At 69.5% G+C, this 57,671-nt stretch carries 46 protein-coding genes (1 of these 46 running past the window's edge); 22 read left to right on the top strand and 24 right to left on the bottom strand.

The genetic code is table 11. The features are described 5' to 3' along the window. The 5 genes from mtnA to KEG38_RS36055 form a co-directional block, all read right to left on the bottom strand. Positions 1 to 1,012: the 5' portion of an S-methyl-5-thioribose-1-phosphate isomerase gene (gene mtnA / locus KEG38_RS36075; protein ID WP_272424934.1), read on the bottom strand. Its footprint begins 83 nt before the window's first position; the window shows 1,012 of its 1,095 coding nt (coding positions 1-1,012); the start codon lies at positions 1,010 to 1,012; its stop codon lies off the left edge, out of view. Beyond that, positions 1,009 to 1,329 (bottom strand): hypothetical protein, encoded by a 321-nt coding sequence (locus KEG38_RS36070; protein WP_272424933.1) that lies wholly within the window; start codon positions 1,327 to 1,329, stop codon positions 1,009 to 1,011. The genes mtnA and KEG38_RS36070 overlap by 4 nt, the downstream gene beginning before the upstream one ends. Positions 1,330 to 1,333: 4 nt before the next feature. Further along, positions 1,334 to 2,182 carry an SDR family oxidoreductase gene (locus tag KEG38_RS36065; RefSeq protein ID WP_272424932.1) on the bottom strand — a complete coding sequence of 283 codons (849 nt, stop codon included), beginning with the start codon at positions 2,180 to 2,182 and terminating at the stop codon, positions 1,334 to 1,336. A gap of 66 nt (positions 2,183 to 2,248) precedes the next feature. Beyond that, positions 2,249 to 3,085, bottom strand: coding sequence for a hypothetical protein (locus KEG38_RS36060; RefSeq protein WP_272424931.1), 837 nt, complete (start codon positions 3,083 to 3,085; stop codon positions 2,249 to 2,251). A gap of 2 nt (positions 3,086 to 3,087) precedes the next feature. Then, positions 3,088 to 4,743, bottom strand: a complete 1,656-nt coding sequence (locus KEG38_RS36055; protein WP_272424930.1) for a hypothetical protein — start codon at positions 4,741 to 4,743, stop codon at positions 3,088 to 3,090. Between the two features lie 173 nt (positions 4,744 to 4,916). On the opposite strand from KEG38_RS36055, the gene rlmN reads away from it, so the two are divergent. From rlmN to KEG38_RS36040, 3 genes are all read left to right on the top strand, one after another. Continuing rightward, entirely contained in the window at positions 4,917 to 6,068 is a 1,152-nt protein-coding gene (gene rlmN / locus KEG38_RS36050) for a 23S rRNA (adenine(2503)-C(2))-methyltransferase RlmN (RefSeq protein ID WP_272424929.1), read from the top strand. A gap of 150 nt (positions 6,069 to 6,218) precedes the next feature. Then, positions 6,219 to 7,121, top strand: coding sequence for a serine/threonine-protein kinase (locus KEG38_RS36045; RefSeq protein ID WP_272424928.1), 903 nt, complete (start codon positions 6,219 to 6,221; stop codon positions 7,119 to 7,121). Next, positions 7,118 to 7,633: a response regulator gene (locus KEG38_RS36040; protein ID WP_272424927.1), complete on the top strand. Its 516-nt coding sequence runs from the start codon at positions 7,118 to 7,120 to the stop codon at positions 7,631 to 7,633. Before KEG38_RS36045 ends, KEG38_RS36040 begins: the two co-directional genes overlap by 4 nt. Here KEG38_RS36040 and KEG38_RS36035 read toward each other — a convergent pair. From KEG38_RS36035 to KEG38_RS36020, 4 genes are all read right to left on the bottom strand, one after another. Next, positions 7,623 to 7,976, bottom strand: coding sequence for an Hpt domain-containing protein (locus KEG38_RS36035; RefSeq protein ID WP_272424926.1), 354 nt, complete (start codon positions 7,974 to 7,976; stop codon positions 7,623 to 7,625). The genes KEG38_RS36040 and KEG38_RS36035 overlap by 11 nt on opposite strands. A gap of 57 nt (positions 7,977 to 8,033) precedes the next feature. Beyond that, positions 8,034 to 9,329, bottom strand: a complete 1,296-nt coding sequence (locus KEG38_RS36030) for a sensor histidine kinase (RefSeq protein WP_272424925.1) — start codon at positions 9,327 to 9,329, stop codon at positions 8,034 to 8,036. A gap of 37 nt (positions 9,330 to 9,366) precedes the next feature. Continuing rightward, entirely contained in the window at positions 9,367 to 9,759 is a 393-nt protein-coding gene (locus KEG38_RS36025) for a response regulator (RefSeq protein WP_272424924.1), read from the bottom strand. Positions 9,760 to 9,842: 83 nt separating this feature from the next. Then, a complete protein-coding gene (locus tag KEG38_RS36020; RefSeq protein WP_272424923.1) occupies positions 9,843 to 10,919 on the bottom strand; it encodes a VWA domain-containing protein in 1,077 nt (358 codons plus the stop codon). 256 nt (positions 10,920 to 11,175) lie between these two features. Here KEG38_RS36020 and KEG38_RS36015 point away from each other — a divergent pair, with 256 nt between their 5' ends. Genes KEG38_RS36015 through cheB form a run of 7 tightly spaced genes read left to right on the top strand, consistent with a single transcriptional unit; the run spans position 11,176 to position 19,372 of the window. Next, the gene (locus KEG38_RS36015) at positions 11,176 to 11,619 is read left to right on the top strand and encodes a response regulator (protein WP_272424922.1); all 444 of its coding nucleotides are present in this window, start codon (positions 11,176 to 11,178) and stop codon (positions 11,617 to 11,619) included. Continuing rightward, positions 11,616 to 14,006 carry a chemotaxis protein CheA gene (locus tag KEG38_RS36010; RefSeq protein WP_272424921.1) on the top strand — a complete coding sequence of 797 codons (2,391 nt, stop codon included), beginning with the start codon at positions 11,616 to 11,618 and terminating at the stop codon, positions 14,004 to 14,006. The genes KEG38_RS36015 and KEG38_RS36010 overlap by 4 nt, the downstream gene beginning before the upstream one ends. After that, the gene (locus KEG38_RS36005) at positions 13,996 to 14,577 is read left to right on the top strand and encodes a chemotaxis protein CheW (protein WP_272424920.1); all 582 of its coding nucleotides are present in this window, start codon (positions 13,996 to 13,998) and stop codon (positions 14,575 to 14,577) included. The genes KEG38_RS36010 and KEG38_RS36005 overlap by 11 nt, the downstream gene beginning before the upstream one ends. A 30-nt stretch (positions 14,578 to 14,607) precedes the next feature. Further along, on the top strand, positions 14,608 to 15,102 hold the full coding sequence (locus KEG38_RS36000; protein WP_272424919.1) for a chemotaxis protein CheW: 495 nt from the start codon (positions 14,608 to 14,610) through the stop codon (positions 15,100 to 15,102). 10 nt (positions 15,103 to 15,112) lie between these two features. Continuing rightward, positions 15,113 to 17,323, top strand: coding sequence for a HEAT repeat domain-containing protein (locus KEG38_RS35995; RefSeq protein WP_272424918.1), 2,211 nt, complete (start codon positions 15,113 to 15,115; stop codon positions 17,321 to 17,323). After that, entirely contained in the window at positions 17,323 to 18,225 is a 903-nt protein-coding gene (locus KEG38_RS35990) for a CheR family methyltransferase (RefSeq protein WP_272424917.1), read from the top strand. The genes KEG38_RS35995 and KEG38_RS35990 overlap by 1 nt, the downstream gene beginning before the upstream one ends. 34 nt (positions 18,226 to 18,259) lie before the next feature. Next, positions 18,260 to 19,372 (top strand): chemotaxis-specific protein-glutamate methyltransferase CheB, encoded by a 1,113-nt coding sequence (cheB, locus tag KEG38_RS35985; RefSeq protein WP_272424916.1) that lies wholly within the window; start codon positions 18,260 to 18,262, stop codon positions 19,370 to 19,372. A gap of 124 nt (positions 19,373 to 19,496) precedes the next feature. On the opposite strand, the gene KEG38_RS35980 is transcribed toward cheB, so the two are convergent. Beyond that, positions 19,497 to 20,186, bottom strand: coding sequence for a Uma2 family endonuclease (locus KEG38_RS35980; RefSeq protein ID WP_276074139.1), 690 nt, complete (start codon positions 20,184 to 20,186; stop codon positions 19,497 to 19,499). A 98-nt stretch (positions 20,187 to 20,284) separates the two neighbouring features. On the opposite strand from KEG38_RS35980, the gene KEG38_RS35975 reads away from it, so the two are divergent. From KEG38_RS35975 to KEG38_RS35965, 3 genes are read left to right on the top strand one after another with little or no spacing between them, the layout of a single operon-like run. Continuing rightward, entirely contained in the window at positions 20,285 to 22,639 is a 2,355-nt protein-coding gene (locus tag KEG38_RS35975) for a transglycosylase SLT domain-containing protein (RefSeq protein WP_272424915.1), read from the top strand. A 46-nt stretch (positions 22,640 to 22,685) separates the two neighbouring features. Continuing rightward, positions 22,686 to 24,119, top strand: coding sequence for a phospholipase C (locus KEG38_RS35970; protein WP_272424914.1), 1,434 nt, complete (start codon positions 22,686 to 22,688; stop codon positions 24,117 to 24,119). Next, positions 24,091 to 25,971, top strand: a complete 1,881-nt coding sequence (locus tag KEG38_RS35965) for a cytochrome-c peroxidase (RefSeq protein ID WP_272424913.1) — start codon at positions 24,091 to 24,093, stop codon at positions 25,969 to 25,971. Before KEG38_RS35970 ends, KEG38_RS35965 begins: the two co-directional genes overlap by 29 nt. On the opposite strand, the gene KEG38_RS35960 is transcribed toward KEG38_RS35965, so the two are convergent. Beyond that, the gene (locus KEG38_RS35960; protein ID WP_272424912.1) at positions 25,968 to 27,356 is read right to left on the bottom strand and encodes a PAS domain-containing sensor histidine kinase; all 1,389 of its coding nucleotides are present in this window, start codon (positions 27,354 to 27,356) and stop codon (positions 25,968 to 25,970) included. The genes KEG38_RS35965 and KEG38_RS35960 overlap by 4 nt on opposite strands. A gap of 119 nt (positions 27,357 to 27,475) precedes the next feature. On the opposite strand from KEG38_RS35960, the gene KEG38_RS35955 reads away from it, so the two are divergent. Next, positions 27,476 to 28,051 (top strand): hypothetical protein, encoded by a 576-nt coding sequence (locus tag KEG38_RS35955; RefSeq protein ID WP_272424911.1) that lies wholly within the window; start codon positions 27,476 to 27,478, stop codon positions 28,049 to 28,051. A gap of 3 nt (positions 28,052 to 28,054) precedes the next feature. Here KEG38_RS35955 and KEG38_RS35950 read toward each other — a convergent pair whose 3' ends face one another. Then, entirely contained in the window at positions 28,055 to 28,699 is a 645-nt protein-coding gene (locus KEG38_RS35950) for a hypothetical protein (RefSeq protein ID WP_272424910.1), read from the bottom strand. A 161-nt stretch (positions 28,700 to 28,860) separates the two neighbouring features. Between KEG38_RS35950 and KEG38_RS35945 the strand changes: the two genes are divergently transcribed. Both KEG38_RS35945 and KEG38_RS35940 read left to right on the top strand, forming a co-directional pair. Beyond that, positions 28,861 to 30,228, top strand: a complete 1,368-nt coding sequence (locus KEG38_RS35945; protein WP_272424909.1) for a hypothetical protein — start codon at positions 28,861 to 28,863, stop codon at positions 30,226 to 30,228. Between the two features lie 44 nt (positions 30,229 to 30,272). Further along, positions 30,273 to 35,825, top strand: a complete 5,553-nt coding sequence (locus KEG38_RS35940) for an Ig-like domain-containing alpha-2-macroglobulin family protein (protein WP_272424908.1) — start codon at positions 30,273 to 30,275, stop codon at positions 35,823 to 35,825. Between the two features lie 6 nt (positions 35,826 to 35,831). Here the strand turns inward: KEG38_RS35940 and KEG38_RS35935 are convergent, their stop codons facing one another. Both KEG38_RS35935 and KEG38_RS35930 read right to left on the bottom strand, forming a co-directional pair. Then, entirely contained in the window at positions 35,832 to 36,200 is a 369-nt protein-coding gene (locus KEG38_RS35935; protein WP_272424907.1) for a DUF4180 domain-containing protein, read from the bottom strand. A 58-nt stretch (positions 36,201 to 36,258) separates the two neighbouring features. After that, entirely contained in the window at positions 36,259 to 36,855 is a 597-nt protein-coding gene (locus KEG38_RS35930; RefSeq protein ID WP_272424906.1) for a hypothetical protein, read from the bottom strand. Between the two features lie 330 nt (positions 36,856 to 37,185). On the opposite strand from KEG38_RS35930, the gene KEG38_RS35925 reads away from it, so the two are divergent. Next, entirely contained in the window at positions 37,186 to 37,938 is a 753-nt protein-coding gene (locus KEG38_RS35925) for an alpha/beta fold hydrolase (protein WP_272424905.1), read from the top strand. 4 nt (positions 37,939 to 37,942) lie between these two features. Here the strand turns inward: KEG38_RS35925 and KEG38_RS35920 are convergent, their stop codons facing one another. Together KEG38_RS35920 and KEG38_RS35915 are read right to left on the bottom strand one after the other, a co-directional pair. Next, positions 37,943 to 40,033, bottom strand: coding sequence for a PAS domain-containing sensor histidine kinase (locus KEG38_RS35920; RefSeq protein ID WP_272424904.1), 2,091 nt, complete (start codon positions 40,031 to 40,033; stop codon positions 37,943 to 37,945). Positions 40,034 to 40,254: 221 nt separating this feature from the next. Beyond that, a complete protein-coding gene (locus tag KEG38_RS35915; protein ID WP_272424903.1) occupies positions 40,255 to 40,935 on the bottom strand; it encodes a TetR/AcrR family transcriptional regulator in 681 nt (226 codons plus the stop codon). A 103-nt stretch (positions 40,936 to 41,038) separates the two neighbouring features. Here KEG38_RS35915 and KEG38_RS35910 point away from each other — a divergent pair, with 103 nt between their 5' ends. Beyond that, entirely contained in the window at positions 41,039 to 41,365 is a 327-nt protein-coding gene (locus KEG38_RS35910) for an FHA domain-containing protein (RefSeq protein WP_272424902.1), read from the top strand. Positions 41,366 to 41,404: 39 nt separating this feature from the next. On the opposite strand, the gene KEG38_RS35905 is transcribed toward KEG38_RS35910, so the two are convergent. Then, positions 41,405 to 41,986: a hypothetical protein gene (locus KEG38_RS35905; protein ID WP_272424901.1), complete on the bottom strand. Its 582-nt coding sequence runs from the start codon at positions 41,984 to 41,986 to the stop codon at positions 41,405 to 41,407. A gap of 77 nt (positions 41,987 to 42,063) precedes the next feature. Here KEG38_RS35905 and KEG38_RS35900 point away from each other — a divergent pair, with 77 nt between their 5' ends. Further along, positions 42,064 to 44,127: a WD40/YVTN/BNR-like repeat-containing protein gene (locus KEG38_RS35900; RefSeq protein ID WP_272424900.1), complete on the top strand. Its 2,064-nt coding sequence runs from the start codon at positions 42,064 to 42,066 to the stop codon at positions 44,125 to 44,127. Positions 44,128 to 44,137: 10 nt separating this feature from the next. Here the strand turns inward: KEG38_RS35900 and KEG38_RS35895 are convergent, their stop codons facing one another. Beyond that, positions 44,138 to 45,040 (bottom strand): dienelactone hydrolase family protein, encoded by a 903-nt coding sequence (locus KEG38_RS35895; protein WP_272424899.1) that lies wholly within the window; start codon positions 45,038 to 45,040, stop codon positions 44,138 to 44,140. A gap of 109 nt (positions 45,041 to 45,149) precedes the next feature. Between KEG38_RS35895 and KEG38_RS35890 the strand changes: the two genes are divergently transcribed. Beyond that, complete coding sequence (locus KEG38_RS35890; RefSeq protein WP_272424898.1) at positions 45,150 to 46,616, top strand: Ig-like domain-containing protein; 1,467 nt, start codon at positions 45,150 to 45,152, stop codon at positions 46,614 to 46,616. 152 nt (positions 46,617 to 46,768) lie between these two features. After that, on the top strand, positions 46,769 to 47,167 hold the full coding sequence (locus KEG38_RS35885; protein WP_272424897.1) for a hypothetical protein: 399 nt from the start codon (positions 46,769 to 46,771) through the stop codon (positions 47,165 to 47,167). 12 nt (positions 47,168 to 47,179) lie between these two features. Here the strand turns inward: KEG38_RS35885 and KEG38_RS35880 are convergent, their stop codons facing one another. From KEG38_RS35880 to KEG38_RS35865, 4 genes are all read right to left on the bottom strand, one after another. Next, the gene (locus KEG38_RS35880; protein WP_272424896.1) at positions 47,180 to 48,307 is read right to left on the bottom strand and encodes a monooxygenase; all 1,128 of its coding nucleotides are present in this window, start codon (positions 48,305 to 48,307) and stop codon (positions 47,180 to 47,182) included. Positions 48,308 to 48,553: 246 nt separating this feature from the next. Continuing rightward, entirely contained in the window at positions 48,554 to 49,705 is a 1,152-nt protein-coding gene (locus KEG38_RS35875; protein WP_272424895.1) for a hypothetical protein, read from the bottom strand. A gap of 423 nt (positions 49,706 to 50,128) precedes the next feature. Further along, the gene (locus KEG38_RS35870; RefSeq protein ID WP_272424894.1) at positions 50,129 to 51,691 is read right to left on the bottom strand and encodes an LA_2272 family surface repeat-containing protein; all 1,563 of its coding nucleotides are present in this window, start codon (positions 51,689 to 51,691) and stop codon (positions 50,129 to 50,131) included. Between the two features lie 106 nt (positions 51,692 to 51,797). Further along, positions 51,798 to 52,343: a GNAT family N-acetyltransferase gene (locus KEG38_RS35865; RefSeq protein ID WP_272424893.1), complete on the bottom strand. Its 546-nt coding sequence runs from the start codon at positions 52,341 to 52,343 to the stop codon at positions 51,798 to 51,800. A 109-nt stretch (positions 52,344 to 52,452) separates the two neighbouring features. Between KEG38_RS35865 and KEG38_RS35860 the strand changes: the two genes are divergently transcribed. After that, positions 52,453 to 56,217: a serine/threonine-protein kinase gene (locus KEG38_RS35860; protein ID WP_272424892.1), complete on the top strand. Its 3,765-nt coding sequence runs from the start codon at positions 52,453 to 52,455 to the stop codon at positions 56,215 to 56,217. A 154-nt stretch (positions 56,218 to 56,371) separates the two neighbouring features. On the opposite strand, the gene KEG38_RS35855 is transcribed toward KEG38_RS35860, so the two are convergent. Then, on the bottom strand, positions 56,372 to 56,587 hold the full coding sequence (locus KEG38_RS35855) for a hypothetical protein (protein WP_272424891.1): 216 nt from the start codon (positions 56,585 to 56,587) through the stop codon (positions 56,372 to 56,374). A gap of 47 nt (positions 56,588 to 56,634) precedes the next feature. After that, on the bottom strand, positions 56,635 to 57,477 hold the full coding sequence (locus tag KEG38_RS35850) for a DUF6748 domain-containing protein (protein ID WP_272424890.1): 843 nt from the start codon (positions 57,475 to 57,477) through the stop codon (positions 56,635 to 56,637). Positions 57,478 to 57,671 lie beyond the last annotated feature (194 nt).

Raw genomic sequence — 57,671 nt, 5'->3', positions numbered from 1 at the left:
CCGGCGTCACGTCGAACGCCGGATGCCGCGCTGGCACGCCTTCCGGCACCAGCACCGCGCCTCCCACCCGGACCACCTCGTCCCGGCTGCGCTCCTCGAGCGGGATGTGATCGCCGTCGAACGTCGCGAGGTCGATCGTGCTCCACGGCGCGGCCACGTAAAACGGGACGCCGTGGTGCTTCGCCAGGCAGGCGAGCCCGTACGTGCCGATCTTGTTCGCGATGTCCCCGTTCCGCGCGATGCGGTCCGCGCCCACCACGATCGCCGTGACCTCGCCCCGCCGCAGGAAATAGCCCGCCATCGAGTCCGTGATCACCTCGACCGGGATGCCGTCCTGCGACAGCTCCCACGCCGTCAGACGCGCGCCCTGCAGGTACGGCCGCGTCTCGTCCGCCAGCACCCGCACACGCTTGCCCGCCTCCGCCGCCGCGCGAATCACGCCGAGCGCCGTGCCATAACCGCCCGTCGCCAGCGCGCCCGCGTTGCAATGGGTCAGGATCGTCGCGCCGTCCGGGATCCGTGCCGCGCCGACTCGCCCCATCTGCCGGCACGCTTCGCGGTCCTCCACGTGAATCCGCCGCGCGAGCACCGCGAGCTCCGACACGCGCGCATCGGGCGGGTCGTTCGCGTGCGCCTCGGCCGAGACGAGCATGCGCGAAACCGCCCAAGAGAGGTTCACCGCCGTCGGTCGAGCCGCCACCAGCATGCTCGCCGCACCACGCAGGCCGGCGACGTACCGCTCTCCCGCCGCCGGACGCAGCGCACGCGCGGCGAGCACCATGCCGTAGGCCGCCGCGATCCCGATCGCCGGCGCGCCTCGCACGACCATCGCGCGGATCGCCTCCGCGACCTCCTCGGCCGAGCGCAGGGCCACGTAGACCTCGCGCGCTGGCAGATCCCGCTGGTCGAGGAGGAACACGCGGTCGCAGCTCTCCGCGAGCTCGGCCGCCGAGTAGCCCGCGCCCGAGAGCGCCGGGGCCGGATACCAGGGCGGAGGCGCTACCGTGGTCACGAATGCCCTCCATGCCCGTTCATCGGGCCCTCCGCCGCGCGGGCGAGCTCGAGGCGACCCCGGATCTCCTCCGCCACCATGGCGAAATCTTCGGCCGCATCGGCCTTTTTCCCCTCGAGGTAGGCCCGGAGCCCCTCGATCGCCGTGAGCGCGATGCTCGCGTTCACGCCCTTCTGCGACAGGGCCTCGATCACGTCACCGTTCTTCAGGAGATCCTCGAGATCGTCGAACACGCTCGCGATCTCCCGGGTCGGATCCACCGAGAAGGCGGAGCTCGATCCGATCGTTCGGTCGTCGTCGTCGTCGCTCGAAGACATGGCCTCACTTCTTCTTGTCGACGGTCTCGGTCGTCGTCGGGAGCGCCGAGAACGGGAAATGCGGCGGCTCATGGCCAGGCGCGCACTGGTACTTGGAGAAATCCGTGACGCCCTCGCTGCGCAAAAGCTCCTCGTCGATCCAGGCCTTGCCCGGCCGCGCCGAAGGCTCCTTCGTGATCAACGCGAGCGTCGCGTCTGCGAGGATGTCCGACTTGCGCCAGAACTCCGGGCCGCCGAGGCCGAAGTTGATGGTCGCGTAGCTCTCGATCGCCGTCGCCGGCCAGAGCGCGTTCGCCGTCACGTTGTGCGCCTTCGCCTCTTCCGCGATCCCCAGCGCGATCATCGTCATGCCGAACTTGGAGACCGCGTAGGCCCCATGGTGCGCGATGCCGTTCACGTCCACCGGCGGCGACATCATCACGATGTGCCCCCACTTGCGCTCGATCATGTGCGGCAAGGCCGCACGCGCGAGCGTGAACGAGGCGCGGACGTTGATGCCCATCACGAGGTCGAACTTCTTCACCGGCGTCCCGAGGACGTCCGCCCACCAGAGCGCGCCCGCGTTGTTCACGAGCACGTCGAGCCGGCCGAAATGCGCCGCCGCCTGCGCGACCGCCGCCTCGCACGCGTCCGCGTCGCGCACGTCGAGCTTGATCGGCAGGGCCCGGCGGCCGAGCGCCTCGACCTCCTTGGCCACGCTGTGGATCGTCCCCGGAAGCCGGGGATTCGCCTCGACCTCCGACTTCGCCGCGATGACGACGTCGGCGCCCTCCCGCGCACAAGCGAGCGCGACCGCCCGGCCAATGCCCCGCGAGGCGCCCGTGATGAAGACAACCCTGTTCTCGAGCCGCATGGCGGGTTCCATACTGCACGCCGGCACCCTCCGCGACGGATTTCGTCGCGCCAGGGGTGCGCGCCGTCAACGCCGGCCCTTGCTCCGCTTTCGCGTCCCCGAAACGATACGAGCCGCGTCGCGGGGAGGCTTCTTGCTCGCCTCCAAGAGACCCGCGATCCGCGCGGCCTCCGCGTTTTTCAGCCCTCCCCGGCGCAGCGCCGTGATGGCCTGCGATACGACCTCGCGCGTCTCCGGGCGCTTCGAGGACGTTTTCGCTTCGAGCCACGCGACGACCTCGGGGAAGCGCGCCGCGAACACCGCGACCTCGGCCGGCATCGCCTCGCGCAACGTGCGCAGGCCCTGGGATCGCTCCGCCGCGCGCGGGGAGACGTCGGCGAGCATGAACGCCTCGTCGAGCCGCGCGATCACCTCCTCCGGCCCGCGCAGGCGATCGAGGACCTCACGATCCGCGAGCGCATCGAGCACCACGTGCGCGTGGAAGTAGCCGTCCGTCCAGGTCGCGAGCTCGCGCAGCGTCTCCTCGCCCTTCCCGAGGAGCACCTCCCGCAGGGCGGAGGCGATGCCCATCCGGACGAGGTGCCGCGGCTCGTCCGCGAGGTCGTGCAGCGTGCCCATCGCGCCGCGCGCATCGAGCCCCACGAGCACTCGCTGGGCGAGCGCGTGTGCCGCGACGATCACCGGAAACTCGCCGGGCGCGGCGAGCAGCGCGCGAACGAGCGCGTCCGCCTTGCCGCGACGTGATGCGATCGCGATGCCTGCCGTACGGGCGAACTCGAGGTTCGGACGGGTGCCGGGCAGGTTCGAGTGTCGATCGAGCACATCGAGGAGGCCACGTAGAGGGCCACCGGCGAGGACCTGATCAAGGGCCGCGTCGAGTTTGCTGGGTTGTGCTTCGGGCATTCTCAGAATCCGATGGTGGCGCCGACCTCGGGCGTCAGCACGAACGTGACCACGGGGAGCGTCACGTTCGCGCGCAGGCCAACGCTGATCGCGACCCGCTCGAGGGGCGCATACTGGAGCCCGCCGCCGAGCGCGAGAAATCCCTGCCCCGCTTGCTTGTACGCCTTCAAGGTCTGGATCCGCGGCTCGACGTACGTGCCCTCGTAGGTCGGGTTGCCGGGCCTCGTGCACGGGCTGTTCTGGTCGGACGGGTTCGCCGCGCCGCAGGCGACGCCGTCCTCGAGGACCTCGACGTTGACGGGCGTGTCGATCTGCGCAAGCCCGGCCGCGGCGAAGACGAACGGGCGCGCGCCGAGGCTTTCAAACGGGGTCTTGCCGATGAAGTAGCTGCCGCGCAGCTCCGCGTGCACCGGCAAAAAGCTCGCGGACTCGGCGCTCGACGTGCGGAACGCGAAGCCGACGCGCACGCCCGCCAGGATGTTGTCGAGGAACAGCCGGTCGTAGCCGGCGACGACGCGGATCGTGGAGAGCGCGAGGCCCGCGGACACGTCGTTCGCGACGCCGGGCGTGGGCGCGCCGAGGTATCGGCTCCCGTCGCCGCGCACGCACACGAAGTGATCACGCTCCTGCACGTCGACCGTGCAGACGTCCTTGCCCGAGAAGATCGAGATGTCCGGCGCGATCGTGATCGAGACCCAGTTCTTCCGCGGGCCCGTGTCCTTCGGCTCCTCGCCGCCGCCTGCGAGCTTCTGCGTGCACTCGCCGGCGACGCACGAATACCCCGCGTTGCACTGGTTGTCGTCGAGGCACTGCTTCGGCCCCGACTCGACCTTCACGCAAAGCTCGGGCGGCGCGAAGCCGGGCCAGCTCGGCGGCTCGCCCTCGATGCGCGCCTTGATCGCCGTGCGGAGGGGCTGCGTGCGCGAGCCCGCGCCCGTCACGATCGCGCCGTCCGCGTCGGTGATCGTGATGTAATAGTCGAGGTTGCCTTCCTTCGTGACCTCGGTGCACGGCACGTTGATGCCGAAGCCGAACTCGCCGACCTTCTTCATCACGAGCGTCTTCCAGTCGCTCGCGCCCGGGGCGAGGTAGTTGACCGCGACCTTCTTCGCGTCCTGGATCAGCTCGGGAGCGAGCCGCACGTAGAGCGGCAGCGGCGTGTCGACGCGCTGCTCGGGCGGTGTCGTGTGCGTCATGCCCTGGCCCGAAGGCGCGGGTTGTCCCCCTGCGGAAGGCCCGGGCGCGCCGTCGAGCTTGAGCTGCTTGCGCGCGTTCTCGTACGCGTACCTCACCTCGCCCGAGCTCATGTCCTCGTCGGGCTTCACCGTCTTGTCGAGGGAGAGCGCCTCGACGAACACCTCACGCGCGTCCTCGAGCTGCTTCTTGCCACCCGCGAGCACCACGCCGAGCGCCACGAGCGCCCGCGCCTTTACACTCGGCGTGCACTTGTCCGCGCCGCACGCGTCGATCGCCGTCCGGAGTCGCTTTTCAGCCTGGTCGAACTTCGTCTCCAGGTAGTCGACATCCATCGCCTGCGTGATGGCCTTCTCGGCCTGCGCGTCCTTCGGCGCCGCCGCGCGCGCAGGCAGGGCGCAGAGGAGCGGAGAGCCGAACGCGAGCACAAGCAGGGCACGGTGTGCGAGACCCAAAGGACGCATCGGGCGAACTCTACCTTAACGGCACGTGGAGCCGAAAGAACTCGGACCCCACTGCACCACAGGTTGTCCACAGGGCTGTGGAAAAGGTGAGGACGAAGGCTCGGACAGCCTGGTCGTTCCGACGGGTCCCTGGGTGACTGCCGCGCCGGCCGTCGCCGTAGTAACAGAGGGGCGTGGACGTTCTCGACAAGCGCGGGGGGATCCCGCTGGTCTCGCGCGCCGCCCGCGGCGACGCGCTCCTCGCCTCGCACGACGCAGGCTCGCTCGCCGAGCGCCTCGTCGCAGCCGGCGGAGCTCCCTCGGCCGCGCGCTCGGCCGCTGCGCGGATCGTCCGGCATGCGTTCTTCCGCGACCTCGCCGAGGTGCCCTGGGGCCCCGACGTCTTCGCCGGGCTCGGCATCGGCGCCTGGGCCCACGCGACGCTCGCCGCGCTCGATCCCGCACCCGCGCTCGCGCTGCACGAGCGCGCGCCGGCCGAGGACGGCACGATCCGGCTGCTCTTTCGCGCCCGGGACGGCGCCCTCGTCGAGTCGGTCCTCATCCCCGGCCCCGGCCGCACCACGCTCTGCATCTCCAGCCAGGTCGGCTGCGCGCGCGCCTGCGCGTTCTGCGAGACCGGCCGGCTCGGGCTCGAACGGCAGCTCTCGACGGGCGAGATCATCGACCAAGTCCGGCTCGCCCGCGCGCTCTGGAACGAGGCCGGCGGCGCGCCGCCGCTCTCGAACCTCGTGTTCATGGGCATGGGCGAGCCCTTCGACAACCTGCCCGAGGTGCTGCGCGCGCTCCGCTTGCTCACGGACGATCGCGCCTTCGCCTTCGCGCCCTCGCGCGTCACGGTGAGCACCGTCGGCGTCGCCGACAAACTGCCCGCGTTCTTCGCCGGCACGCGCGCCGAGCTCGCCGTGAGCCTCAACGCGCCGGACGACGAGCGACGCCGCGCGATCATGCCCATCAACGCGCGCTTCCCGCTCGCTGCGCTTCGCGACGCGATCCTCGCCGCGCTCCCGCACGGACGCCGCGTGCTCTTCGAGTACGTGCTCTTCGACCGCTGGAACGACGCGCCCGAGGACGCCGATTTGCTCGCCGCCTACGTCCGCGGGATTCGCTGCCGCGTGAACGTGATCCCGTGCAATCCCGGCCCCGATCCGGCGCTCCGCCCGCCCGCGCCCGAGCGGCTCGACGCCTTCGTCGCGCGGCTCTCGTCGCACGGCGTGACCACGCTCGTCCGAAGGCCGCGCGGCCGCGACGTCGGCGGCGCGTGTGGCCAGCTCGCGGGCGCGCGGCGCGCCGAGCGCGAACGAAGCAGCTTGCCCGAGGGCGCCTGACGCAGCAGCGGCTTCACCTTCGACGACGGAAGCCCGGAGGAATCCGCATCACAGGCGCCCGCGCCCGCGTTTCTTTTCACTCGCGACGCCCGAGCAGCCGGCCTAAAAAAGAAAAGGGCCGGCACATTTTCAAGCCGGGGCGGGCAGCTCATGAGCATACCTTCGTCGCCAGACAGATCCGGCGAAGCCTACGTCGATACGTCGTCCCTCGACGAGTTCGGCAACGTGATCGACGCGCCCTCGCGGCCCTCGATCACGCCCGAGCCGGGCTCGCTCGTGGCTGGCACGTACCACGTCGAACGAGAGCTCGGCCGCGGCGGCATGGGGGTCGTCTACCGCGCGCGCGACACCTGGCTCGATCGGACGGTGGCGCTGAAGCTCATCGTGCCGACGTGGGACGACGCGCTCGCGGAGCAGAAGCTCCAGCAGGAAGCGAAGGCGCTCGCGACGCTGCGGGATCAACACGTCGTGCAGGTGTACGCGTTCGGCCGCCACGGGCGCTCGTACTTCTTCGCGATGGAGTACGTCGCAGGCCGCTCACTCGAGGCGATCCTCGACGACTACCGGCAGCGCCAGAGCTTCCTTCCGCAACACCGCGCGCTCACCATCCTGAGCCGCATCGCCGACGGGCTCGACGCCGCGCACGCGCGCGGCATCGTCCATCGCGACGTGAAGCCCGGCAACATCGTCATCGAGGAGGACACCGGCAGGCCCGTGCTCATCGATTTCGGGCTCGCACAGCAGTCGTCGGATCCGGATCCCGAAACGATCGAAGGCACGCCGATCTACATGGCCCCCGAGCAAGCCGGGCTCGGCGCCGACGGGATCACGGTAGGCCCGTGGAGCGACATCTATGCGCTCGGATGCGTGGCGTTCGAGCTGCTCACGGGGCGCACGCCCTACCTCGACCGCAACATCGTGCGGCTCCTGCAGGCCCATCAGCGCGCGCCCATTCCCCTCGCCTCGTCGGTGCGCCCGAGCTCGCTCCGTTCGATGCGGTGCTCTCTCGCGCGCTCGCGAAACACCCCGTCGATCGGTATCCGAGCTGCGTGACGTTCGCGCGTGACCTCGTCCGCGCAGGCTCCCCCAAGGCCGCCGCGGCGCCGTCGATCCAGGAGCCGCCGCCGAGCACCCGGATGCCCGGGGAGAACATCCTCCGGCCGATCCGCGTCCTCGCGGTGGACGACGATCCCGCGTTCGGCAAGTTCGCCGCCAAGGCGGCCGAGCTCGCCTTGAAGGGCCGATCGGTGCGCATCCGCGTCGCGCGCTCGGGCCAGGATGCTCTCGACGCCGCGCGCGACGAGCCGCCCGATCTCGTGCTGCTCGACCTCGACATGCCCGACCTCGACGGCGTGGACACGCTCTCGCACCTGCGCGCCTTGCCGCGCGGCGATCACGCGCGTGTCGTCGTCTTGAGCGGCCGCGTCGGCCCGCAGGAGCGCTGGAAGTTCGCGGTCCTCGGCGTACGCGAGTTCGTGGCGAAGCCGATCGATCTGCGCCGCCTCGTCGACACGATCGACGGCATCGTCGAGCGGGCCAGCTGGGGCGCGGCCCCTACGGCTTGAGCGCGGCGCCCGCGCGATCACACGCCGCGCGGGCGCTCGCGAGCGCGCGCTCGATCTCGGGCCACGCTTGCTCCGGGGGCAACCAGCCGCCCTGGATGCCGAGCAGCCCGTCCTCGATGAGGCCAGCGGCGTCGCTGATGTCCTGAAACCGGTATGATCCCGCGGTCCCGCGCAGCGCGTGCGCCCTCGACACCGCGACGCGCATCGCGTCCTTCGCGCTCCCCTGCTTCGCCGCGGACACGACCTCGGCGAGCTGCTCCAGGAGCCCCGGCAGCTCCGCCAGGTACTCCCTGCGTAATTCCAGGAGCGCCGCTCGGATCTCGTCGTCCTTCGTATGCGCCATCGGGTGCGTCGATCATAGGCGGAGTCGGCGAGGCAGGCCCCGAGATTTCGACCAGATCTACATTTCGCTCGGCGCTGTGAGGCTCGGCCGCGTGTCCCGCGGCGGCAACTCGAACCAGAATGTGCTGCCTTGCCCGAGCGTCGACGCGACCCCGATCGTACCCCCGTGCTGCTCGACGATCGCCTTCGAGATCGCGAGCCCGAGCCCCGTGCCGCCGACTTTGCGCGGGCCATGGCCGCCGAGCTGCTCGAACCGGTTGAAGAGCCGCGCGAGGTCCGCCTCCGCGATCCCGGGTCCGCGATCGCGCACGCCGAAGCGCACGTGGCCGGTCGCCGTCGCCTCCGCGAAGAGCTCGACCCGCGCCTCGGACGGCGAGAACTTGAGGGCATTGGACATCAGGTTCGTGAGCACCTGAGCGATCCGGTCCTCATCCGCCACGAGGTCGAGATCTCCCCGCACCTCCGCCCAGAGCTCGACCTTGGCCTCCGCGGCCACGGGAGAAAGGCTCTCGACGAGGCTGGAAACGAGCCGCCGCACGTCGACGTGCTTCGGCGTGAGCTCGAGCTTGCCCGCTTCGATCTTCTCCAGGTCGAGGAAGTCGTTGATGAGCCGCACGAGCCTGTCGGTGTTCGTCCGGGCGATGTTCACGACCTCCATCGCCTCGTCGGGCAGGGCGCCGAGCACCCCGCCTTCCAGCAGGCCGAGCGCGCCGCGGATCGAGGTGAGCGGCGTCCGCAGCTCGTGCGCGACCGTCGAGACGAACTCGTCTTTGATGCGCTCGATCACCTTGCGTTGCTCGATCACTGCCTGCGCCTCGCGCGCCCGTGCAACGAGTTCGCCGTTCAACTTTGCAAGCCGCCCGTTCGCGCGGCGAAGGTCGATCTGCGCGGCCACCTGACGCGCGAGCGCCGAGAGCGCGCTTCGTTGATCGTCATCGAGCTGGCGCGGGCCGTTGTCGATGACGCAAAGCGTCCCGATGTTGTGACCGTCCGCGGTCGCGAGCGGCGCGCCCGCGTAAAACCGCACGTTCGGCGCGCCGGTCACGAGCGGATTGTCCGCGAACCGCTCGTCGTCATACGCGTCGGGGACGAGGAACAGCTCATCTCCAAGGATCGCGTGCGCGCAGAACGCCACCTCGCGCGGCGTCTCGCTCGCGTCGAGCCCGACCTTCGACTTGAACCACTGACGCTCACGATCGACGAGCGAGACGAGCGCGATGGGCGTGCGGCAAATCGAGGCCGCGAGGCGCGTGAGATCGTCGAAGGCACGCTCGGGCGGCGTGTCGAGGATCGCCGCGTCGCTCAGGGCCGCGAGCCGCTCGATCTCGTCGGCAGGGGCAGGGGCTGCTTTCATGTCGGTTCCCGTGTCCCTTGCACGCGGTGAGCCACGATCAAGCCCGTGGGCCCGCGTACGAAGCGAGGATGTCCCGGATTTGTCCGGGCAGGGCCATCGGATCGAAGGGCTTGGGGATGACGCCCGCGGCGCCGAGCTCGCGGTAGCGATCGACCTCGTGCTTCTGCACCTTCGCGGTCATGAAGATGATCGGGATCGCGGCCGTGGCTTCGCGCGCGCGGAGCTCGAGGAGCGTCTCCTGGCCATCCATGTCGGGCATCATCACGTCGAGCAGGATCACGTCGGGTGCTTCGCGCGCCGCGGCCTCCAGCGCTTCGTGACCGGAGGACGCGAGCACGACCTTCCATTTGCCGACGCCCTTCAGGCTCAGCTCACCAATTCGCCGGATGTGCGGCTCGTCATCGACCAGCAGCACCTTCGAAACGGGCATGCGTCCTCCCCTCGAAATGAACGAGGCCCGCGAGCATACCTCGATGCGCGCGGGCCTTGCTGGGCCGATGTTTCGGCGTCGTGTTACTTGGCGGCTTCGGCCGGCTTCGGCGCCGGCTCCTTCAGGTCGAAGGCCGGAGGCGCCTTCGGATCGCAGTCGGGCGGAGGCCCGAAGCCGTCGGCGTTGAACTTGTACTCGACCTCGCCGGAGCCCTCGGGATCCTTCTTGCTGATCGCCTCGATCGTGACCTCGTGCTCACCCTTGCGGGCCGGCGTGCAGTACGAGAGCAGGTAGAAGCGCTTCATGTGCGCCTCGATGCGCGCGGCCATCTTGTCGAAGGCCTCCTTGACCTTCGCCTGATCGGTCGCGAGCTCGGTCCCGTCGCGCCCGATCTCGTCGAGCTTCGCCTTGCCGATCTCGGCGCCGACGCCGATCGCATAGATCTGGTAGTTCTCGTACTCGTCCTTGCCCATGTCGTCCTTCATCTGGTCGCGGGTCACGCGCGCGGCGCGATCCGTGCCGTCCGAGAAGACGACGAGCGAGCCGAACTTGAGCGGGCGCTTGTCCTTGTCGAGCTCCTTCTTGAGCGTCGCGAGGCCCTCGACGACGGCGCCGTGCAGGTTCGTCGACGGGTCCTTGGGCTTGTAGCTGCGCAGCCCTTCGAGACCACCCTCGACCGAGCCTTGCGCCTCGGTGAAGGGCACGACGGAGTGGATCTTCTCCGAGCCGTCGAAGGCGTACACGCCGACCTTCTGCGTCTTGCCGACGCGCTCGGCGAAGGCCTTCGCGGCATCGACGAGCGCGTCCGCCTGCCCGGACTCGGTCACGCTGCCGCTCATGTCCACGAGCAGCATCGTGTACATGACGGCCGCGACCTCCGGGTTCTGGATCGTCTGCTTGCTCTCGAAGGCCGAGACGAGCTCGCCGTCCTCGTAGATCTTGAAGTCCTCGGCGGCGAGGCCACCGACGGGCTTGTCCTTGCCCGCGTCGACCGTGAAGAAGACCCAGACGTTGTTGGGCTTCTTCTGCGCCGAGTTGATGAGACGGACGTTCAAGCCGCCCCCGCACGCAGCGAGGAGAAGCGCGAGGAGCGACACGAGCGTCACCCAGGCGTAGGAAGAGGTACCCGCGCCGAGCGCGGCCTTGTTTCTGTCGTTCACGGATCGCATTAGGGCAGGACCTTCGAGGGCCTGTCAATTCGCGGCGCGTGGGATCGTCCGTGACCACGGTTCCCACCCCGGGTCACGAGGCGCGCGGGCTCGGCCCGCTTCCGCCCTGGCGTTCCCCCCGCGAGGGCACATTTCCGGGCAAGAAATCAGCGTCGGTCAGAGACCGGTCACGCCGCGGCCCCCCCGGGGCGCGCGGAGCTCCGCCAAAAACCTCCTGATCGCGGGGCGTTTCCGCTAACCTCACGGCATGGCTCGTATCCTGGTCGTCGAGGACTCCTCTGCGTTCCGGGCGTTCATCCGCGCGGCGCTCGAGGATGCGCCGGGGCTCTTCGCAACGAGCCCGGACGACACGCACGGCGAGGTGGAGGTCGTCGAGGCTGCCAGCGGGTTCGACGCGCTCCGCCTCCTGCCGCGCGGGCACTACGACCTCGTGATCACCGACATCAACATGCCGGACATCAACGGGCTCGAGCTCCTGCGGTTCATGCGCGACAGCGAGCGGCACCGGAAGGTCGCCACGATCGTCATCTCGACGCAATCCTCCGAAAAGGACCGGGCGCGCGGCCTCGCGCTCGGCGCCGACGCGTTCCTCGCGAAGCCCTTCACGGTGGAGGCGCTGCAGCGCGCCATCACGACGATCCTGCAAGCGCGGAGCTCCCTTCCGGCCGAGAGCAGCGAGGGGTCGCGTTGACGAGCGAGAGCGAACGCGCGCGCGAGGAGTTCTTCTCCGAGGCGCAGGAGATCGTCGAAGGGCTCGGGCGAGATCTGCTCGCGCTCGACGAGGCGCAGAAGTCCGGCCACGTCGACCCGGATCTGATCAACGACGTCTTCCGCGCCGTGCACACGCTGAAGGGCCTCGCGGGCCTGTTCGGCGCGACGCGGATGTCGAGCCTCTCGCACAAGCTCGAGGAACTGCTCGACGATCTGCGCCTCGGCAAGGTCGACGTCACGGCCCCCGTGCTCGACCTGCTCTTCCTCTCGGTGCAGCTCTACGGCAAGCTGCTCCAGGCCGAGAAAGAGGGCCGCGACCAGCCGATGCCCGAGCTCGAAAAGCTGCTCGCGCAGCTCGATCGCGGCGCGAGCACAGGCGGCGGAGGGGGCAGCGGCGGGCACATCATCGACCCGAACCTGCTCGCGGTGCTCACCGAGTTCGAAGAGCACAAGCTCAAGACGAACATCGCGCAGGGCAACACGCTCTACCGGCTGAAGGTGCGGTTCCAGCTCGCGACGATCGACCAGGGGCTCGACGAGCTCAAGGCGACCGCGAAGCCGCACGGCGACATCATCACGTACCTGCCCGCGAGCGACGGCGACGACATCGACTCGATCACGCTCGAGATCCTGATGGGTTCGCGCGCGTCGGCGGGGACGCTTCGGAACGCGCTCCACCACCTCGGCGTGGAGGTCGAGGAGCTGCCGCGGCAGGGCGGAGGGCCCGCACCCGCGCCCGCGCCCGCGCCGGCCGTCTCTGCGCCCGTGCCGGCGCATCACATCCCCACGCCCACGCCTTCGCCGCCGCCGGTCGCGCCGAGCGGCACGCCGAGCGCGATGCCGCCGCTCGGCCATGCGCCGCTCGACATGACGGCGCCGCATCCCTTCCCGGCGCCGCGCCTCGATACGAGCGCGAGCATCCCGCCGAAAGCGCAGGAGCTCGGCACGATCAAGAGCGTCGCGCAGACGGTACGCGTCGACATCCAGAAGCTCGACGTCCTGATGAACATCGTCGGCGAGCTGTCGATCGTGCGCACGGAGCTCGAGCGCCTGCTCGAGAAGATGCGCGACGCGCACACGAACCGCGAGCTCCGGATCAACCTGCATCGGCTGCAGCGTGACTTCGAGCGCAACGTCATCAGCCTGCGCCGCGGGATCCTCGAGGTCCGCATGGTCCCGCTCGGCCAGGTCTTCGACAAACTCGCGCGCGTGGCCCGGCAGATCAGCCGCGAGGCCGGCAAGCAGGTGAACCTCGTCATCACGGGCGCCGAGACCGAGGTCGACAAGCTCATCGTCGAGGAGCTCAGCGATCCGCTCATGCACATGATGCGGAACGCGATCGATCACGGCATCGAGGAGCGCGAGATGCGCGAGGCGGTGAACAAGCCCGCCGTGGGCACGATCGCGCTGAACGCGTTCCAGAAGGGCAACCACGTCGTCATCGAGATCGAGGACGACGGCAAGGGCATCGACACGGAACGCCTGCTGGAGAAGGCGATCCGGATGGGCGTCGTGCAGGCGGACGAGGCGCGCACGATGAGCCGCCGCGAGGTCCTGAACCTCATCTTCGTCCCGGGCCTCTCGACGAAGAGCTCCGTCAGCGAGATCAGCGGCCGCGGCGTCGGCATGGACGTCGTCAAGACGAACATCTCGAAGCTCGGCGGCGTGATCGACGTCCAGAGCGAGCCGGGCATCGGCACGAAGTTCACGGTGACCCTGCCGATCACGCTGGCGATCATCAGCGCGCTCATCGTGAAGGTGAGCGACCAGCAGTTCGCCATCCCGCTCGCGAACGTGCAGGAAGCCGTGTGGCTCGACGTCGAGGCCGTGCGCGTGATCGACGGCCGCGAAGCCGTCACCTTGCGCGGCAGCACGCTCCAGCTCTGCTACCTCGCGCGCCTCTTCGGCCTCTCGGACACGCCGGACTCGAGCGGCACCGGCCCCTTTGGCACGAGCATGGGCATGGATGCGCCGCCGATGGGCCATGCCGGGGTCCCGCCGCGCGGCTCGCTGCGCAGCGAGAGCATCCGCCAGGACTACGCGGCCGCGGCCTTCCCGTACCGCCCCGCGGGCAGCTCGTCGCCCTCTGCGCGGACCGCGCTCGCGCCGCGGCAGAAGCGTCGGTTCATCGTCGTCACCGCGGTCGGCACCCGCCGCCTCGGCCTCGTCGTCGACTCGCTCGTCGGCGAGCAGGACGTCGTCATCAAGGGCCTCGGCCCGAGCCTCAAGAACGTCGCGGGCTTCGCGGGCGCCACGCAGCTCGCCGACCAGCGCATCGCGCTCGTGCTCGACGCGCCCGCGCTCGTCGAGGAGATGTTCGCGCACGCGGATCGTGCCCGCATGCACGGAGGGACCCATGGCTTCTAACCTGGCCCGCCGCACCTCCTCCGCGGTAGTCCCCGCTGCCGCGGGCACCAAGCGCAAGAAGGCGCAGCGCGATCGTGGCCCTATCACCGAGTACCTCGCGTTCCGCCTCGCGGGCGACGTCTACGCCGCGCCGGTCTCGATCATTCGCGAGATCCTGAAGCTGCACCCGCTCACGCCCGTGCCGCGCGCGCCCTCGTCGATCATGGGCATCATCAGCGTGCGCGGGCAGCTCGTCACGGTGATCGATCTGCGCCGCCGCCTGCGCCTCTCCGAGGGGCCCGTCACGAGCAAGGCGCGCATCCTGCTCGTCGATCCGATGGGCGTGGAGCTGCTCGGCCTCTACGTCGACGAGGTCTTGCAGGTCTATCGCCTCGCCGACAGCGAGATCGAGCACACGGCGACGGCGCTCGGCGGCGAGGTCGCGAGTTACATCGCCGGCATCGCGCGTCCTGCGCAGGCGCAGGCGCCGCAGCAGGAGGGGAAGGGGGTCGCGTTGAAGAGCGTGGGCGTTGTTCGGCAGAACGCGTCCGTGATCATCCTGCTCGATTTGAAGGTGGTGCTTTCGTCCTGACGGCTCGCCGATCAGGAGAGACGGACCCAGATGCCCGACTATGGCCAGAGACACCGCGCCGATCCCCAGAAGAGCCTCGTCGGCTTCGTCGTAGGGGACGTGCACTACGCGATCGGGATCGGCCAGGTGCGCGAGATCGTGAACCCCTTGCCGGTCACGCCGCTCCCGCACACGCCGCCCGAGGTCTCCGGCGTGGCCGATCACCGCGGCGACGTCGTGCCCGTCCTCGATCTGCGCGTGCGCTTCGGCTTGCCGCCCACCGAGCCGACCCGCTCGACGAAGTGGATCCTCGTCGACGCCGGCGTGCGCATGGTCGGCCTCATCGTCGACGCCGTCTCCGAGGTCTTCGGCACCGGCGCCGACGAGATCCGCCCGACGCCTCCGGTCGGCGGCGGCCGCGATCTGCGCGGCATCTCGGGCGTCACGAACCACAACGGGCTGCTCGTCTTCGTGCTCGATACGAAGCGGTTCACGGAAATCGTCGACGACATCGCCGATGTCCTGCCGCCGTTGGACGACTTGTGAGGAGAGCGCCGTGAACCCCCCTTCGAGCCGTTCCGTCTCGCCTCTGCTGATCGAAGCGGCCCTCGACGCCCCGGACGCCGAGGAGCGCCGCCAGGCCACCTCCCTCGCCGCGGAGTTGCCGCTCTACGACGCGCTCCCGCTCCTCGTCCGCGCGCTCGGCGACACCGACTGGCGCGTGCGCAAGGAGGCCACGTACGCCGCGCGCGCCTTCATCCCGGCGCCGAGCCTCATCGCGGCCATGGTCAAGACGTTCGAGCCCTGCGACAACGTCGGCCTGCGCAACGCTGCGATCGAGGTCCTCGCGAACTGCGGCAGCGCCGCGACCCCGCCCCTCGAAGCCTCGCTCGCGCGTCTCGACGCCGACGGCCGCAAGCTCGCCGTCCAGGCCCTCGGCTACACGCGGGATCCGCACGCGCTCGTCATCCTCGAGCGCTCGCTGCGCGACCCCGACGAGAACGTCCGCCAGGGCGCGGTCGAGGCCATCTCGCAGCTCGGGCCGATCGCGCCCGCCGAGGTCCAGCGCCTCCTCTACCGCTGCCTCGACAGCGCCGATCCCTTCGCCAGGCTCGCCGCGCTCGAAGGCCTCAACGCCCTCGGCGCCGTGATCCCCTGGGAGCGCCTCGCGCCGCTCCTCGAGCACCCTTCCTTGCGCTCCGCGGCCCTCTCGGCGGCCGCCGTGTCCGAGAGCCCCGCGGCGGCCTCGGCGCTCGCTCGCATGCTCCAGAAGGCGCGCGGCGGCACCTTCCTGCAGGCCATCGGCGCGCTCGCGCGCCTCGCCGAGGGCCCGCTCCTTCCGGCCGTCACGGAAGCCCTCGCGGCCGAGGGTCCCGAGCTCGGCCAGCGCCTCGTCCGTGTCGCCAGCGCCGAAGGAACCGACCCGCCGCACCACCGCGCCATGGCGCTCCTCCTCGCCGCGGTCGCGCGCGCGCCCGGCGTCGTCGACGCGGCCGCCGCCGCGCTCGCCGAGGAGACCTTCACCGAGCAGGCCGAGCGCGCGCTCTTCCTCCTCGGCCCCGCCGCGCTCCCGGGCCTCGTCGCGCGGATTGCGCCTGAACAAGGCACGACGCCGCTCGCCCCCGACGTCCGCGCCGCCCTCATCGAGGTCGCTGCCGGCATCGCCCTCGCGCCTGGTGCGCCCGAAAGGCCCACGGCGCTGCTCGAAGCCCTGCGCAAGGCGGCGCTCGACGACGAGCGCCGCATCGCCACGAGCGCGCTCTTCGCCCTCTCGAAGCTAGGCACCGAAGAAGACCTCGCGCTCGCCGTGCGCCTCGTCGCCTCACCGCTCCGCCCCGTCGCCCACGCGGCCGAAGGCGCGCTCGCCTCGCTCGCGACCCGCCACGAGAAGGCTGCACGCGCGCTCGGCGACACCCTCGTGCGGGGCCCCGGTGACGACACCTTCGCCGCCGCGATCATCCTCGGCGCCCTCGCCGCCACGCGCAGCGCCGAAAGCCCGCCCCCGTCGCCCGGCGACCTCGGCTTCCTCGCGCGCGCCGCCGCGGCCGAGGACGTACGCACGCGTCGCGCCGCGATCGGCGCCGTCGCCGAGATCGGCGGCGACTCGGCGCTCGACGTCCTCTCGCTCGCGCTCGCCGATGAAGAACGCGAGGTCCAGCTCGCCGCGGCCCGCGCGCTCGGCTACCTCGGCGCGGCGGCGCGAAGACGTGATGGCTCGCCCGACGCGCACGCGACCCCGAGCCTCCGCACCATCCTCGACATCGCGGGCCGCTCCATGGATGCCGAGCTCGTGGCCACCGCGATCCGCGCGCTCGGCGAGGCCCTCTCCACGATCCCGCCGGACGCCGCGGGGCGCGCCGCGGCCACGCTCATCGAGGCCCTCGCGCCGCTCGCCCGCGAGGCCGAGGCTGTCGTGGCGATCGCCGCGGCCGAGGCCATCGGGCGCCTGCGCTGGGGCACATCGGGAAGACAGGCCGCGCTCGTCGCTGCGCTCGACCATCCCGACGCGGCCGTCGTCAAGGCGGCGATGCTCAAGCTCGAAACGAGCGGCCCCGAGGGCGAAGCGCTCCTTCGTTGCCTCGACCATCCCTCGCCTGACGTCCGGCTCCTCGCGGCCGAGACGATCGCGGCGAGCGACAATGCGAGCTTGCGGGAGCGCCTGGCGCAGCGTGCGTCGCACGAGCTCGATCGGGACGTCCGCGACACCCTCGAGGGCGCGCTCTCGTCGATCCGGTGGCGGGGGGAAAGGGGTTTCTTCGGGTCGTGATGCGCTACCCGGATGAGATCCGCCTCGCGCCGGACGAGTTCCGCCTCTTGCGGGATCTCATCAACCAGCATTGCGGCATCGCGCTCAGCCCCGAGCAGCGCCCTGTGATCGAGCGGCGCTTGCGCGAGCGCCTCAGCGTGCATGGCTTGCACTCGTTCGGCGAGTACTACCAGCTCCTCCGCTCGCCGGACCGGGGCCGGGCGGAGCTCGACGAAGCGCTCGACCTCGTCACGATCAACGAGACCTATTTCTACCGCGAGGACTACCAGCTCACGGCGCTGCGTACCGAGCTCTTCCCGATGCTCCGCCGCCCGCCGCTCTCCCGCGAGAGCCTCTCCATCTGGAGCGCGGGCTGCTCCACGGGCGAGGAGGTCTACTCCATCGCCCTCACGGCCAAGGAGGCTGGTTTGTCCGGCCGCCGTGACGTCCGCATCTTCGGCAGCGACATCTCGCGCCGCTGCATCGCGCACGCGCGCCGCGGCGTGTATGGCTCCTCCTCGTTCCGGGCGATTCCCCTTGATCTCAAACGAAAGTATTTCATCGAGAAGCCCGACGGCATGCACGTGCAGGACGACCTCCGGGCGTGGTGCCATTTCGGCCATTTGAACCTGCTCGATCCGGTCCGGGCTTCGGTCGTCGGCCGGGTCGACATCATTTTCTGCCGCAACGTTCTCATTTACTTCGACGATGCCTCGCGGCGCCGCGTGATCGACATGTTCTACGATCGACTCCTGCCGGGCGGGTTCTTGCTCCTCGGCCACTCGGAGTCGCTCCTCAACGTCTCGACCGCGTTCGAGCTCGTCCATTTGCGCGACGACCTCGTTTATCGAAAGCCCATCACGGCCTCGCGGTTTGCCCCGCAGGGTTTGGAGGGCAGCACGCACGGATCGGGGAAGCCATGAGCACTTCGGCAAGGGATGCAGCAGAGGTGAAACGGTGGTGAAGACCGGTCCGCTGCGGGTACTCGTCGTCGACGACTCCGCCTACAACCGCAGGAACATTGCGGACATCCTGACCGGCAGCGACGAGGTCGAGGTCGTCGGCAAGGCGGGTGATGGCGAGGAGGCGTTACGCCTTGCCTTGAGCCTCAAGCCTGACGTCATCACGCTCGACCTCGAAATGCCGCGGATGGACGGTTTTACCTTCCTCCGCATCCTGATGGTCCGGCAGCCGACGCCCGTGATCGTGGTGTCGAGCTACAGCCAGAAGGAGAACGTCTTCAAGGCCCTGGAGCTCGGCGCCGTCGACTTCGTCGCCAAACCCAGCCAGAGGCTCGCGCCCGACGCCGCGCTCCGCCGCGAAATCCTCCAGAAGGTCCTCCTCGTCCGCTACCTGCGCCCGCTCGCGGCCGTGAGCCAACGCAACAGCGCGATCCCGCCGCTCCCACGCTCCACGGCCACGCCGCCCGTCCTCTCCACGGCGCAGCCCGATCAGCCGAGCGCGCGCTCCGTCGCCAACATTGCGGCGCGCTTCATCGTCGGCATCGGCTCCTCGACGGGCGGACCGACGGCGCTGCTCGAGATCCTGAGCCGCGTCCCCGAGAAGTTCCCCGGTGCGATCCTCATCGCCCAGCACATGCCGGAGAAATTCACGCGCACCTTTGCCGAGCGCCTCGATCGCAAGAGCGCGATCCGCGTGAGCGAGGCCGTCGACGGCGACCTCGTCACGGCGCGCCGGGCCTTCATCTGCCCGGGCAAGATGTGCATGGAGGCGGTCGTCTCGCAGGGCGCGAGTGGCATGGGCTGGAACGAGATCCGCCTCCGCGTCGGCCCTCCTTCGCAGCACGACCGTTACATCCCGAGCGCCGACCGTCTCCTGCGCAGCCTCGCGCCCGTCGGCTCGCGTGCCTACGGCGTCATCCTCACGGGCATGGGCGACGACGGCGTCGCCGGCGCCCGCGCGATCCGGGCCGGCGGCGGAACGATCATCGCCGAGAGCGAGGAGACCGCGGTCGTCTATGGCATGCCACGCGCCGCGGTGAAGGCCGGCGTGGTGAACGAGGTCATGGGCTTGCCGCAGATCGTGGACTGGGTGGCGCAGCTCTCCTGAGCGGGGGTCCTCGTGCGTCCCGACGCGCTGTCGCGCGGTTTTACGGGGCAAACGGAACCGACATTCGCGTTTCTGCAGGATGAGCGCGAGGTCACGCCACAACGGAACGCTCGCATTCGAATGATCACCGGCTGCGGCCGCGCCCCTTCTTTCCCGCGGCCGTCGCCTTGCGCGCCGCCTTCTTCGGCGCGCTCGTGAGGGCCGGCGCCTCCTCGGCTCGCGCCTCGTCCTCCTCGACCTCGGCCCACAATGCCGCAAGCTCGATTTCGATCGCGTCGAAGGGCTCCGCGCGTACGAGCGCGCTCCCGTGATGCACGCCCAGCAGCGTCCAGCGCCCTTTTTCGAGCACGAAGATTTCGAGCGTCCGTGCAATCGGGTCGACGAGCCAGAGGTGCCGCACGCCGTGACGCGCATATGCTGGCAATTTCTCGGCACGATCGACGGTTACCGTGCTCGGGCTCAGGACCTCGCATACCCAATCGGGCGCGAGCATGAACCTCGCCGTCTTCGGTAGCCGCGGCAAGCGCTCGATCCGCCAGCCAGCGATGTCGGGGACGAGAACGTCCTCCTCGCCTGCGGGACCGAGCAACAGCTCGGGTTCATCGAAGATCTGCCACCCGCCCGGACCGCCGCGACCACGCTGGAAGGGGCCCATCAAGTCGCCACCGAGCACGGAGGAAGCCCTCGAGTGCCGCGGCGCAGGGCGTGGAAAGGCGTACATCGTGCCGTTGATGATCTCGCCGACCATGTTGCTCGGGACGGCATCGAGATCGGCGATCGTGGCACGCGCACGCTTCTCCGCGGCAAAACCCATAGCCGAAGATTGCCCTTCCCCCCCACCGAAAGCAACCCCACGCCCGCGCAGGAAAAGTTGACCCCGCGCCGCCCCCGTGAGACACACCCCTCCTGCCCATGCGCTTCTGTCGGGCTGCACGCTTCCTCCTCACGGCGACCTTCCTCACGGCCGCTGCGCTCGCCCCCGCGTCGAGCCTCGCGCAGCCGAAGCCCGCGCCCGCCGGGGTCAAGCCCGCGGCCCCCAAGCCCGCGGCCGCCAAGCCCGCGCAGAAGCCCAAAACCCAGGCCGCCAAGCCCGCGCAGAAACCCGCCGCGAAAAAGCCCACCGGCAAAAAGCCCGCCACGCGCAAGCCCGGCGACCCCGGCGAGCCCGACGAGAATGCCCGCCGCGCCATCGCGGGCCTGCCTCCCACGCAGCATCGTGGGGTCGACGAGTCTACCGAGCTCCGCGCCCTCCGTGAGCTCGACCTCGCCCTCTTCTCCCCGGCGCCTCATGCCGGCGCGCCCTGGCCCTCGGACGACCTGCCTACCCTCGATCGTGGCGGCCCCGTCCTCCTCGCCACCGGCGTTCCCCCTTCGGCGCCGCTCCCGGCGCCCCTCCAGCCCCCTCCGCCGGCCGACCTCTCCTTCATCAAAAAACTCGATCTCCCCGACATCCCCGTCCGCTGGGATGCGCGCGTCCTCCGTTACCTCGAGTTTTACAAGAACAACCCTCGCGGTCGCGCCATGGTCGCCTCGTGGGTCAAGAAGAGCGGCCGTTACGGCGCGGCCATTCGCCGCGTCCTTCGTGAGCAGGGTTTGCCCGAGGACGTCGTCTGGCTCGCGCTCGTCGAAAGCGGATTCGATCCGACCATTCATTCACCCGTCGGCGCCGCTGGCCTCTGGCAGTTCATGCCCGAGGGCGCCCGCATCTATGGCCTCACCGTCGACCGCTGGATCGACGAGCGCCTCGACCCCGAGCGCTCCACCCTCGCCGCCGCGCGTTACCTCTCCGACCTCCACCGCCGCTTCGGGACCTGGGAGCTCGCCTTTGCCGCCTACAACATGGGGTATGGCGGCCTCCTCGCCTCCATTCGCAAATACAACACGAACGATTTCTGGGAGCTCAGCCGCCTCGAAGCGGGCCTCCCGCTCGAAACGGCGCTGTACGTCCCGAAGATCGTTTCCATGGCGATCGTCGCCAAGAATTGCGCCGTCTTCGGTTGCGACGGCGTCGAGCCCGAGCCTGCGGTCACCTTCGACAAACTCGCGGTCGGCCCCGGCGTCGCGCTCCGCACCGTTGCTGCGGCAGCCGGCGTCGAGCTCGACGCCGTCGAAGACTTGAATCCGCAGCTGCCCGTCGGCCGCACCCCGCCGCTCGGCCCCGACGCCAAGGAGGGCGCCTCCTTCGTCGTCCGCGTCCCGCCCGGCACGGGCGCCCGCGCCGCCAAGACCGTCGCCAAGCACCTCGAGCGCGAGGACAAACTCGAACGTCACCTCGTCCGCTGGGGCGAGTCGATCGAGGACGTCGCCACCCTCCGCGGCACCACGAAGAGCACCTTGCTCTCCCTGAACGGCCTCCGCTCCGGCGAGCAAGTCCGCCCTGGCACCGTCCTCCTCGTCCCCGAGGGCGGCCCCGACAAACCCACCGTCGCCAGCGTCTTCTCCGGCGCCCGCGGCGAAAAACCCACCATCGTCGTCCCCGCGGAGGCCTTCACCTACCCCGATCGCCGCCGCATCTTTTATCGTGTCGTCGCTGGCGACACCGTCCGCGAGGTCGCTTCCGCGCTCTCCGTCTCCGCTGCCGAGCTCTCCCGCTGGAACACGCTCGACCCCTCGGCCACCCTTCACGATGGGATGACCTTGCAGGTCTTCGTCCCGCGCGAGCGCGCCCTCACGAATGCGCTCGTCCTCGATGACGCCGAGGCCCGTGTCCTGCCCGTCGGCTCCACCGAGTTCTTCACCCATTTCGAGAACCTCAAGGGCCGCAAGCGCCTGGAGATCGCCGCCGCCGAGGGCGATACCTGGCGCAGTTTGTCGAAGCGATACAATCTCAGCCTCGGGATGCTCGAGCGCATCAACCACCGCTCGCGCACGAGCGCCCTCGCGCCGGGCGACAAGGTCGTCGTGTACGTCGCGCAGCCGATCGCGCCCAAGGCTGCGCCCGTCCCCGCCAAGGAGACCTCGGACGACAAGGCCGAGGCCGTCGCCGTCGCGCGTCCCGTCGAGGACAAACCCGCGGAGGCCGAGGAGCCCGACGATCCCAAGGCGGACGGCAAGCCCGCGGCTGACGAGGGACCGACCAAGCCCGCGAGTTTCCGCACCGAAACCCCGGCGCCCGCCCCCGAGAAGCCTGCGGCCAACAAGCCTGCGACCGGCAAGCCTGCGACCGACAAGCCTGCGGCCAGCAAGCCTGCCTCCGACAAGCCTGCCTCCGACAAGCCTGTGACGCCCAAGGAGCCCCCGGCGGCGCTCCCCCCGCCTGCCCCCTGATTTTCTCGTAGCCAGCCACCGGGCTCGCGCGCGATGATGGGAGCCGATGCGCCGCGCTAGTAGCCCTCTGCTCCTTGTTTTGCTCCCGACCCTCGCCCTCGTCGGCTGCACGTCCGACGAGGATCCGCAGACCACGCCTCCGCTCCCTGGACCCGCGGAATGGAACCGCGACGTCGTCCCGCCGAGCGACGACGAGGCCGCTGCGAAGCGGACCTCGTGCGGATACACGGAGGGCATGCTCCCCGCGGAAACACAAGGGGCATCGCGCCCTTACGGCGCCGAGATTCCCGTCGACCACATCGTGGTCGTCATGATGGAGAATCGCTCCTTCGACCATTACTTCCAGAAGCTGCCCGAGTACGGCCAGCAAGACGTCGAGGTCGCGCCCGAAAGCTTCACGAACCTCGACCAGACCGGCACCGCTGTCGCCCCGTTCCGTGACAACCAGTTCTGCTTCGTGGACACGAACCACGAATGGACCGGCACGCACGAGCAGATCAACGCCGGCAAGATGGACGGGTTTTTCAAGACCAACGACGGCTGGCACGAGCTGCCGAGCCCCGGCGCCCCCGAGGACATGCTGAGCGGCCGCCGCGCCCTCGGCTACTACACCCAGGACGATCTGCCGTTTTATTACTGGCTCGCGAACGAGTTCGCCATCGCGGACCACTACCATTCCTCGGTCCCCGGCCCCACGTGGCCGAACCGCATGTACCTCTACGCGGCGACCTCCTTCGGCGCCGTCCACAACGAATTCGTCACGGTCGACAAGACGCTCTTCGATTACCTCGAGATGCGGCAGGTCTCCTGGCGCGTCTACGTCTCGACCACCCCCGGCGCCGCGATCTTCGTCGACAAGTACCTCGAGTACAGCAAGGACGAGCACGGGCATTTCGTACCGATCGAGAATTACTTCCACGACCTCGAAAACGGCAACTTGCCCCAGGTCGTCTTCGTCGATCCGGGCATCGCGCGCGAAGGCTACGCGCAAAACGACGAGCATCCGCCTGCGATCGCCATGCTCGGCGAGCAATTCACCGCCAGCGTCATCGAAGCCCTCGCGAAGAGCTCGGCCTGGGAGCGTTCCGCGCTCTTCGTCACGTACGACGAGCACGGCGGCCTCTACGACCACGTCGTGCCCCCGCCCGCCTGCCCGCCCGACGACATCGCGCCCGCATTGAAGGAAGGCGATACCGACGCGAAATTCGACCAACTCGGCGTCCGCGTCCCGCTCATCGTCGTCTCTCCCTACGCGAAAAAGCATTTCGTCGGTCACCGGACGTACGATCACACCTCGATCGTCCGTTTCATCGAGGCCCGCTTCCAGATGCCGGCGCTCACGAATCGGGATGCGAACGCCGAGGCGCCGTGGGAAATGTTCGACTTCGAAAACCCCCCGCATGCCGAGCCTCCGACGTTCGCGATGCCCACGGTCGACCAGGCCAAGATCGATGCCTGCAAGGCGCTTTACGAGCCCTGAACACCTCTCCGCGCTCGTCCTCGCGGCCCTGCTCCTCGCAGGCTGCCCGGACGAGCCGGAGGCCCCCGCCCCCGCGGACGCAGGCGCGCCCGTCGATGCAGGGGCCGTCCTCCCCGAATCTCCGATTTCTCCGCTCGCGCATATCGTCGAAGCGCCCGCCCGCCGCGGCCTCGACGCCCTCGAGGCGCTCGTGGCCGCGATGCCCCAGGGGCGCGGCGACGCCGATGCGCATTACCTCGACCTTCGCCGCGCCTTCGCCGCGGGCACGCCGCTCTGGCGCAGGCCGGAGAGCCTCGGCGGCGAGGTCGTCTTCGGCCCTCCGCGCTCCATGGACGAAGGCGGCGGCGCGCTCCTCCGCCTCGACGCCGCCCTCGTCCGCGGGGACGCCGCGGCCGCGCGCGCCGAAATGCTCACCCTCGAACGCGCATTGCGCCTCTTCCACAGCGAAGCGCGCCGCATTCCGCCCGCGCCCGCCATCGTCGCGCATGCCCTCTCGCTCGCCGCGTACGACCTCGGCGCCCTCGCGCTCGAATCGATGCAGGGCGTCCCCGACGGCTCCGCCGCCGTCCTCGCCGATCTCCGCGGCACCCTCGATTTCATCGAATCCGCCGCCGCGGCCCTCGCGACGCCCGGAACCGCGCAAACCCCGGCCGCCCTCGATTCCGTCAAAGAAGCCACCCGGCCCCTCCGCGCCCGCCTCGACGCCGCGAAGACCGCGGACGACCTCGACGACCGCGCGAGCTTCGTCCTCGCCACGGGCCGCCTCGGCGTCGCCCTTCGCCGCCTCATCGCCGCCGCCGGCGCGACGGTCCGATTGCCTTACCGCGCCCGTTTCCCGGTCGCGAAGACCGACGCCGACGAACCCGTCTCGGCCCTCACCCTCCCCGCCCCGCGCAGCCGCCCGCGCCAAACCGGCAGCGACGAAGCCCCCTGGGCCGCGCTCGGCCGCAAGCTCTTCTTCGACAAACGTTTGTCCAAGAACAACGCTCGCTCCTGCGCGACCTGCCACGTCCCCGAAAAAGGCTTTGCGGACGGCCTCCCTCGCCCGCCCTCGCTCGATCCGGCCGTCACGCTGCGCCATACCCCGACCCTGCTGTACGGCCCGCTGCACGCCGCGCAGCTCTGGGACGGCCGCACGCTCACGCCCGAGCGCCAGGCCCTCGGCGTCATTCACGCCCGCGCCGAAATGGGCCTCGAACCCGGCGAGCTCGTCACCGCCATCGAATCCGCCGCGGACCTCCGCGCCCTCTTCCAGGCGCTCCCCACGCCGGGCGTCACGCCCGACAACGTCGGCCGCGCCCTCGCCGCCTTCGAATCCGAGGTTTTCGTCCCCGGCGACGCCCCGATCGACGCGTTCGCCCGCGGCGACGAAACCGCGCTCTCGCCCCTGCATCGCCGCGGCCTCGACGTCTTTGCCGGCAAGGGCCGCTGCGCCCGCTGCCACATCCCGCCCTTCTTCGGCGGCTCCCGCCCGCTCGATTTCGCCGTCCCCGTCTTCGCCGTCCTCGGCGTCCCCGACAAACCCGGCGGTCCCACCCTCGATCCGGATCGGGGCCGCGGGGCGCTCACCTCACGTCCGGCCGACGAGGGCGCCCTCAAAACCCCGACGACCCGCGACGTCGCGCGCACCGCGCCTTATTTCCACCACGGCGCTTTCCGCACGCTCGAAGAGGTCGTCGATTTCTACGACAAGGGCGGCGGCAAGGGCTTCGGCCTCCCCGTCCCGAACCAGGACCCCGACGTGCGTCCGCTCGGTTTGTCCGCCGACGACAAACGCGCCCTCCTGGCCTTCCTTCGCGAGGCGCTGCTCGACAAGACGCCGCCCGAGAAGCTCGCCACGCCCCCGCGCTAATCCGTCACCTTCGTGGGCAACTCGAAAAAGAACACCGCGCCGCCCGCCTTCTCGTTCTCGTATCCGACGCGGCCGCCGTGCATCACCACGATCGTCTTCGCGATGTAGAGCCCGAGCCCCGTCCCGCCGACGCTGCGCGTGCTCGACGCGTCCGCCTGCGAAAAACGCCGAAAAATCTTGTCGCGGAACGCCTCCGGCACCCCGGGCCCCCGATCCGCCACCTCCACGCGAACCCCCTCCGGCATCGCCCGCGCGCGCACCTGCACGACTTCGCCGGCCGGCGAATGCTTGATCGCATTCGACAGGAGATTCAAGACCACCTGCTGGATCCGTTGCGGATCGACGAACACCGGCATTCCCTCGGGCATGTCCGTCTCCACCACGATCCCCTTCGCCTGCGCCGCCGGCGCGTGAAGCTCGATCGCGCCCCGCACGACGTCCGCGAGGTCCGCCTGCGCGAACTTCAGCGAAATGCCCCCCGCCGCGAGCTTTCGCACGTCGAGCAGATCGTCCACGAGCCGCCCGAGCCGCTGCACGTTCTCCGACGCCATCTGCAAAAGCTCCGCCTGGAGCGCCGGATCCTTGCCCGCCACGCCGCCCACGACGAGCCCGATCGCGCCCCGGATCGCCGTCAGCGGCGTGCGCAATTCGTGGCTCACCACGCTCACGAGCTCGTCCTTCGCGCGCTCCGCCTCGATACGCGCCGTCATGTCGTGCGCGCTCACCAGAATGCCGGGGTTGCCCGTCACCGGATCCGGAATCGGCCGCGCGGCCACCGAGAACCACCGCGGCCCCTCCGTCGTCACGACCTCCACGTCCTCGAAAAACGGCTCGCCCCCCGCGACCTGCGCGAGCGCGCGCGCGCCCTCCGCGGGCTCGGCGAAGATCCCCTCGAACGAGAATGCATGACCGAACGTCTGGCGCGCCAGCGTATTCGCCTGCAAGAGCGAGCCGTCGAGCGCGTGCGTCGTCACCACGAGCGGCGCATACCGGACCGCCTCCGCGGCGCGCACCACTTCGGGATCTGCGACGTCGCGAATCGGCGTCCCCTCGACGAGCAGGCCCCCGCGGCCGTCGGGCAACGGGAATGTTTTGAAACTCATGTGCACGCGGACCGTGTCGCCCTTCGGATAGATCGTCCGCTCCGACGTGAAACGTTCGCCGGCCGCCACGCGATCGCGGAGCTGCTGCAACGTCGCGCGAATCGTCGGCGACGGGGCGAGGTCCCGGTTGACGAGCTCGTGCAGATCCTCGGCGCGCCAGAGAGCCACGGCAGCGCGGTTCGCCCACACGATCCGCACGGCGTCCGGGTCCGTGATCCAGACGGGCAGATCGAGCAAATGCAGGATTTCGAGGCGGGGATCGGCGAGGGGCGAGAAACGCATGGGCGGCTCCGCGGCCATCCCCCCTCCGCGAAAAGCGAGGGGCCGACGCGAGGTAAAGCGCCATCCTAGTCGCGTACGCGGCCCGGGTGGGGTAAAAACGACGGCGCGCGTGGGTGTCGATGGACACGTCCATCGGGAAGACCCACGCGACGCACGACGGCGACGTGGAGCGAGGACCCCCGGAGAGCACGATGGACAAACGAAGGGACCCGAAGGCGCAACGACCAGCGCCCGAGCAAGCGGAACCGGCGCCGCTCGACGAAGAGGCGCTCGAAGAGGGCGAGGAAGGCGAGGAAGGCGAGGACGACGACGAGCTCGCGCCTACAGTCATCGTCGGTCGATTCGGCGATCTGCGCGGGTTTGCCGACGCAGCGCTCGTCAAGAAGTACGCCGAGCGGCCCGTCTGGTTCCTGATCGAAGACGACGCGGACCTCGTCGAGCTCTTCGTCCGGCACCCCGAAAAGCCCGCCCCGCGCGCCACGGCGGAGACCTTGCTCAGCGTCCTGCGCTCGTTCGCCGCGGCCGAGAGCGAGGCGCTCCAGGCCCTGCTCGGACCGACGGACCAGATCGGGTTCGGCTATCACGAGAACGCTTCGTTCGACGACGTCGTCGCGTCGTTCGAGGACGACGGCTTCGAGGTCGCGTTTGCCCTGTACGAAGGAAAGGTCGTGCCGGAGGAAGAGGACGACGAATGAGCGTCAAGCGCTCCAGCTGATCCGAACCGTGACGGCCTTTTGGGCAATCCCGTCGCGCTCGCCGTCGGGCATCGGCGCCGACCACGCATACCGCACGTCCCGCGCGCCCACGGCGCTCAGCGCGCCCTCGATGAAGCCCTCGTTGCACCACAGGTAATACCCCAGCATGGGCGCGGGCATGCCGGAGAACCGCCCCTCCACGAGCCCCTCGGCCGCGAGCGACATCTCGGCGCGGCAATGGTCGAAATATCGCTCGAAGATGCGCGGCAGCCGGACGGCCATGTCCCCGGCCGACGAGCTCCGCATCTGCGTGCGGTAAAGGCCCATCACGTTGTTCTCGCCCGCGTGGCGCGCGCGTCCCCGGACGAACTTGTCGAGCGGCGTCCCCTCGGCCTTCGCCAGCGCGCGAGCGAAATGGACGACCGGCACGAGATCGTAACTCGACGCCGCGAGGAAAATCGTATTTCCGAGGAACGCCTCGATTTCGGGATGGCCGATCGCGGCGTACACGGCCGAAAGCCCGCCCGGCGTACGTTTGTTCGCGTATTCGATATACCCCATGTACATGACGCCGCGGACGCGGAACGGCCCTTCCCCGATTCGATGTCGCCCCGGCGACGGATCGCAGGCCCACGTCTCCTTGTACATGGCGGGGAGTTTATCGACCCGGGCAGAGCCCCGCAAGCGCGCCCCCTCACCGCGCGCGGCGCGACGAAAACGGGAAGCGCGGGCGGCTGTGAGCGGGCTTCGGGCGCTGGAATCGATCGAACCCCAAGCCCCTCGGCGCCCGCGCGTCCAACGACGCAGCGATGCCCCGTTCTGCCCGCCTCGCGAGCGCTCTCGCCGCGCTCGCCCTGCTTTTTGTCCTCGGGTGCGGCGCGCCGCCCCTCCCGCGCGGAGGCGAGGCCGCCACGCGTGGCCCCGCGATCCCCGCGCCAGACCTCCTCGCAATCGAACCTACGAATCCCGGCGGCCAGACCTCCCTCGTCCTCCTCGAACCCCACCAGGGCGATACCCCGTTTTCCGCGTTCCGGCTCGTCAACAAGAACCCCGACCCCATCCGCGGCGCGCGCCATTGGCCCGGCCTCTTCGGTACGATTGAAAGGCTCGGCCTCGACGACGTTTATCGCGCCTTTCCGCCCCCGCAGGGGTATTGCTTGACCGTCTCCGCAAAGCCCGAGCTCGCGCCCGCTGCGGCGACCATCGTCTCCGAGCTCCCCCTCATGGGTGGCGAGCGCATCCTCCCGCCCGGTCGCTATCGGTTCGTCGTGCCACACCTGCGCGACACGTACCCCGACAAACTCTTCGCGGCCACCCTCGCCTTCGAGGTGCACGGCCTCGATCCGACCGAGAGCGAGGAGCTCGTGCGCCTGCTCGATCGGGACGACGTCCGCGCCTGCCCCCTCGTCGCCTCGTATTTGCTCGACACCATCGAGCGCTCGGCCGCGCCCGAGGCCTTGCCGCGCCTCGAATCGGTCCATGCGGAAACCCTCGACGAGCGGGCGCGCCTCTACGCCGTCCTCGCCCATTTCCCCGAGCACGTCCCCCGCCTCACGCGTATTGCCGCCGGCCCCTCGCCCGGCTCCCTCGCCGCGGCCGTCGTCCTGCTCGAAGAGGGCGCCCGCGGCACCGCGCTCACCGCCGCCATCACGCGCATTGCTCTCTCGCTCGCCGCCCCCGACGAACCCCCGATTCGTGTCATCGACGCCCTCGCCCGCGAGGCCGACGAATGGCCTCCCGAAATCGCCCCGCGCCTCGTCGCACGCCTCCTCGCCACGCGCTCGCCTGAGCTTCGCCTCTCCCTCGCGACGGCCCTCTCCGCGGCCGGCAAGGAGGTCCTCGGAAAGGAAGCGCGCCCGGCCGTGAAAGCCATGCGCGCGGCGGCGCGTGCGAGCGCGGACGCGCGTAGTCGCGAAGCCTTGCTCGACATGGCCGCCGCCCTCGCGGAAAACCTCGGCGACGAGCCCCCGCGTGATCGCCCCGGCCTCGCGCTCAAGGCCATGCCCGAGCTCGGCGGCGCGGCGGACGACCCTTGCCACATCCTCTTCGAATCCCTCCGCCCCCATCCCCTCTTGCGCCATACCCCCGCTGCATGGCCGCATGGCGAACGCGAGCCTTTGCGCACGCGTTTTGGTGCGTCGGGCGTGGAGCTTTACCGTCCTGCCAAAGACGAATGAACCGGGAACCTCGGACCGCCTCGCCTGTCGATCCCCACCTCCCCATGCGTTTGCGCCGCCCCTCGCCTGCCGCCGCCGCGCTCGCCGCCCTTGCCGCCGCCTCCGCGGCCTGTTTTCCCGGCGCGCTTCCGCCGAAACCTCCCGTGGCGCCCGTCCGGGGCGAGCTCGCGCCCCGCGCGGCCCTCGCCCCGCGCGCTCCGGAGGCCGGCCCGCTCCGCGTCGTCTATGCAGGTCCGAGCGGCGAGACCGGCCCGAGCCCCGAGATCACGCTCGTCTTCAGCAAACCCATGCGCGCGATCGGCGCGGATCCGCGCTCGCCCGAGGCCCCCGTCCGGATCACCCCGGCCCTTCCCGGCGCATTCTCCTGGGTCGGATCGAGCGCGCTCCAGTTCGTCCCTGAAAAACCATTTCCTCCCGCGACGGCATTCCGCGTCGAGGTCCCCGCGGACACCCGCGCGCTCGACGGCAGCGCCCTCGAAGCCCCCTTCGTCCTTTCCTTTTCGACCCCGCGGCCCTCCGTCTCCGGCAGCGAGCCCGCGCGCGGCGCGACCGGCATTCGCCCGGACGCGACGATCACGCTCTTCTTCACGCAAGCCGTGAAAGCCGCCGAAATCTCGCGCGCCGTCACGATCGACGCGGGCCGCGGCCCCGTCCCGTATTCGATCGTCGAGGTCACGGACGATCGCGCCGTGCTCGCTCCGCGCGCCCCGCTCCCGCGCGACAAGGACGTCCTCGTGCGCATCGACGCCTCGCTCCGCGGCGCCGAGGGCGAGCTCTCGGCCGGAAAGGCCGAGGAAATCCGATTTCGCACCCTCGGCCCCGCGGGACTCGCCTCGGCGGAGTGCCATCCACACCCCCTCGAAAAAGATCGCTGCGACCCGACCGAGACCACGATCACGCTCAAGTTCGCGACACCCATCTCGGACGAGGTCCTCGAGCGCGCCATCGCCGTCGATCCTCGCCCGGACTCGTTCCATGTGTCCGGCTCCTACGACGACGGCGAATCGAGCCGCGAGGTGTACGTCAACGGGGACTTCGAGCCCGGAAAAACCTATCGCGTGGAGGTCCGCACCCAGGGCGCCGGCCGTGCCTTCCAGGACATCCACGGCCAGCGCCTCCCCGCGAACGTCAGACGCGAGTTTCGTTTCGGCGACCTGCCTGCCGAGCTCATCATCGGCGCGAGGGGCACCTACTGGGTCCCGGATGGAAAACGCATCCTGCCGATTGGCGTGACGAACACCGTCGACGCGACGGTCTCGCTGATTCCTCTCGACAAGGACCAGGTCCTCGCAAAACTCGCGGGAAACCAGGTCCCCCTCGTCTCGCCTTCGCTGACCTTCGCAGCGCCCGCGGGCAAACGCAACGAGGATCGTTGGTCGCGCCTCGTCGTCCAGGACCACTTGCCTCCGGGCGTCACGAGTGGCCCCGTGCTCGTCCGGGCCGGGTTTCGCGGCGCGCCGGAGCAGCCGCCGAAGACGGCCGAACACGAAATGCAATTGACCGACCTCGGCCCGCTGACCAAGATTGCCCCGGACGAGGCGCTCGTCTGGCTCACGCGCCTCTCGAATGCGGCCCCCGTGAAAGGCGCGCGGGTCGAGGTCCACTACGTTCCCCCCGGCGGCCGCCCCTCGCTCCTCGGCGCGGCCGAGGCCGACGACAAGGGCCTCGCGTCCATCCCCTTGCGCATTCCCCCGCGAAAGCCGGGCGAGCGCGAGGCCAAGCTCGCCGTCGTGGCGCGGAGCGGCGACGATTGGATGTACCAATCGCTCTCCGCTCCGCCCGCGCCCGAGCCCGTCGGCCGCCTCTTCTCCGCCCGCGGAATCTATCGGCCCGGCGAACAGGTGGAGCTCAAAGGAGTCCTCCGCGTCCCGGTCACCGCGGGCCTCGACACGCCGCGCGGCCGCGAGGTCACCTTGCGCATTCTCGACCCCGAACGCCGCCCGATCAGCACCACGCGCCACGTGCTCTCCCGCTTCGGCACCTTCGCCACCGTCATGCCCCTCGCCGAGGACGCTCCGCTCGGGCATTATCGCGCCGAGGCCGAGCTCGACGGCGAGCGCATTCACTGGGGATTCTCGGTGGATCATTATCGCCCGGTCGAGAGCAAGGCCGAGGCGCGCCTCGACAAACAGGTCTACGAGCCCGGCGAACGAATGAGCTGCACCGCGCACGGCGAGATGCTCTACGGCGCCCCGATGGCCGGCGGACGCGCGTCGATCGTCGTCACGCGCGGCTCCGGCGAACCGAGCGTCCCGGGCCTCGACGATTACCTGCTCACCGAGCACGACGTGCGGGTGGCCTCGGCGCAGATCGCGCAGGGCACGGGCAAGCTCGACGGCCATGGCGCCTTCTCGCCCGCTGCCCCCCTCGTATTGCCCGGCCAAACAGCCGTCGAGACAGTTACTTGCCGCGTCGAAATCATGGACCTCAACCAGCAGACGCGGTACGCGGAGGACAGCGCCCTCGTCTACCCTGCCAGCGTGCTCGTCGCGCTCTCCGAGGACGACCGATACTGGGTCAAGCCCGGCGACAAGGTCACGCCGCGCGTGCTCGTGGTGACGCCGGCGGGCGAGCGGCGCTCGCACCCGGTGCACCTCGAATTCTCGCGCCGCGCCCGCCGCGACGACAACGCCGTCGAGGACCGCACGGTCGGCACCTGCGACGTCACCAGCGGCGCCGCGCCCGTCGGCTGTGATTTCACGATTCCCACGCAAGTCGCCGGGACCGAATACGAAGTCGAACTCATCGTCCGCGCCACGACGAAGGACGAAAAGGGCCGCCGCGCCGCGGCCTCGTATTCCCTCCACGTCGAGCCCCCGGCCACGACTCCGTCGCCGCCTCCGCCGCCTCCGCCTCCACCGCCGACGCCTCCCTCCGCGGAGCTCGTCCTGCGCCTCGACCGGAGCGAGTATCGGGTCGGACAAACCGCGCGTCTCGTGCTCGAATCACCGCATTCGAAGCCGAACCAAGCGCTCGTCACGTTCGAGCGCGAGGGCTTGCTCTTCCGACGCGTCGTGCCCCTCGCGCCCGCGGGCACGCAAACGATCGTCGACGTCCCCATCACGTTCTCCATGATGCCGAACGCGGCAATCAAGGTCGTCACGCTCTCGGGCACGCGCGAGGAATCCCGCGAGGCTGCGATCGCCGTCAGCCCCGAGGACCGCATGCTCGACGTCGAGGTGCGCCCGAGCAAGCTCCAGGCGGCGCCCGGCGAGACGCTCGACGTCGAGGTCCTCGCGAAGGACGCCGCGGGCAAACCGGTCCAGGCCGAAATCACGTTGTGGGCGGCGGACGAGGGCTCGCTGATGCTCACGTATTACATCACGCCCGAGCCCTTCGAGGCGATTTATGACCCTCGTTATTCGAGCGTCCGGACGAGTGACGTACGCGACGATCTCCTCCGCACGTTCTCGGGCCGCCGCGCGAAGCCGCCCCTGGTCCGCATGGGCGCGACCAGCGTGAGCCCCCGCCGCGGCGATTTCCGACAAACCGTCGCTTTCTTTCCGGACCTCGTCACAGACGCGTCGGGCCGCGTGAAGCGCCGCATCAAGCTGCCCGATGGCCTCACCGCCTATCGATTCATGGCGATGGCCGTGGCGGAGGACGATCGTACGGGCTCGGACGATGCCACCGTCCTCACGTCGAAGCCCCTCATGGCGCGCCCGAGCATCCCGCTGGCCTTGCGCGCGGGGGATCAATTCGAAGCTTCCGTGGTCCTGTCCGCGCTCGACATCCCCGGCGGCAATACCGTCGTGACCGCGAGCGCCGAGGGCCTCACGCCCGCGGGCCCGATGCGGCGCGAGGCCACGGTCGACCCCGAGCACCCGGCCCTCGTGCGTTTTCCCTTCCGCGCCGAGCGCGCCGGAAAAGCGCGCCTCTCGTTCGAGGCGAGCCTGCAAGACGAAACCGACGGCGTCGACCTCAAAACCCAGATTGCCGTGCCCACGACGTTCGAAACCGCTGCCCTCACGGGCGAAACTTCCTCGGCCATTGCCGAGCGCCTCGGGGATCTCGGGGGCCTGCGAAAAGACGTGGGAGGCCTTTCGATATCGCTCGCCTCGACCCCGCTCTCCGGCCTCGCCGCCGGCATCGAGCAGCTCGTCGAATACCCGTACGGATGCACGGAGCAAACCGTGAGCCGCATGGTCCCGCTCCTCGCGCTTCGCGACCTCGCCGATTCCCTCGGCGTGCCGCTCGTGCCTGGACAAACCAGCCCACAAAAGGGCGGCAATGTCGACGCCGCGCTGCGGGAATCGGTGGACCGGCTGCTCACGCACCAGCAAAAGGACGGGAGCTTCGGTCTCTGGCCCGGCTCGTCCGAGGGAGATCCCTACATCACGGCCTATGCGCTCTGGGGACTCGATGAAGCGCGCCGCCGCGGACTGCCCGTGCCTGCAGGCGCCCTCGATCGCGCCGCCCATTCCCTCGCGTCGAGCCTCGCGGCGCCGTTCGCCGAGGCAAACCCTTCTTCGCTCGAACGCGCCGCCTTCGCGCTCGACGTGCTCGCCATGGCCCGGCGCCCTGACGAGAGCCGGATGCGCGCGCTCTTCGGCGAACGCGCGCGCATGCCCCTTCTCGCGCGCGCCCTCCTGCTCCACGCCTTCGCCGTCGCGGGCCGCGGAGGCGGGGACGAAAGCCGCGAGCTCCTCCGCGACCTCGAAACGAACATTCGAATCGACGGCCCCGGTGCGCACGTGGCAAGCGCGTCCGAGGCCAAGGCCCCCTGGCACGAATTCGACTCCAGCGTGCGCACCGACGCCGCGGCCCTGCTCGCGATCGTCGCAACGAACCCCACGCATCCCCTCGCCGCCCGCCTCTCGCGCGGCATCCTCGACGGGCGCGCCGGCGGCGCTTACCGCACGACCCACGAGGCCGCGTGGGCGCTGCTCGCGCTCGACGCGTACCGCAAGAAAAACCCAGCCCCCCTCGATCCCGTGGAGGCACGGGTTTTCCTCGGTGATACGTTGCTCGCGGACGCGCCCCTCGGCGGCGAATCGGGCAAGCTCCGCCGCACCGCCTTCGTCTCCATGTCCGACCTCCTTCGTGGCCGCGGCGCGCCGCTCACGTTCGAGGCTGTGGGCGGAGGCCGCCTCCATTACGAGGCCGTCCTCCGATACGCTCGCGAGGACATGCCCCGCGAGCCGCTTGACGCCGGGTTTTACCTGACAAAATCCTTCCGCCCCGTCGCGGACCTCGGCGGCCCGGTCCTCGCGGCCAGCGCCGCCGCCGAGCGCCGCTTCGATCCCGGGCAGGTCGTGCTTTGCGAAATCGAGGTCGTCACGCGCGAGCCCCGCCGCTTCGTCGTCCTCGAAGACCCGGTCCCCGGCGGTCTCGAACCCATGCGCTTCGCGCACGACGTCGGCGGCCCCTGGCTCGCGAACCTGCAAATGACGCCGGCAGAGCGGCGCGAAATGCGCGGCGACCGCGTCGTTTATTTCATCGACAGGTTGCCCGCCGGCATCACGAGGTTCCGGTATCTCGCCCGCGCGGCCCACGTGGGCCGATTCGTGGCGCCGCCGACGCACATCGAGGAGATGTATGCGCCCGAGACGTTCGGACGTACGGGTGGGACGTACGTGCGAGTGGGAGCAAAATGAGCGTCCTCAGGCGAACGCGTGGATCCATTCCACGGCGGCTTCGCGGGTCTCGAACACCCCGAAATGCTCACCGCGATTCTCCTCGGTGACCATCTCGCCGAAACGGCTGCTATAGCTGACGCTCCCCGGCGGGCATACCACGGCGAGCCGGATCCGATAGTTCCTCAATTTTTGCAGGATATCGCCGGCCACGCGCGAGCTCAGGTCGAAGAAGGCCGCCGGCAGGTTCGCCGTGTAAAGCAGGACGCATCCTGCCCTGCTCCCGAAGCAGGCCTCGATCACACGATCGACGTCCCGCGCGCTCGTCAGGAACGCCTGATTCGGCTGGCCTTCCACGACCGTCACGCCCCCCTCGTCCACGATGTTCGGCTCCATGGCCGCGCATCTAAGCCGAGGGGCTCGGCGCTCGTCAATCACGAAGTCGCGGGCGGCGTTACCGGCAAACGGCCTCCGCCGAGAACGACGCGTCCCAGGTCTTCGGCACGTCGCACGGCGTGGCATAGACGCAGCACTCGCCCGTCTCCGGGTTCTTCGCGTACGTGAGCGCCTGCACGCAAGTCCCGACGACATCGCCCACCCGCGCCTTCGGGCAAGCGCTGTTCACCACGCGAACGCCCTTCGAGGGGAGATCGCCGCTCGAGCCGAGATCACCCTTCGGGGGGAGCATGTGCTCCTTCGTCACTCCGCCTTTGCCGAGGTCGTCGGGCAGCGGCTGTTCGAGATTCTTGCCCTCGATTCCTTTGCCTTCGATTTCCTTGCTCTCTATCTCTTTGCCTTCGATCGACGCCTCGTCCGTTGCGTGGTCGTTGCCCTCGACCGGCACGAACTCGACGTCGCCCTCCAGGGAGATTCCCTTTCCCTTCCCCTCGTCTTGCGAGGGCGCCTGGATATCTCTGCCCTTCTCGGCGCCCGACACGTTCCCCCGACCCAGCGCGAGGTCCTCGTCGTCTCCGCTTCCGAGCGAGCAAGCGGCGACGAGGAGGCCGAAGAAAGGCAGCACCGCGGCACGCGCGACCGTGAATGAACGCATGGGCATTCCCTCCATCCTGGACTTTTTCCGGCTGCCCACGACGGCAACCGCTCCCAGGGATTGCAAAGGAAGGACCACGCAGCGTCGCCGAGAAACCCGTGCGCGGCCGCCTGCTTGCACCGCCGATCAAACGGCCTCGTGCACCTCGAAGGTCACCACGCCATTCTCGAGCTTGCCCTTCGCGAATGCGTCCGTGGCCGCGACTACACACCAAACGATATCGCTCGCGATGTTCCGTCCGACCGACGACGCTTTTATACGAAAAATCGATAGCTAGCAAGCGTTTTCGGCATGCTCTATGCACGTCGCCGGAAGGAGAGGTCTTCGAGCATGAGCGTACCCATCCGCAAAACACATCTTCGCGGCGACATCGAGATCCACGTGGACATCCACGGCGAGGGCGAGCCGCTCGTCCTCCTGCACGGCTTCCTCGGCTGCGGCCGCGATTTTCGTCATCTCGGCGAAACCCTCCACGAAGGGTTCCGCGCCATCGTCCCCGATCTCCCCGGCCACGGCCTTTCGGGAAACCCCCGCGGCACGTTCGTGTTCCGGGAGGTCGCCCGCGACATGTACGCGCTTCTCGACGAGCTCGGCATCGATCGATTCCGCGCCATCGGCGTGAGCGGCGGCGGCAACGTGCTTTTGCACATGGCGACAGAGCAGCCGAGCCGCGTCGAGGCCATGGTGATCGCCGCGGCGACGCCGTACTTTCCCGAGCAGGCGCGCGCCATCATGCGGCAATACACCGTGGAGAGTCGATCCGAGGAAGAATGGCGCGAGATGCGCGAGCGACACGTGCGCGGCGACGAGCAAATCGTGGCGCTCTGGGAGCAGGCCCGCGCGTTCGCCGATCGTTACGATGACCTGAATTTCACGCCGCCGTACCTCGCGACGATCACGGCGCGGACGCTGATCGTCTACGGCGACCGAGATCCATTTTATCCCGTCGAACTCGCCCTCGAAATGTACCGAGCGATCCCCGACGCAAGGCTCTGGGTCGTTCCAGGCCGCGGTCACGGCGCCGCCTTCGAGGAGCGAGAGGCGTTCGTCCGCGTGGCGAGGAGCTTTTTGGGGAAGCAATAGCCGCTCAGGAACGACCCGTGTCCTGCCGGGAGCGAGGGTGCTTCGGGGCCACGACCTTGTGAACCCCGGTCATCTCGGGGCGTACGCTTTGGAAAATGCCCGTGACGAGGTCGCGTGAAGCGGGCGCTTCGCCCATGACCAGCAATTGCACGTCGTCGAACCGCGGCGCTGGCGACGCCTCCACGACGGTCACCTCCGGGGCCTGTTCGACGTGCAAAGGCAGCTCCACCGTGAACGTCGCGCCGAGCCCCTTCCCCGGGCTCTCCGCGATCACGGCGCCGCCATGTGCCTCCACCAGATAACGCACGATCGAGAGGCCGAGGCCGAGCCCGCCATGGCTGCGGGTCGACGAGCTGTCGCCTTGCCGGAACCGTTCGAAGACGTGCGGCAACGTGGTCGGCGAAATGCCCACGCCGTCGTCCTTCACCCAGAGAATCGCCTTGTCGCCGCGGCGGCAACCAATCTCCACCGAACCCCCCGGCGGCGTGAATTTGAGCGCATTGCCGAGCAGGTTCTCGATGACCTGCCGAAGCCGGAGATCGTCGCCGAGGACGGGGAGCGGGCTCTTCGTCTCGAACACGGCATCGAGGCGAATTCCCTTCGCCTCCGCGACCGGGCGCATCGCCCGCACGGCCTGCGTGAGCGGCTGCACGAGGTCGACATCCATGAAATCGAGCTGGAGCGTGCCCGCGATCATGCTCGTCGTGTCCATCAAGTCCTCGATGAGGCGCGCCTGCGTCTGCGCATTCCGCTCGATGGTCTCGAGGGCCTTGCCGCGGCTCGCCTCCGGCACCGAGTCCCGCCGCAGAATGCCGGTCCAGCCGAGGATCGCCGTGAGCGGCGTGCGAAGCTCGTGCGAGATGACGGCCAAGAATTCGTCTTTCAGCCGGCTCGCCTCCTGCACCTCCCGATAAAGCCTGGCGCGGTCGATCGCCATGCCCGCTCGCCGCGCGATCTCCTCGGCGAGGGCGCGCTCCGATTCGGCCACGAATCGCCCAGGCGCGCCGCCGAGGAGCGTCAGGTGGCCGAACGCATGCCCCTGGATCACGAGAGGCACGACGAGGAGCGAATGAATGCCGCGCCCTTCGAGCTCGCGGCGCGTGGCAATGTCGAGGTCGCCGAAGCCGAACGCGCGCCCCAGCGGGACGAGGTCGAGCAAATCATCGACGAACGCGGCCCCGCGCCCGAGCGCCGCGAGGCAATATCGATTGCCGGCCTCCTCCACGTGCATCGTGAACCCGTCGGCGAACGACGGCACGAGCAGCCGCGCCATGGTCGCGAACGTGCTCTCGTACTCCAGCGACGCGCCGAGAATGCCGCTCACCTCGGCGAGGAGCCGCTGCGCCTCCTCCGCTCTCCGCCGCGCCGTGACGTCCCGCGAGATTCCCACGAGCCCGACCACCCGGCCCTCCTCGTCGTACCAGGGCCCCTTCGTCGATTGCCAGTACCGCGTCGTGCCGCTACTGGTGATCGACGAGCATTCGTAGGTCGTCGTGCGGCGCGTGTGGAGGATCTCCCGGTCGCGCCGCGCGATCTCCACGGCGTCCTCCGGCGAAAAGAGCGCGTTGTCGTCCTTGCCGACGACGTCCTCCGGCATGAGGCCGAAGACCCGCGCCCCCGCCGAATTGATCATCACGTACCGGAGGTTCAGATCCTTCACGAAGACGCAATCGTGCGTCCCTTCCGTGACCGCGCGGAGCAGCTCCCGGCTGAGCCGCAGCGCCGAGAGCTCCGCCTCCTCGGCGAGGACCCGGGCGAGCGCCGGGGCACAATGCATGGCCAGCCGGGACAAATATGCTTTGATGGCGGCGTCCCGGCGCAGCCCCTGGAAAGCGACGACGCCGAGCACTCTGTCTCCGACGGCGAGCCGGACGGCCCACCCGTCGCTCCCCGCGATCCGCATCCGCGTGGGCCCCGGCGCGGAGAGCGCGGCGGCGAGCCCGCGCGGGGCCGGATCATTCGTGCCAGGGACGGACAGCTCGTCGGCCACGAGGACGGCGAGCAGGCCGGACGTAGCGCCGAGCGCCCGCGCGCCCTCCGCGGCGACCGCGGCGGCGACCTCCTTCGACCTCCGGCACGCGTGCAAAGCAAACACGAAGGGCGCGAGAGCGGAGTCTGCCCCCGGATTCCAGCGTTTGCCGCGACTGCGCGAATTCCTGGGTGAAGGCAACAACAGATGTTGTCAGACGACGGATTTCCCTTCGAGCCCGCCGGCCCCTGATTGTCGAATCCGGCGTCGCCTGATGAATACAGTGCTCTAGGAAGGACGGCCGCGGGGCGTCGCGTGACGCTCGGTGTGTCCTCACCGTTCGAGGCTCACCGCGCGCGGCACATGCCGGCGAGAAGAGCAGCGAACGAGACTTCGAGCTCCCCGTAAAAATCGACGCGCAGCGGGGCCATTTTCGGCGCGGCCAGCACCTTTTTCATGGCGCCGATCGGGTGCCCCATCGGCCAGAGGCCCGAGACGAGCGCGCCGAGCCGCAGGATCGCCCGCACCCCGCCGCCCTCGGGCAAGGCCGGGAGCGCCGCCTCGAACGCCGCCCCCGCGACGACGATATGCTCGAGCATCCACCGCTGGGAGGCGCGCGCCGCCTCGAGGGAGAGGTTTTTCTCGATGTCGCAAGAATTGATCGCCAGGAGCCTCAGCATGGGCTCGCGCGGCGCGAGCGTGCGCACGACGAGCGCGGCCACGTCGTCCGGCGAGGTATCGCGGGGGAGGCCCCGGAGCGCGGGCATGACCTCGTCGAACCATGCGCCGAGCCCCTGGAGGAAGAGCGCCTGGAAGACTTCTTCCTTCGTGGCGAAATATCGATAAACGCTGCCCTTCGCGAGCCCGGCGCGCTCGGCGACCTCGCCGATCGAGATGTCGTCGAGCGATCGCTCCCGGAAGAGATCCGCGGCGGCCCCGAGGATCGCCTCGCGCCGCTGCTCCTTTTGCTCGGCGCTGTGCGCCCTCTGCCATCCCTCGCCCGCCTGGAGCTTGCTCGTGCTGCGCATGTCTTACAACAACGTAACGGATCCGCGGTCGTAAGCGACGGTCGCTCCGCCGTCAAGCGTGGAAGGGACCGAGGGTCCGTACTCCTCGTGGTAACCTCGACGCATGGCCACGTCGTTCGCGCTCGTCGTCCTCGCAGAGCTGCCCGGGGAGATCGGACGCGTCATCCCGCTCGCGGAAGGCGCCCAGGTCTTCGGACGCACGGAAGGCGCCGATATCCGCCTGCGGTCGGATACCGTCTCGCGAAGGCACGCGCGGATCACCGTGGAGGAAGGGCGCGTCACGATCGAGGACGTCGCGAGCACCTCGGGCACGTTCGTGAACGACGAGCTCTTGCGAGCGTCGCAGGAGATCTTGCCGGGCGCGCGAATCAGGATCGGTCAGATCGTCCTCGAGCTCGTGCGCGCCGAAGACGGAGTCCCGAGGCGTTAGCCGTTACTGGAATGTTACAGCCGGACAGACCGCCCCGCGTCAGGCTTTCTTGGGGCCGGTCACCGGGACGAACGAGCCATGCTGCACGCGCTCGGCGCTGGGCTTCGGGAGCGCGCCGGGGAGCACGGTGATCTTGGCCTCGCCCACGATTTGACCACGCGAGGCGACCCACTCGTTGCGCTCCTCGATCCAAGCCGTGCACGCCGCGCGCACCTCGTCCGAGATGCCGCGCGGATCGTCCGGATCCGCGAGCTGCAGGCCCGTGTCGTAGCGGTAACGCACCTCCATCGGGCGGTTCGGATCGAGGTTCTTCTGCGCCTCGCGATGCGCCGCGCGCGCCGCCTCGTTCTCCTTCTCGCGCGCGAGCGCTTGCGCCTCGGCGGCCTTGTCGCGCGCCTCCGCGAGGGCCTTCTCGGCCGCTTGCTCCTCCGCATCGAGCGGGCGCATCGCGGCCTTCAGACGGTCGTTCTGTTCGCGCGAGAGGCCTTCGAAGACCACGCCGAGCACGTCGGTGAAGCGCGGGCGCTCGCGGAGCCATGCCGTCGTCGCCTCTTCATCCGCAAACTCCTGGAAAGACGTCTCGCCGGTCTTCAGGTTTTCGAGCTTGAGCATGATCTTCATGGCCCGCATCATCGCCGGGCTCGAAGCGCAAGGCAAGGGCATGCACCTTGCTGTCCGCGGGCCGAGGAGACGCTCCGATGCTTGCAGGAAAATGCGCGTTTATCGGGATCGTCCTTTCGACGGTCTCGCTCTCGTCCTGCCTCCCTGTGCACCGGGAATACGAGGACGGCCTGTCGATCGGCCCGAAGCGTGCGCTCTGCGCCCCGGGGCTCGTGCGGCGGGACGATACGTGCGAAGAGCCTCTCTGGGCGGAAATCGCGCCGTTGCCAGCAAACGCGCTGCGTATGCGCGACGTCGTGGACGTGGACGGGCACGAAGCGTGGATCGTCGGCCATGGCGGGCTCGTATTGCACAGCAATGACGGCGGTGAGAGCTTCGAGCGCGTCGACGTCGGCACGAGCGAGGATCTCTCCTTCGTGTGGGCGGACGAGCAGGCGATCGTGCTGACGGCGGCGCGGCGCGCCTGGGTTTCCCTCGACGAAGGCCGGACGTTCGAGCCTTCGCCCGAGGCGCCCGAGGAGCTATCGCGGTGCGTGCTTTTTTTCGGCCGCGTGGTCTGCGGCTCCGCGCAGGGCGGCCTTTATCACGGCAAGATCGGCGACGCGGCGATCGCGAACGTGCCGCTCGGCGGGCGCACGGCGGTCGCGGTCGGTCCGGGATATCTCGTGGCCGCGACCGAGAGCGGCGGGACGACGATACGAATCCGGGCGACCGAGGAGCCGGATCTCCATGCGTTTTACGGGGACACGCAGATCCCCGGTGGAACGACCGGGACCGTGGATTCGCTCTGGGTCTCGCGCCAGGAGCTCCTCGCCTGCGTGGTGGGTGACGATGCGTCGTATCCGAGCGGCCTGGCCTTGCATTGCTCGACCACGCGGGGAAACACGTTCGAGCGGCGCGGATCACTCGCGCCCGAGTGCGCGCGGGGTCCGCAGATCGCCGGCGATTCGAGCTCGCTCCACGTGATGACGCATTGCAACACCCTCGACATGCCGACCACGTTCGAGGTCTGGACCTCGCGCGACGAAGGGCAAACCTTCACGCGTGGCACGTGGGGCGCCGAATTCGAGAGCTCGTGGCGCGGCGCGAACCGCGTGAGCTTCGGGACCGCGAACCACGGGCTCTTGCTCACGCACCGGCTGCGCCGCTCGACCGACGGCGCGAAGAGCTCGGAGCCGATCGAGCAAAACGCGATGTCCGCCGACTGGGCCGGCGGCATGAACGAAAACAAGGCCGTCTTTTTCCCGACGAAGGCGCGTGGATACGTGATCGCGATGCAGAACACGACCGCCGTGTTCAACTTCCGGCTCTATCGCACGGACGACGCGTTCCATTTCGACGACGGGACGGACCTGCCGGCGTTCACGGACGACTCGACCCGCCCCCCTTCCCTCTCGGCGCACGAGGATCTTCTTTGGCTCGCGTTCCCGAGCGAATACGTGCAGCAGACCTTCCTGCGCAGCGAGGACGGCGGCCGGACCTTCCTCCACGACGGTTTTCCCGCGCAGGGGCAGCCGCTCGCGGCCGCCGTGCTCGGGCCGGGCGGGCTCGGGTTCGTCGCGACCGCGCGGGGCGCCGTGAACGCTCGTCCCCTCTACCGATCGAAGGACGGCGGCGCCACGTTCAGCGAGCTTTCGCTCCCGGACGGGACGTACATCCGCGACCTCGAGATGCTCGAATCGGGGCGGCTCGTCGGGGTCGGCGAGAATGGGCTCATCCTGACGAGCGACGACGCCGGGGAGACGTTCGTGGTTTGTCGCGGCGGAATGCCCGACGAGGAACAACTCGTCTCGGTGACTTTCGCGCCGGGCACCTCCGTGGGGTGGGCCGGCGGCGTGACGAGCACAGGAGAGCCGCTTCTTCTTCGCACCGAGGACGGGGGCACGACCTGGGTCGCGCAGACGCTCGGGGTTTCGTCGGCGTCCATCGTGCAGGTCGCGGCCGCTACGCCGAAGCGCGCGAGCGTCGTGCTCGAAATGCAGGGCGTGCGTTCGCTCGTGATGACGCACGATGGTGGGCAATCGTGGTCGCCGCGGGAGACGCCCGGCGATGATCCGCTCCGGATGGTCGCGCGGCTGCCGGACGGCGAGACGACCTTCGCGCTCGGGGCGTACGGCCTTTATCGGAGCCGCACGCCCTGAGCCGCATTCCTCATTGCGCGAGCTTCCTCCGCAGGAACGGGCGCACCTTGTCCCAGGCGTCCGCCGCGCTCTTCTCGTCGTAGCGCTGCCCCGAGGGGTTCGCGAAGCCGTGCTGCGCGTCGTAGCGGTAAATCGTGTGCGTGACGCCGGCCTGGGTCAAAGCCGCGTCGAACGCGTTCACGGTCTCCGGCGGGATTGCCTGATCCTTGTTGCCGAAAATGCCGAGGATCTCGGCCTTGATCGGCTTGAGCTCCGCCGGGTCCGTGACGAGGTGGCCGTAATAGATCACGGACGCGTCGAGGTCGGGCTCGTGCATGGCGAATTGCAAGGACCAGGCGCCGCCGAAGCACCAGCCGATCACGCCCGTGCGTTTCGCCTGGATGCGCGGATCCTTCTCCAGGAAATCGTGCGCCGCGACGAGCGTGGCCATTGCCTTCTTGTTGTCGACGGCCTTCATCATGGCCATCGCGTCGTCGGGGTTCTGCGCGGTCTTGCCGCCATAAAGATCGACCGCGATCGCGGCATACCCGTCCTCGGCGAGCCGATCGGTCCAGTGCTGGATGTGCTCGTTCAGGCCCCACCATTCGTGGATCACGACGAGCCCCGGCAAGGGCGCGGTTTTTCCTTTGGGCAGGCTGAGGTAGGCGCTCGTGCCGTCGATCGTGACACGCTCGCCGCGCGGCGCCGGGGCCTTTTCGGCCTTGAGCTGGTGCAGCGCCTTGAAGCCCTCCTCGGAGAGCGTGCCCAGCATACCCTCGGCAGGCGACGTCGTCTGGGCCGTTGCAGGCGTGGTGTTCGCCGGCGCGGGGCTTTCTGCATCGGGCGAGGGCGCGCCGCCGCAAGCCGCGAGGGCGAACACGGAAAGGCCCACGGCGAGGGCGCGGGCCGAGCGGAGGAAATGATCGAACCTCATGGCGCGCACTCTACACCGAGGCGCGGCCTTGGGAACCCCTTCGTTCGCCCGCGCGCGGCCGCCGTCCGGGGCGAAGACAAGACGGGCCGAGCTCGTCTAGAATGGCTCGATGCGATACCGATCTCTTGCGCTCCTCGTCCCCCTCGCCCTCGCCGCCTGCAGCTCGGAAAGCGATCCCTCGAAACCCACGGCGGGAGCGCCCGCCGGGATCGTCCTCGAGCTCGCGCGGCAAGACGGGCCCGCGCCCTATCCCATCGAGGTCACGGCGCGCATCACGTCGAGCGACGGAAAACCCGTGTCCGGGCTCTCGGTGGAGCTCACGGCCGAGGGCGGAACGGCAAGCGCGGCCGTCGAGACGGCGGCGGGCGCATATCGGTCCACCGTGACACCCTCGCTCGCCGCGGGCGACGCCGGCGAGGTGCGGGTGCGGGCGAAGGTCGCGGATCTGTCGGCGGATGCGACGGCCGTGGTGCTGCCCGTCGTGGGCGCGGCGTGGGGGCAGCCGGAGCGTGTGCCCGGGCTCGTCAATACCGCGGGCACGGAGGATTCGGCCGAGGTGAGCCCGGACGGCGAATGGCTCATCGTGAGCACGTATTCACCCGTCGACCTGCTCTGCTGCATCGCGGGCAAGGATCTGCCCGGCTGCTCGGGCGAGGCCGCGAACCCGGCGTCCCCCGGATGCAATGCGACGTACGGCCCGTCCGCGGCCCCCGAGCGGCCCGAGATGCCCGGCGTCGGGCGGATCCTGTCCGAGACCGAGATCGACCACACGATCCCCCAGCTCGGCGTGTTGGAGGCGCTCTTCGCATTGCCGCCCGTGGCCGCGTACGGGTTCCGCAAGCAAGCGGACGGGTCGTTCGCCGAGCCGTTCGTGATCGCGATCGACATGAACGGATACACGTATTCGCCGTTCGGCTTCACGTACCTCGGCGCGCCGAAGGACGGCGCGGCGTCCGTGCTCTTCGCGTTCGACCCGCTGCACGGGCCGGATACGGCGCCCGATCTGTATCACGCCGACCTCACGCTCGGCGCGCCCGTGAGCCTCGGAAAGTATTCGTTCGAGAACAACTTCCTCATCGCCGACCCGTTCCCCGTGACGCAGCTCCCGCTCGTGCCGCTCGATCCATTCCAATCGAACCCCTCGTTCGGTCACGGCTACGTCTGGTTCGATACCGAGGGGCCGGTGCAGAAGGACCTTTTCGTCGCCAAACCCTCGGGCGCGCTGCCGGGCGCGACGTTCTCCGAGACGGTCGTGGCCGCGATCAGCAAGCCCGACGTCGACGAGTTCCAGCCGTTCGTGGACGAGGCCGCGTCGAAGCTCTATTTCTCGCGGGGCTTCCGCGACATCTCGACGAGCGCGTATTCGGGCGGCGATCCGGCGCTTTCGGCGTCGTTCGGCGATCCGGTCGTCGAGGTCGGGCTCGACGCGCCGCCCGAGGGGCCGGGCGACATCGTGGGGATCGGCGAGCCGAGCGTGGCGCGAACGGCAGACGGCGAGGAGTGGCTCTACTTCGTGTACTATGTCCGGAGGGAAGGACACTACGACGGCTCGATCGGGCGGGTGAAGAAGCGCTAGCGATTTTGGGGGGCCTCGGGAACTTCCACGCGCACCCGGGGTCCGTCTGCCCCGCCCCGCTGGATCTCGTATCGGCGCGGACCGAGCTCCGGTCGGATGCGCGGCGGGGCGACGCACGACCCACGAACGACCCTGACAAACGGAGGTATCCCATGGGAGAGGCATTCAGAAACGGCGGCTTCGGCATGTACCCGACGCTGTTCTTCGGCATCATTCTTTTCGGCGCGGCCATCGGTTACGCCAGAAACCCCGGCAAAGGGCGGCTCGTCCTGCCCGCCGTGCTCGCGCTCCTCACCCTGACCGCAGGTTTCCTCGGCTTCTTCACGGGGATCATCACGACGCTGACGTACGCCGCCAGCGATCGCACCTTCGACCTCGATCAATTCATTCGCGTCGTCGCGATGGGGACGGCCGAGTCGCTGCACAACGTCGGTCTCGCGCTGGCGATGAACGTCATCGGCGGAATCGTGGTCGCGGTGGGAGCCTATCGACGGGGTCGGATGAAGCCCGAGGTCACGAAGGTGGGCGCGTCGGTCGCGTCAAACGGCTGACCCGACGCCCCTTCAAGGAGAGTCCGCGTGCCGCGCGGCCTGCTCCTCCGCGGCGCATGCTTGCGCGAGGCAGGACACGCAATCTTCGGCGTCACCCCCCTGGCACCGATTCGCGCAGTCCGCGGCGCGCTTCGCCTCGTGGCAACGCACGACTGCGGAAACCTCGGCCGCGAGGGTAGAGCAGGCGGCGTGTACACAATCGTAATACGCGTAACCCACGCCCTTCTCGCGCGTCATCGCCTCCCTGAGGCAATGGACGGTCTCCGCCCCGCTGGCCTTCCCGCTGCCCACCCACGTCGCCGCCGTCGCGCCGCTCTCGTCCTCGCAACGCTCGAAGCGAGCGTTTTTCGGAAAATACGGGCCGATGAGCTGGCACATCTCGTCGGATGAGGAAAGGCCATACGCGACGGGCCGGGCTTCGCTGTTCTTGTAATCGCAGCGGATCTCGACGGTGCTCCCCCGAGGGAAGAGCAGGGGCGGATCGAGCTCGCGTACGGGCGGCTCCTGCCAGGACGTCGTCGAATAGATGGATGTGGTCGTCCCCGAGGGCGCGATGAGCGAGGCCTCGAAGGCGGCGCCGCGCGCGTGCATGTGCGATTGCAAGCTCACGACGTGCACGTCTTCGGGCACGGGGCAACGCATGCGCGCCGAGGCCTCGCCGAAGGGCGCGACGCGCAGGACGTGGTTGTCCATGTAGAGGAGCCCGGCCTCGATGCGGAGTTCTTCGCGCGGCATCGTGTGCATGTTGATGCGGGCGTCGACCTCGAGCGGGGCGCTCGTGGTGTTGAGGTAATGGGTGCTCATCACGAGCACCACGTTCGGCTCGAGGACGACGCCGACGCCGTCGGGCAATCGATGGAGCATACCCACGCTGCCGAAGCTCTCGGATCCGCCGACCACGGCGTCGACCTTCCAGCGCGCGGTGGCGCCCTCGGAGCAATCGTGCTCCGTGAGGGCGTCAACGGCGATCCCCTGCTCGTCTTGGGACGGAATCGCCCGATACGGGGTCCGGTAAAGCAGGACGTGATGTCCGCCCGGACCGAACGCGACGTCCTGCCCGCGGATCACGAGCCCCTCCGGCGGCACCTGGAAGAGGCGACAACCATAGGATTCGCTCCCCGGGGCGATGGTGGAGGTCATGCGATATTGAAGTCCCGAGCCATCCGCGGGCGGGTCGAGAAGCGATTTTCCCGCAGACTGGGTGGATGGTTCTTCGGGTGCACAAGCCGGCGCAAAGAGCGCCGCGATGAACACAATGTATTTGATGGATTTCAATCGATTCCCCCCGTGGTTCATGGGCCGTCCCTTCGCAGAAGTAAACGGACGCGCGGGGGTTTGCACGCAACGTGCCCGGCGTTCACGCCGGGCGTCCGCCACGAACGATGACTATTTCGTGACGGGGGCGGGCGCAGGCGCAGGGGCCGCGGGCGCGGGGGCCGCGGGCGCAGGGGCCGCGGGCAGAGCCGCGTCGGGCGTGGGTTTTGCGGGCGGCGCAGGCGGCGCCGGGGGTTTCCTGGAGTATCCGAGGCCGAGCGTGAGCATCATTCCGTTACGTATCTGCCATTGCTCGGTGAGCTGGGGCTGACGGACGAGCTTGAGCTCGTAATCGAGCGTCGCCCACTCGACGACCTTGAAGGAAATGGCCGCGCCAATGTCCAGGTTCGTGAGCTGAATGGGATTCTTCTTCGCTTCTCCAGCCGCGGGCATGTCGTTGTTCCACGCCGGGATGAGCACGCCGACGCCGACCTTGTAACTGATCTTCTTCGCCTGGAACGAGCCCCACATCTCGAGCGAGCCCTCGACGCCGACCTGGAGGACGTCGCGGAGCTCCTGGACCTCGACGCGATCGGCCGTGGCGGCGTCGTCCTTCAGGATGAGCTGGCCGTCCGCGAAGGTCTGCAATCCGCCGAGTCCGACGCGGGTCTCCAAGTTGAATCGATCGCCGGAGACGGGACGCGCAAAGGGGCCGATGGTCTCCTTCAGCGTGAGCGGATGAAAGGGATCGGTGAGCGTGAGGCGGCGCGAGGTGACGGTATCGGTGACGCCGGTGACGCGGGCGATGGTGTACGTGGTGTCGGTGGGGCGAACGTCGAAGCCACGGAAGAGCGGCGTGCCGACGGTGAAGCGCGCGAAGGGACCGAACCAGGGGCGCACGAAATAGAGGTAGGTGCTCTCCACGTTGAAAGCATCGGCGCTCTTGACGGGCTCTTCGAGGGCCGGCGTCTTCGTGAGCGCCTCGTTGATGCCGAGCACCGTGCGCCATTCGTGGCCACCATTGCGGTAGGTCGCGACGCCGTCGAATTTGAGGCCCACGGTGAGCGTGGAGCCATTCGGCGTGACGCCGACCACGTCGCGGGTATCCACGAGCGAGAACGTGGCGCCATTTTTCATGGTGATCTCGAGCCCGACCTGCTTGGGCGGCTCGGCGATCTTGACGTCGACGTATTGCTTGGCGGCCGCGTCCTGCGCGCGGGCCGAGAGAGGTGCGGAGAGGAGGGCGGCCAGCATCGAGGCCGATAGGAGGGTTCGTCGAGACATGGTTCCTCTAAACCGAAGGGTGTACAGGGCGGGACGTTGTGCGCGCAACGGCAAACGATGTGCCAGAGGGAGAACGCGCGAAAGTGCCGAGGAACCTGCGTAGGGGTGTCGGGACGCGCGGGTAGGTCGATGCCTCGACTCCGCGACGAGTGATGCCTTGGGTCCTCACCCGCTCGTGCGTGGGCGCAGAGGGCCGCCGGAGGCGCGTGATGAAGCCGGAGGAACGACGCAGGCAGGGCCGGTCCAGCTTCGCCGAGGGTCGAGGGTGGGCGCGGGTACAGGCGGTCCGGCTTCGCCGAGGGTCGAGGGTGGGCGCGGGTACAGGCGGTCCGGCTTCGCCGGGGGTCGAGGGTGGGCGCGGGTACAGGCGGTCCGACTTCGCCGGGGGTCGAGAGTGGGCGCGGGTACAGGCGGTCCGCCCTCTCAGAGGCCGATGTTCATCACGGGGAAGAAGGGGAGCCCGCCGTACTTGGAGACGTTCACGAGGCCAATCTGGACGCCGCGGAGGCGCTCGGTCTGGTTGACGAGGCCGATCTGGACGCCGCGGACGTGCTTCGAGCGGTTGTAGAGGCCGATCGTGGTGCCGGTCAGGCGATCGGAGAAATTGACGACGCCGAGCTGCATGCCCGTGACCTCCTCGGCGCTCGCGAAAAACCCGGCCTGCAGGCCGTGCATGTGGTCCTTCACGAGGTTGACGAAACCGAGCTGCGCGCCGAATTGATCGTCGCCGGTCATGTTCACGACGCCGATCTGCGAGACGCCGTAAAACTCCTGGCGCACGCCATTGAAGGCGCCGATCTGGAAGACGCCGCGGAAGTCGTCGTCGACGAAGTTGAAGAGGCCGCCGAGCTGCAGGACGCCGGAGAAGGAATCGTCGACGTAATTGAAGAGGGCGCTCGTCTGGAAGACGCCCCGGAACTCCTCGTCGACGTACGCGCCGAGGCCGAACTGACCAAAGCCGTAAAAGCTGTCCTCCAGGAGGAGGTTCGCGACGCCGGCCTGGAAGACGCCGTGGAAATCGTCATCGACGATGTTGACGACGCCGAGCTGGCCGATGCCATAAAACTCCTCGTCGATGAAGTTCGCGGCGCCGATCTGGAGCGCGCCGTAAAAACGTTCGTCGTCCCCGTTCAGGAGGCCGATCTGGGCGACGCCGCGGAAATCGCCGTCCTCGACCGCATTGAAGCCGCCAATCTGGGCGATGCCGGAGAAATTGCCGTGGTCGATCTTGTTGTACGCGCCGATCTGGAGCGCGCCGACAAATCCGCCGCCGCCGCGCGGTCCGCCGCCGCCATCGTCGTCCCAGTCGAGGCCCGCGCCAATGACGTTGTAGGCGCCGAGCTGCAAGCCGCCGATGAACGCGTCGGTGCCGTTGATCGTACCGATCTGCGCGAGGCCGAGGAAGCGGTGCGTGTCGTTGCGCAGGAAGGCGTACTGCGCGAGGCCCACGAAAATGTCCGTGACGACGTTGCGGTAGAGGGCGAGCTGCGCGCCGCCGTAAAACTCCTTCACAAGGTTTCGGCCGAGCGTGAGCTCGACGCCGCCGCGGAAGACACGCTCGACGTTGGTGTGCAAAAGACCGACCTGCGCGAGGCCCGTGAAGTGCTCGGCCTTGGCGCCGAAGAGGCCCACCTGCGCGCCGCCGTAAAACTCCTTCGCCGACGGCGTGACGAGGCCGATCTGCAGGGCGCCCGCGAAGAGGTCGGCCTCGGGGAAGACGCCGGGGTGCAGGAAATACCAGCGGCTCGGCTTGGTCGGCAAAGGCGGCGGCACGTACGGCGGCGGTACGTACGGCGGTGGCGGTGGCGGCGGTGGAGGCGGCGGCGGGATGTCCGTGGCGAGTTCGACGGGCGGCGGGGGAATCTCCGGGGCGGCTTCGATCGGCGGGGGCGGCGGCGCTTCTTCGGGCGGCGAGGCAGCGGCCTCCTGGGCCCACGCGCGAGGCGCGCTCGCGAAAACGGAGCCCAGCCCGACGAGGAAAGCCACGAGCCCCCTCTGCCTCGGAGTACGAATTCCCATGTCGTCCAGCATGAACGTGGTGCCCCCGGGGAGCTTACAGGAAGGTTCCCCAGGAAAACCAGGGCGGAGGCGCTTACCTGCGGAACGCGCTCGGGACGACCTCGTACTTGAGCATTTCGCCGAGCAGGTCGTCCTCCCTGTCCACGATGCGGAAGCCGAGCTTCTCGAGGATGCGGCAAGACGCGAAGTGCCACGTGAACGTCGAGGCCCGGACGGCGCGCACGCGCGGCTCGGCGAGCGCCCACGCCACGGACGCGCTCACGGCCTCGAAGCCGAAGCCCTGCCGCTGCGATTCCTCCTCGATGCCGTACGCGACCTCGACGATGCCGTTCTCATCCGGTCCGCCATGGAAAACCACGCTGCCAATCACGCGCGGGGAAGGATCGAGCGACAGGGCCACGCGGTCGCCCCAGAGCCGATGCTCGGGATCGGCACGCACGGCGTCGAGCCGCGCGAGGAACGCACGCTCGACGAGCGCGCGGCCCGGCCAGGCGTTGGGCATCTTCGCGCCGAGGAGCTTCTCGGTATCGGCACGGCGCCCATCGAGCACGGCCTCGACGAGCTCCACGGTCATGGGGACCATCTCGAGGCGCTCGGTCATGAGCTTGGGGCACGACACGACCTCGAATTTCTCAAAGCTTCGGCGCTCTCGCAAGTGTCAAAGGCCGACGCGCTGCGGCGAAGTGCTTGACAGCAGGCGCGCCCGGGTATGAAACCAATGGGCGCGCATGGCCCCGAGGAGCAAGACCCTGCCCGCCGGAACGCTGGTCGCGCGGCGTTTCGTGGTCCGCTCGCTCGCCGGGCGCGGCGGCATGGGCGAGGTCTACCGGGCCGCCGATCAGGAGACCGGAGAAGACGTCGCGCTGAAGCTCCTGCATACGGACGCGACGTCGCTCGATACGGAGCGCTTCGCCCGGGAAGCGCGAATTCTGTCCGAGATCCGGCACCCGCGTGTCGTGTCGTACGTGGCGCACGGACAGAGCGAGGACGGCTGGCATTTCCTGGCGATGCAATGGCTCGACGGCGAGGACCTCGCAAAACGGCTGGCCCGCGGGCCGCTCTCGACCCGCGAGGCCCTGCTCTTGCTCCGGCGCATCACCGAAGGGCTCGCCGCGCTGCACGCGCGGCGGATCGTGCACCGGGACCTCAAACCCTCGAACGTGCTCTTGCGTGGAGGCGACATCGATCAAGCGACGATCGTGGACCTCGGGATCGCGCGCTCGATGGGGCCGGCGACGGGCATCACGGCGACGGGTCGATCGATCGGGACACCCGAATACATGTCGCCGGAGCAGGTGGGCAGCGAGCAGCCGATCGGGCCTGCGTCGGACATGTTCTCGCTCGGCTGCATCCTGTTCGAGTGCCTGGCCGGTCGGCCGCCATTCGTCGCGGCAGACGCGGTGCTCGTGATGTCGAAGATCCTGAGCGAGGATCCGCCCGAGCTCTTGCCGCTCCGGCCCGGGGTGCCGCCGCCGGTCGCGGCGCTCGTGCGGAGCCTTTTGCAGAAGGATCCGGACAAACGGCCGGCGAGCGTGTCGAACCTGCTCGAAGAGCTGCCGGCGCTCCTGGAGATCGGCGCGCGGAGGGGCGCGTTTTCTCCATCGGTCGCGCGGGACGTGCCGGAGCTCTTGAGCGTGCTCGTGCTGGCACCACCCGCGGGAGCCTCGCGCGAGGAGCTCGCGCGGATCCTGCTGCGAAACGGGGCATTTTCGCACGGGTCACGGTCCGAGCGGTGGGTGGTCGCGGCGTTCGCGCGGTTCGGCGGAGACGCGACGGATCAGGCAGCGGCGGCCGCACGCGCGGCGCTCGCGGTGAAGGCGGCCCAGCCGGAGACGACGATCGCGATCGCGACGGGGCCGGGGTTCGTGTCGGGCGAGCAGCCGGTCGGAGAAGCGGTGGAGCGCGCGGTGGAGGCGCTGCGCGAGGGCGCGCCGCGCGGGATGGTGATCGTCGACGCGGTGACGGCGGGGCTCGTCGGAGGTCGCTTCGCGACGACACGCGAGGGCGGGCGGCTCCTGCTCACGGGCAGCGGGGCGGCGCGGGACGAGGCGCGGTCGCTGCTCGGAAAAACCATGCCGTTCGTGGGGCGCAAGCGCGAGCTCGAGCTGCTCTTGCGGTCGTTCGAGGCGATACGCGAGGAGCCGGTTTCGAGGGCGGTCGTGGTGGTGGCGCCGGCGGGCATGGGCAAGTCGCGGCTCTTGCGGGAGCTCCGCGCGAGGATCGAGGCGCGCGAGAAGGACGTGCTGCTCCTCGTCGGTCGAGCCGAGCCGCTCGGGGCGACGGCGTACGCGATGCTCGCGGACGCGCTGCGCGGGCGCGGGCCGCGGGAGCTGTCGACGACGAGCGAAAGGCAAGCGTCGCGGGGCTTCGTGGATGGGCGGGTCGCGCGGGCAGAGATCGAGCGGACGTTCCTGGAGTTCCTGCGTGGCGAAAGCGCCGCGCGTCCGGTGGTGCTGGCGCTCGAGGACGTGCATCACGCCGACGCGCGGAGCGTGCGTCTCGTGGAACGCGCGCTCGTGGAGCTTCAGGATCAGCCGCTCTTCGTGCTGGCGCTGGCGCGGCCGGACGTGGAGGACGTCTACCCGCGGCTGTGGGGCGATCGGGCGGAGCGGATGATGCTGTCGCCGCTGGTTCGTCGCGACGCGGAGGAGCTCGCGCGGGCCGCGCTCGGCCCGGAGGAGAGCGAGGCCGTGGTGGAGCGGATCGCGACGCGCGCCGCGGGGAATCCGCTGTTCGTGGAGGAGCTCGCGCGCGCGGCGCGAGACGCGGGCGAGGAGGGGGAGCGGCCGGCGACGCTCGTGGCGATGCTGCAAGCGCGGCTCGGGCGGCTCGGGCCGGAGGCGCGGCGGGCGCTGGTCGCGGCGAGCATCTTCGGGACGCGGTTCTGGCGCGGAGGCGTGCTCGCGTTGATGGATCGGGAGGGGCACGGGGCCTTCGTGGATCAGGCGCTCACGGCGCTCGTGCGGGCGGAGCTCTTGGAGAAGCAACGAACGAGCAGGCTCGTGGGAGACGTGGAGTACGGCTTCCGGCACGTGCTCGTACGCGAGGCGGCGTATGGGCTGCTCGGGGAGGAGGAGCTCGCGCTCGGGCACGCGCGGGCCGCGGCGTTCCTGGAGGCCGCGGGCGAGCACGAGGCGCAGGTGCTCGCCGAGCACTGGCAACGCGGGGGCGATACGGCGCGCGCGCGCGTGCTGCACGTGCGCGCGGCGCGCGAGGCGTTCGAACGGAACGACCTCGCAGGGACGCGCACGCACGCGGCGAAGGCCGAGGAGCTCGGCGCGGCAGGGGCCGAGCTCGGGCTCGTGCGCGGGATGGCGTGCTGCATCCTGTACTGGAACAAGGCCTGGGCCGAGGCGTGCCAGATGGGGATCGAGGCGCTGCCGCTCTTGCCGAAGGGCTCGACGTGGCACTGCCGGGTGCTCGGGCTCGTCTGCACGCTGACGGGGCTCGGGGTGAACGCGGAGGCGTTCCCGTCGTACCTCGACGAGCTGCTCGCGCTGACGCCGGATCTGGAGGCACAAGGGGCGTACGCGGAGTGCCTCGGGCGGCTGCTTTGTTTGCTCGCGATGCGGCTCGATCGGGGCGAGTCGCACAAGGCGCTCGATCGGATGCGCGAGACGCTGGAGCGGACGGGCGCGGTGGATCCGAGCGCGCACGGGTGGGCGCGGCTCGCGGCCTACGAGTACGGTCGGACCACGACGAACGAGCCACTCGCGATGCTGGAGATCATCGAGGACGCGACGCTCGCCTTCGAAGCGGCGGGCGACGCGCGGATGCGGGCGCTCTGCGTGGCGCGCATCGGCGAGGCGCTCGGCGCGCTCGGGGCGCTCGGCGAGGCCGAGGCGCGGTTCGCGGAGGCAGAGGCCCAGGCGACGGCGATGGATGACGCGCTGACGAAGATCGGGGTGCGGATCCTGCGCGCGACGTTCTTGGCGGAGCAAGCCACGAAGGAGGCGCGTGAGGAGGCGCGCGCGCTCGCGGCGGAGCTCGTCGCGGAGCCGGGGATCGGGCCGTTCGACGCGGGGATCGCGTGGGGGATCGCGGCGCGGGTGTCGCTCGCGGAGGGGGACGCCGCGCGGGCGCTCGGCGAGGTGGATCGGGGGCTCGAGCTCGTCGATCGCATGGGCCTGCGGCGGCTGTCGCTCACGGCGACGCGAATTCGCGCGCTGTCGCGGCTCGGGCGGGTCGCGGAAGCAGAGGCGCTTTCACGCGCGGCGCTCGCGGACATGCGGGCGGCCGGGGGCCTCGGCGCGGGTGAGGTGGATCTGCGGATGGCGGCGGCGGAGGCGCTCTACGCAGCGGGCGACGCCGACGGGTTCGAGGGGGAGCTTCGCGCGGCGCTGCGGCTGATCGGGCGCGAGCTTGCGGACGTGCGGGATCCGGAAGGACAAACCCGCCTCTTGCGTGACGTGCCGGCGAATGCAGAGGCCGCGCGGCTGGCGCGGGAGCAATTCGGCGAGAGCGCCGTGCTCACGTTGCTGGGGGCGAGCTAGGACGCGAGACGGCGCAGGCGGCGTACCCGAGGACGACGGGCCCGTCCCGCGTGGCCGTGGGCGTGGGTGTCCAGCCGCGCGCGAGGCGCGCTTCGAGCATCTCCGCCGCGGTCGGCTTGTGATCCCAGACGGCGACCGCCGTCAAACCGCCCAGTCAGGTCGTGTCGTAGACGAGATAAACGCCGGCCGAATGTTCGAGGACGACGTCGTGGTTGTATTCGTCCTGAACGACCACGTCCGCGATGAGCCGAGGCGACGCGAGCGAGAGGCCCCAGCGGACGACGTCTTCGAGGGTGCGTTGCGAAGAAACGAGCGCCTCGATCGCGCGGCGCGCGCCCGGGTCCACGTTCGTCCGCCATTCGATGTCCATGACACCAGGATCGTGACGCGTCCGGGCGCGCGCTGCAATGATCGACCCTACTGCACGTTCCTGCTGCGGATGCCGCCGCTGCCGCCCTCGCCGCCTCCGTCCACCGGTCCGCGGCCGATGACCGGGCCGTTGTCGACGGGCGCGCGGGCACCGCGGAGCGTCGGCAGGATGACCGGGAGGAAGCCCTGCGTCGCCTGGAGGACGGTGGCATCCCCCGCCGGCCCATAGTTCTCGATGCGGACGTCCTGGCCGGTGAGGATCATGCCGAGCTGCGAGAAGAGCGCGCGCCCCGATTCGAAATCGTCCCGGCCATTGCCGGGGACCTCTTTGAGATCGATCTCGTGGATCGTCCGCACCGCGCCCGTGTTCAGGTGCTCCTGATCGAAGCTCGGGCAGGGCGCGGCGACGCAGACGACGCCGTTGTGCCAGACGCGGTAGAATCCGCCCCGGAGCTCGGCGTTCTCGAGGGCGACCCAGGCAAACCGGAGCGAGAGCGAGCCGAGGCCGCTCTGGCCGGGGAAGAGATCGCCGAAAAGGACGGCGCGCGTCGATTCGCGCTGCACGCCGATGGCCTCGCGAACCGTGCCCTCGACGCCGGCGAGCTGGAGGAGGCTGGAGAACTGGATATCGGCGACGTAACACTCCTCGGCGGTGGTGCCGTCGGCGCAAACCGTCTTGTCCTGATTGACGGCGGAGACGAAGAAGCCGCCGCAAAGGGGAGACGCGCAGCGACGAAGATCCCGCCGGGCGATGTAATACGTCGCGAAGGAGATATCCGCTTCGTGCGTCGCGGTGGCCTCCGGCGCCTCGGAGGCGTCGGAGCCGAGACAACCTGCAAAGATCGGCGCGAATACAAGAGAGGCAACAGCAAGGGTGCGGTGGGGTGACACGGATACCTCCTCCATCCGCTCCCCAGCAAGCCGGGTGCCGCCGTACGGCCTCCCAAAACCGGTCGGACTAGTACATCATCCCCAAAGTTCGTAGTCGTTCCCATCCCTCCGCGCCCTCCTCTTTGGGTTCGTCCGAGAGCAACGGGGGTTCGTCATGGAAACATCCTTCCCTGTTGTTCTGTTCAGGGGCACAT

The sequence above is a fragment of the Polyangium jinanense genome (assembly GCF_028435265.1).
GTDB lineage: Bacteria > Myxococcota_A > Polyangia > Polyangiales > Polyangiaceae > Polyangium > Polyangium jinanense.
Note: the sequence above shows the minus strand (reverse complement) of the source record. Positions and strands in the feature narration are given on the sequence as shown.

Excerpts from the sequence above, each read along its gene's own strand:
- KEG38_RS35970 (WP_272424914.1), top strand. The coding sequence starts at position 22,686 with ATGCGCCGCGCTAGTAGCCCTCTGCTCCTTGTTTTGCTCCCGACCCTC.
- KEG38_RS36060 (WP_272424931.1), bottom strand. The coding sequence starts at position 3,085 with ATGCCCGAAGCACAACCCAGCAAACTCGACGCGGCCCTTGATCAGGTC.
- KEG38_RS36035 (WP_272424926.1), bottom strand. The coding sequence starts at position 7,976 with ATGGCGCATACGAAGGACGACGAGATCCGAGCGGCGCTCCTGGAATTA.
- KEG38_RS35935 (WP_272424907.1), bottom strand. The coding sequence starts at position 36,200 with ATGGAGCCGAACATCGTGGACGAGGGGGGCGTGACGGTCGTGGAAGGC.
- KEG38_RS36005 (WP_272424920.1), top strand. The coding sequence starts at position 13,996 with ATGGCTTCTAACCTGGCCCGCCGCACCTCCTCCGCGGTAGTCCCCGCT.
- KEG38_RS35915 (WP_272424903.1), bottom strand. The coding sequence starts at position 40,935 with ATGCGCAGCACGAGCAAGCTCCAGGCGGGCGAGGGATGGCAGAGGGCG.
- KEG38_RS36055 (WP_272424930.1), bottom strand. The coding sequence starts at position 4,743 with ATGCGTCCTTTGGGTCTCGCACACCGTGCCCTGCTTGTGCTCGCGTTC.
- KEG38_RS35880 (WP_272424896.1), bottom strand. The coding sequence starts at position 48,307 with ATGACCTCCACCATCGCCCCGGGGAGCGAATCCTATGGTTGTCGCCTC.
- KEG38_RS35945 (WP_272424909.1), top strand. The coding sequence starts at position 28,861 with ATGCCCCGTTCTGCCCGCCTCGCGAGCGCTCTCGCCGCGCTCGCCCTG.
- KEG38_RS35895 (WP_272424899.1), bottom strand. The coding sequence starts at position 45,040 with ATGAGGTTCGATCATTTCCTCCGCTCGGCCCGCGCCCTCGCCGTGGGC.
- KEG38_RS36015 (WP_272424922.1), top strand. The coding sequence starts at position 11,176 with ATGGCTCGTATCCTGGTCGTCGAGGACTCCTCTGCGTTCCGGGCGTTC.
- KEG38_RS35890 (WP_272424898.1), top strand. The coding sequence starts at position 45,150 with ATGCGATACCGATCTCTTGCGCTCCTCGTCCCCCTCGCCCTCGCCGCC.
- KEG38_RS35940 (WP_272424908.1), top strand. The coding sequence starts at position 30,273 with ATGCGTTTGCGCCGCCCCTCGCCTGCCGCCGCCGCGCTCGCCGCCCTT.
- KEG38_RS35910 (WP_272424902.1), top strand. The coding sequence starts at position 41,039 with ATGGCCACGTCGTTCGCGCTCGTCGTCCTCGCAGAGCTGCCCGGGGAG.
- KEG38_RS35980 (WP_276074139.1), bottom strand. The coding sequence starts at position 20,186 with ATGGGTTTTGCCGCGGAGAAGCGTGCGCGTGCCACGATCGCCGATCTC.
- KEG38_RS35965 (WP_272424913.1), top strand. The coding sequence starts at position 24,091 with ATGCCTGCAAGGCGCTTTACGAGCCCTGAACACCTCTCCGCGCTCGTC.
- KEG38_RS35955 (WP_272424911.1), top strand. The coding sequence starts at position 27,476 with ATGGACACGTCCATCGGGAAGACCCACGCGACGCACGACGGCGACGTG.
- KEG38_RS35855 (WP_272424891.1), bottom strand. The coding sequence starts at position 56,587 with ATGGACATCGAATGGCGGACGAACGTGGACCCGGGCGCGCGCCGCGCG.
- KEG38_RS35900 (WP_272424900.1), top strand. The coding sequence starts at position 42,064 with ATGCTTGCAGGAAAATGCGCGTTTATCGGGATCGTCCTTTCGACGGTC.
- KEG38_RS36045 (WP_272424928.1), top strand. The coding sequence starts at position 6,219 with ATGAGCATACCTTCGTCGCCAGACAGATCCGGCGAAGCCTACGTCGAT.
- KEG38_RS35930 (WP_272424906.1), bottom strand. The coding sequence starts at position 36,855 with ATGCGTTCATTCACGGTCGCGCGTGCCGCGGTGCTGCCTTTCTTCGGC.
- KEG38_RS35925 (WP_272424905.1), top strand. The coding sequence starts at position 37,186 with ATGAGCGTACCCATCCGCAAAACACATCTTCGCGGCGACATCGAGATC.
- KEG38_RS36070 (WP_272424933.1), bottom strand. The coding sequence starts at position 1,329 with ATGTCTTCGAGCGACGACGACGACGACCGAACGATCGGATCGAGCTCC.
- KEG38_RS35975 (WP_272424915.1), top strand. The coding sequence starts at position 20,285 with ATGCGCTTCTGTCGGGCTGCACGCTTCCTCCTCACGGCGACCTTCCTC.
- KEG38_RS36000 (WP_272424919.1), top strand. The coding sequence starts at position 14,608 with ATGCCCGACTATGGCCAGAGACACCGCGCCGATCCCCAGAAGAGCCTC.
- KEG38_RS35885 (WP_272424897.1), top strand. The coding sequence starts at position 46,769 with ATGGGAGAGGCATTCAGAAACGGCGGCTTCGGCATGTACCCGACGCTG.
- KEG38_RS35905 (WP_272424901.1), bottom strand. The coding sequence starts at position 41,986 with ATGAAGATCATGCTCAAGCTCGAAAACCTGAAGACCGGCGAGACGTCT.
- KEG38_RS36065 (WP_272424932.1), bottom strand. The coding sequence starts at position 2,182 with ATGCGGCTCGAGAACAGGGTTGTCTTCATCACGGGCGCCTCGCGGGGC.
- KEG38_RS35860 (WP_272424892.1), top strand. The coding sequence starts at position 52,453 with ATGGCCCCGAGGAGCAAGACCCTGCCCGCCGGAACGCTGGTCGCGCGG.
- KEG38_RS36030 (WP_272424925.1), bottom strand. The coding sequence starts at position 9,329 with ATGAAAGCAGCCCCTGCCCCTGCCGACGAGATCGAGCGGCTCGCGGCC.
- KEG38_RS35950 (WP_272424910.1), bottom strand. The coding sequence starts at position 28,699 with ATGTACAAGGAGACGTGGGCCTGCGATCCGTCGCCGGGGCGACATCGA.
- KEG38_RS36025 (WP_272424924.1), bottom strand. The coding sequence starts at position 9,759 with ATGCCCGTTTCGAAGGTGCTGCTGGTCGATGACGAGCCGCACATCCGG.
- KEG38_RS35960 (WP_272424912.1), bottom strand. The coding sequence starts at position 27,356 with ATGCGTTTCTCGCCCCTCGCCGATCCCCGCCTCGAAATCCTGCATTTG.
- KEG38_RS35875 (WP_272424895.1), bottom strand. The coding sequence starts at position 49,705 with ATGTCTCGACGAACCCTCCTATCGGCCTCGATGCTGGCCGCCCTCCTC.
- KEG38_RS35990 (WP_272424917.1), top strand. The coding sequence starts at position 17,323 with ATGCGCTACCCGGATGAGATCCGCCTCGCGCCGGACGAGTTCCGCCTC.